Origin of the sequence: Vibrio sp. 10N.261.55.F4 (assembly GCF_041470465.1) — a bacterium.
Taxonomy (GTDB): Bacteria; Pseudomonadota; Gammaproteobacteria; order Enterobacterales; family Vibrionaceae; genus Vibrio; species Vibrio crassostreae_C.
On record NZ_JBFRMM010000015.1, the window covers coordinates 34,553 to 92,223 of the forward strand.

The following is a 57,671-nucleotide window of genomic DNA, read 5'->3' on the forward strand; positions in this document are numbered from 1 at the left end:
GGTGTTTATACAAACACGGCCCGCGGAAAATCAGAATTGTTTTCTCTAGTCTTCGAGAAGCTTCTGCAGTAACACGCCGTTAAGCATGGCGCGCTTAATCATAGCAAAAGCTCCCATCGTAGGATGTTTATCGATCTGTGATGCTACAATAGGCAGGCCGCTATGGAAAGTCGTTAACGACTGATTCTCTACATTGCGCTTAATTGCAGGAAAAACAATCTCTTGTGCCTTGGTAATATCACCAGCAATGATAACTTTTTGAGGGTTAAATAAGTTAATCGTCATCGCGATAGCCTTACCTAACTGGTTTCCTACTCGAACTAAGCTTTGCTTGGCTAGCTCATCACCATTAATCGCGTGGTCACAAACGTCTTGAATCGTAATATGCTCAAGCTCTGTTAAAGAAGACTCATAGCCTTGTTTAATCAGCTTCTGCACGCGTTCAACGATAGCTGGGTTTGCCGCTACTGTTTCAAGACAGCCGAAGTTACCACATTGGCATTGCTCGCCTAGCGGATCAATTTGGATATGACCAATTTCACCCACATTACGGTTATGACCTAGGAAAACCTGACCATTAACGATAATACCTGCACCTGTACCACGGTGAACACTGACCAAAATAGAATCTTGGCTATCTTTACTTGCACCGAAGTAGTGCTCAGCAAGCGCCATTCCACGAACATCGTTACCAACAAAACAAGCAACATGGAATGTATCGCGAATAATGTCGCTTAATGCGAGGTTATCGATGTCGGTATTCGGCATGTACTCAACAACACCGGTCGTTGGGTTAACCAAGCCTGGAAGCGTGACACCAATAGCAATCAGTTGATCGATCTTTGGTTGATGCTCAGCAATGAAAGCTTTGAGGTTATTGACCAAGCCTTGGGTAAGGTCTGATTGGTCTGAATAATTCAGGTCTTGCTGTTGGAAAGCCAATTCACGACCACCAAGGTCATGCAGGCTTATTTGAATGTAGTCTCGACCCAAACGCACAGCAACAGAATGAAAAGGCTCTACTTCTGTGGTTAGGGAGATAGCGCGTCTACCGCCAGTAGACGCTTGCTGCGCAACCTCTTTAATTAGGCCGCGCTCTAAAAGTTGGCGGGTAATTTTTGTAACACTTGCCGGTGCGAGTTGGCTTACATCAGCCACTTGTATACGACTGATAGGTCCCTGTTGGTCTATAAGTCGGTATACCGCCGCACTGTTTAGTTGTTTAACTAAGTCTACGTTACCTATTTGTCCGCCATTCATACTTAATTGTGCTCGTATTGTCCGTTAACAACAGTCGCTTTAACGTTAAAGTCTCGGTCAAATACAGCTAGGTTTGCAACCATGCCTTTTTTGATTCGACCTAGCTTGCTTTCTACACCGATAGCCGTAGCTGGGTATAGCGTAGCCATGCGAAGAGCTTCGTCTAAAGCGATACCAGCGTGCTCAACTGTATTCTGAACTGCTTCAATCATAGTCAGAGCTGAGCCGCCCAGTGTGCCGTTTTCATCAACACACTTACCATCACGGTAATATACTTTCTTACCGACAAAAATAAAGTATTCCATGTCAGCACCTGCAGGAGCTGTGGCATCCGTCACTAATACCAACTTTTCTCCCTTGATTTTATGCGCAATTCTGATGTTTGCGTAATCAACGTGGAAGCCGTCGGCAATAATGCCAGCGTAAACCTCAGGAGTATCGTAAATCGCGCCAACAACGCCAGGCTCACGACCAACCATCGGCGTCATTGCATTGAACAGGTGAGTGGCGAACGTGATACCAGATTCGAAACCTTGACGCGCTTCTGCGTAAGTTGCGTTGGTGTGGCCGATAGAAACGACAACGCCAGCTTTGTGCAGGCGTTCGATGTGTTCAGGGTCGTTAAGCTCTGGAGCCAATGTTACTTTTGCAACAAGGTCACGGTTCTCACAGATAAGCTCAATCATTTCGTTGTCAGATTTACGAATGTGATCGACGCTATGGATGCCTTTTTTCGCAACGTTTAGGTAAGGGCCTTCAAGGTGCAGACCTAAAGATTGGTTTTGGTACTGGTTATGGTATTCACGAGCTGCCGTAATAACCGCACGCATATCTTCGTCTGAAGAGGTGATAAGCGTTGGTAGGAAGCTAGTACAGCCAGATTTCAGGTTTGCTTTGTGCATGATCTGCATGGTTTCTGCAGTGATCTCATCGTTAAGCATTACACCGCCACAACCATTCAGTTGTAGGTCAATGAAACCTGGGCTTAGGTTTGCTCCGTCTAGGTCGCGAAGCTCGATTCCTTCTGGCAATTCAGAGATAGGACAGACTTTTTTGATCAGTTCGTTTTCGATTACAACAGCATGATCGGTTAGAACATCACTACCAGTGTAAATTTTACAGTTACTTAGCGCGTACATAGTCAGCTAATCCTTATTTCGTGAGATCTTTTAAATTCGTTCGTTACCTAAATGCGGACTTAGTTTGCGAGCATCATTTACGTAACGATTTATCTTTTATGGGCAAACGGCTTCAAAATGAGAAGCGATTTAAGTTGTTGAAAAACATATGAACAATTGATTTTTATTATACATTTAGGTCCATCAACAATGATTATTCACGGTGCTCTATAAGCCCGGAGTTACCATCTTTTTGCCTAATGATTAGATTTGGATTTTATCCATAAATGTTCATTTTTTTGAATGATAAAATAAGTTTTATGATCTCGCTAGCAAAAACCTCTGGATTTGGTAAAAACTGGTGATTAGGATCACAAATGGTAAGGTTTTAATTTGCGGAGCAAAATTAATTGAATACACTGAATAGGACTAAATTGAGCGACTAAAATAAGTTTCTCAAACGAATTCTAAAAAATCCTATAGGGGGAAACAACTGGTGAATATTCTAGGATATGCGCAGAAGCTTGGTAAGGCGTTAATGCTACCAATCGCAACGCTTCCGATTGCGGCATTGCTGCTACGTCTGGGTCAACCAGACTTACTCGATATCGCATTCATGGCATCTGCTGGTAACGCAATCTTCAGTCAACTACCATTATTGTTTGGTTTGGGTATAGCTATTGGTCTTTCTAAAGACGGTAACGGCGCAGCAGGTCTTGCTGGTGCAGTTGCTTACTTTGTTCTGACAGCAACCGCAACAAACATCGATGCTAGTGTAAATATGTCATTCTTCGGCGGTATCTTTGCAGGTATCATCGCAGGTCACTCTTACAATGCATTCCACGCGACTCGTCTTCCAGAGTGGCTAGCATTCTTCTCTGGCAAACGTCTAGTTCCTATTATGGCTGGTCTATTTGCTCTAGTTGCTGGCGCAATCTTTGGTGTTGTATGGCCTGCTGTTCAATCTGGTCTAGATGCACTTGCTCACGCAGTTTCAACGTCTGGCGCTATCGGTCAATTTGTTTACGGTACTCTTAACCGTGCACTTATCCCAGTAGGTCTACACCATGTACTGAACTCGTACTTCTGGTTCGGTATGGGCTCTTGTCAAGAGATCGTAGTTGCTGCAGAAGGCTTCTCTCAACTTTGTGTTGACCCTGCACTAGCTAAAACTTTAGTTGTTGGTCAAGAGTACACATTTGAATTTGCTAACTCAGTTAACCCAGAAATTGTTGCAACTGTTAAAGAAGTAACTGAAACAGTTAAATCTGGCGACCTACACCGTTTCTTCGGCGGCGATAAAGGCGCTGGCGTATTCATGAACGGTTTCTTCCCAGTAATGATGTTCGGTCTACCAGGTGCTGCACTTGCAATGTACCTAGCTGCTCCTGCTGAAAAACGTAGCCAAGTTGGTGGCGCACTATTCTCAGTTGCATTCTGTTCATTCCTAACAGGTATCACAGAGCCGCTAGAATTCATGTTCGTATTCCTAGCTCCTGCTCTATACGCAATGCACGCTGTATTTACAGGTTTGTCTCTAGTAGTTGCTAACATGTTTGGTACTCTGCACGGTTTCGGTTTCTCTGCTGGTCTTATCGACTTCGTATTGAACTGGGGTCTAGCAACTAAACCATTCGTACTACTACTAATCGGTCTTGGCTTCGGTGCTCTATACTTCTTCACTTTCTCTTTCGCAATCCGCGCTTTCAACTTGAAATCGCCAGGTCGTGAAGATGATGACGAAGCTGTTGCAGCTCCTGCTGGCGAAGCACCAAAGGGCGACCTTGCACGTCAATACCTTAAAGCTCTAGGTGGTCACGACAACCTAACTTCAATCGACGCTTGTATCACTCGTCTACGTCTAACTCTTAAAGACCGCTCTGTTGCAGATGAAGTTGTTCTTAAGAAACTTGGTGCTAAAGGTGTGGTTAAACTAGGTGAAAACAACCTACAGGTTATCCTAGGCCCACTAGCTGAAATCGTAGCTGGCGAAATGAAAGCTATTGGTGCAGGCGAAGACCTATCTGATGTAAAACTTCCACAGTAAGGGAAGTACTTAATTAAGACGTAAAGTTACTCTTAAGTAAGTGTCAAATTGAAAGCCTCCCACACGGGAGGCTTTTTTGTGCCTGCAGTTTAAGACCAGCGAACACGGTTCGTTCTATTCTTCATCGAATAGCAGAAATAATCGCAATTAACGGACGGTTCTTATTGTGCAAAGGCTAAGAATTGTGGATGATTAGCAACAATGATCTTTCTATCTTTGACTGGCGCTATAAGCGACCGTTTTCTTGGGGACGAAAGATAACTTTCTCTGACAATACTAAATACATAGAGGTGCTATAGATGAGTGAAGCTGAGGCTCGTCCATCGAATTTCATTCGCCAAATTATTGATAAAGATTTAGCGGATGGTACACACAGTAGCGTGCATACTCGTTTCCCGCCGGAGCCAAATGGCTACCTGCACATTGGTCACGCTAAATCTATTTGCTTGAACTTTGGTATTGCTCAGGACTACCAGGGACAATGTAATCTTCGTTTCGATGATACAAACCCTGAAAAAGAAGACGTTGAATACGTTGAGTCAATTAAGAATGATGTAAGCTGGTTAGGCTTCGAATGGTCTGGTGATATTTGTTACTCATCAAACTACTTCGATACGCTTTACGCTTATGCTGTGGAATTAATTAATAAAGGCTTAGCGTATGTTGACGAGCTAAGTCCTGATCAAATCCGTGAGTACCGTGGCACGCTAAAAGAGCCTGGTAAAGCGAGCCCATACCGTGACCGCAGCCCTGAAGAGAACCTAGCGTTGTTTGAAAAAATGCGTGACGGTGGCTTTGAAGAAGGTAAAGCGTGTCTACGTGCTAAGATCGACATGAGCTCTTCGTTCATGGTTATGCGCGATCCTGTTATCTACCGTGTTCGTTTTGCTCACCACCATCAAACGGCTGACAAGTGGTGCATTTACCCAATGTACGACTTTACTCACTGTATCTCTGATGCGCTGGAAGGTATTACGCACTCTATCTGTACGCTTGAATTCCAAGATAACCGTCGTTTGTACGATTGGGTTCTAGATAACATCACGATTGACTGCCAACCTCGTCAGTACGAGTTTAGCCGCCTGAATCTTGAATATACAGTGATGTCTAAGCGTAAGCTGAACCAACTTGTGGTTGAAAACCTAGTTCAAGGTTGGGATGACCCACGCATGCCTACTATTTCTGGCCTACGTCGTCGTGGTTTTACTTCAAGCTCGATTCGTGAATTCTGTAAGCGTATTGGTGTAACTAAGCAAGAGAACATGATTGAGTTCGGTTCACTTGAATCTTGCATCCGTGATGATCTGAACGAAAATGCACCTCGTGCAATGGCTGTTCTGGATCCAGTTAAGATCGTTATCGAAAACTACGAAGCAGATACAGTAGAAACGTTAACGGTTGCAAATCACCCAAACAAGCCAGAAATGGGCACTCGTGAAGTACCATTTACACGTGAAGTTTGGATTGAGCGTGACGACTTCCGTGAAGAAGCAAACAAAAAGTACAAGCGTTTGGTTCTAGGTAAAGAAGTTCGCCTGCGTGGTGCTTACGTGATCAAAGCTGAACGTATCGAAAAAGATGCAGAAGGCAACATTACGACTATCTTCTGTTCTTACGACAATGAAACATTGGGTAAGAACCCTGCAGATGGCCGCAAAGTGAAAGGCGTTATCCACTGGGTATCTGCTGATAAAGCACTGCCTGCTGAGATTCGTTTGTACGATCGTCTATTCACAGTGCCAAACCCAGCCGCTGCTGATGACTTCGCTGCAACGCTAAACCCTGAATCTCTTGTTACGCTAAATGGTTTTGTTGAACCTAGCTTAGCAGAAGGTGTGGCAGAGCAAGCGTACCAGTTTGAACGTACAGGTTACTTCTGTGTGGATTCGAAAGACTCTAAAGCAGATGCACTAGTCTTCAACCGCACGGTTGGTCTACGTGACACATGGGGTAAAACTGAAGCTTAATCGCTAAAGTGATTCGCTTTCGATAAGCACCCTAATAAAAAACCGGCTTAGAGCCGGTTTTTTGTATCTGAATAAAGTCGTCAATTATAGAATAAGTTGCGATTAATCGTCTTATGTAGTGACCATATAAAAAACGCCGGCCTAAGCCAGCGTTCTGTATTACTACTTCGCTTTATGCGCGTCTGGATTGCCTTTGCAATCTCCGTTAATGCTTTTGCCGTACAAGTACAAACTGTGGTTTGTTAGTTGCACGTTGTAACGCTGAGCAATCTCTTTCTGTCTTTCTTCGATGATGTCATCAGAGAATTCGATCACTTCGCCACAATCTAAACATACAAGGTGGTCGTGGTGGTGCTGTGTAGAAAGTTCAAATACAGACTTGCCGCCTTCGAAGTGGTGACGAGTTACAATGCCAGCGTCATCGAATTGGTTAAGTACTCGATAAACGGTTGCAAGACCGATTTCTTCACCTAGGTCGATCAGCTTCTTATATAAATCTTCAGCACTAATATGTTGGCAGTCTGGCTGTTGTAATACTTCTAAAATTTTGAGCCGTGGAAGGGTCACTTTAAGACCTGCATCTTTTAGCGCTTGATTATTGTCTGACATATACTTTCCTGTTGATGATCTGCAGCAATTAACAGAATTCAATATTAATACCATTATAGTTTAGTCAGGCATAACAATAAACCACGAACTTCAAAGGGTTACTTACTGACATCACAATCTGTTTTGTAAATTGGAAGTATCTCACTTATAGTGGAGGTACGACCAGTCAAGGTGACGGTGTTTCTGATATGAACATGGAATGTTGTTATGAATAAGCAACTCGCAAAAATATATAAACCCAACATTGTAAAATTTGCTCTTAATATTTGGCCTCCCTTTTGGGGAGCGGGTATTCGAATAGCCCACATTAGCACTGACTTTAGGGTTGTTAAGACAGTACTTAAGCTACGCTGGTGGAATAAGAACGCCAATCGTACTCAATATGGCGGCAGTATCTTTTCTCTTACCGATCCCGTTTACTCATTGATGTTAATGGGAATTTTAGGTGAACGATATTATGTTTGGGATAAAGAAGCGAGCATTAACTTCATCAAGCCGGGGCAATCGGACTTGTATGCAGATTTTGAGATAAGGCAAGGGCAGCTTGACGATATCTATCGTCAGACGCAACTCGGTGAAAAGTGCTTCCCCGAATTTATTATTCACGTGAAAGATAAGCAGGGTAATGTGGTTTCAGAAATTCAACGCACCCTCTATGTAAGAAAGAAGCCGCAATTTAGAGATGATGATGAAGCATTAGAGGCTGAGTGCTAATTAATAGATTTTAAATAGCAAAAAACCTCCTATAAGGAGGTTTTTTCATATCTACATAATGGTTATTAACTGTAACAATTAACAACCACTAGAGAATTAGTCTTCTAGCTCTGCTAGGCACATCTCTTCGTGGATTTGTTTAACCCAGTTAGATACGCGCTCATCAGTTAGCTCAGGTTGACGGTCTTCATCGATACATAGACCAACGAATTGGCTGTCATCGCCTTCAACTAAACCTTTCGATGCTTCGAATTCGTAGCCTTCAGTTGATGTGTGACCTAGGATAGTACCGCCTTTCGCTTCAACGATGTCACGGATAGTACCCATAGCATCACAGAAGTATTCTGCGTAATCTTCTTGGTCGCCACAACCAAAGATAGCAACAAGCTTAGTTGAGAAATCAATAGCTTCTAGCTCTGGGAAAAAGTCATCCCAATCACATTGTGCTTCGCCGTAGTACCACGTAGGGATACCAAGCAGCAGTAGATCGAAGTTATCGATATCTTCTTTGCTGCTTTTTGCAATGTCTTGAACGTGAACGAGCTGTTTGCTCAATTGCTTTTGAATCATCTTAGCAACAGCTTCAGTGTTACCTGTATCGCTACCAAAGAAGAGACCTACACTTGCCATAGAATCATTACCTTTCATTTTGTCTGTTGTCGGTGTAATAAAGTTCGGAAGAGAATCGTTAGATCCCAGTTCCTTCCCAGCTTAGTTGGATTATCCCTTTGGCGATAAAACCCGCACAGCCAAGGAAAAGTACTAACCATACGATGCGACGACCAAATGGAGGAACATTTCCCTGCTTGAGAACGTCCTTAATTGCCATACCGATTAAAAAGAAAATCGCGGCAAACAGGAGATCTAAACCAACAGATTCGATGATGTTCATGTAGTCGTAAAGCATGGGAACCTTATATACCAATTTTGCTTGGGCGCACTATATCACTGTTGTGAGATAAAGTTAATCTGCAGTAATTACACAGCTCTCATTTATCTGCACGAAAAAGCGCAGTTAAGCGATGAATTTTCTAATTGCTCTAAGTACTTCTGCTGGTTTTTCAGCATGCAGCCAGTGACCTGTGTTGGCAATGACATGCGCTTTTGCGTTAGAAAATTGCTGCTGAACGGCTGCTTGATGTTCTGCGGTGAGGTAATCTGAATCCCCACCTTTAATGAGCAAGGTTTTGACCGAGGTTTTCTCGATCGGTTCCCAACCAATAATATGTGGGTAGTTGCTCAATAACGAAGCAACATTGAAGCGCCATTCCATGATGCCTTGCTCTGTTTTGAACAAAGATTTGGTTAAAAACTGGCGAACGCCATCGATCTCGATATGTTTTGCGAGAACCTTGAGTGCATCTGAGCGTGAAGTCGGCTCTTCTTCTATCACGGCTTGCAGGCCTGCGAATACGTTGTCGTGGCGACTCTGAGTGTACGCGACCGGAGCCATATCCAAGACAATCAATTTATGCAGCGCAAGATGTTGTGTCAGTGCCATCGCTACTTTGCCACCCATCGAGTGACCAATCACAGTGACGTCTTCTGACTTAAGATCATGCAGCAGTTGAGCCACGTCTTGTGCCATCGCTTGATAGTTATGAGTGTCACTATGGAAGGATTGACCGTGGTTGCGGAGATCGATACTAAGTACCTGATGATCGGCTTTTAGATCCCTAGCGAGCAAGCCAAGGTTGTCCAGATTACCGAATAATCCATGGATCAAAACAATGGTGTGACCCTCACCTTCAATTTTATAGTTGAGCTGTACTGACATTTTTATCTTATTCATGGTGGGTTTGACGTAGAGTATCCGCGCGGATCTCGCTATAATCCCCCAGAGTTTAAACATTGAGATTGTGAAAAGCGAATGAAAACAATTGAGGTTGATGAGGACCTATACCGTTTTATTGCGGGTCAGACAGAACGTATTGGCGAAAGCGCTTCAGATATTCTGCGCCGCTTGTTACAGGTTGATAGCCAAGGCATGGCTCCGATCGAAGAGATCGTTGAGCCAAAAGGTATCGTTGTTAGCAAAGAGGTAGGCTTTACTCCAGAGAAGTTCGATGGCGTTAAAGAAATGCGCTCACTACTAATATCAGATGAGTTTGCATCACTAAAGAAAGCCATTGATCGTTTCATGCTTGTGTTATCAACACTGCATAAAATCGACCCTTTAAGCTTTTCAGAAGCAACTCAAGTAAAAGGCCGTAAGCGCGTTTACTTTGCAGATAACGAAGCGACGTTGCTAGCAAACGGCAACACGACTAAGCCTAAAGCTATTCCACAAAGTCCTTTTTGGGTTATTACTAATAACAATACAAGCCGAAAAAGACAGATGGTTGAGCAGCTTATGAGCCGCATGAATTTCCAAGCAGAATTGATAGAAAAAGTAACAGGTTCAATTTAACGAAATCTGATTTAAACCTCATAATATCCATGGATAAGAAGATATTATGAGGTTTTTTTGTTTTAAAATTTTATATATAAGGATGTCGAAAAATGGCTATGCACCCTCGTGCTGGGCAGAAAGCTCAGCAGGAAGATCTTCATAATATCCCGGCTTTAGTTGCTAACTATTTCTTACAGCAACCGGATGCTACGAACCCAGATCATAAAGTACTTTTCGGTACTTCAGGTCACCGCGGTACAGCAGACAAATCAACATTTAACGAAAACCACATTCTAGCAATTGCACAAGCGGTTGCTGAAGTTCGTGCCGAGCAAGGTACAACTGGCCCTCTTTTCTTAGGTAAAGATACTCACGCTCTATCTGAGCCTGCGTTCTCTACGGTTATCGAAGTGCTTGTAGCGAACGGTGTTGAAGTTATTATTCAAGAAAACAACGGCTTTACTCCAACACCTGGTATCTCGCACGCGATTCTTACGCACAACCTAGTGAATGACAAAAAAGCCGACGGCATTGTTATCACGCCTTCACATAACCCACCTCAAGACGGCGGTATTAAATACAACCCGACACACGGTGGCCCAGCTGAAGCTGAACTGACTCAAGCGATTGAAGACCGTGCGAACGTGATCATTGCTGAGCAAATGCAAGGTGTTAAGCGTACGCCTATCGCACAGGCTAAACAGTCTGAGCTAGTAAAAGAAGTTGACCTAGTCGCGCCATACGTCGCTGATTTGGTTAACGTCGTGGATATGGAAGCGATCCAGAAAGCAAACATCAAGATTGGTGTTGATCCACTGGGTGGCAGCGGTATTGATTACTGGCGTCAAATTGGTAAAGCGTACAATCTAGATCTTACTCTGGTAAGTGAAGCGGTTGACCCTTCATTCCAATTCATGTCTCTAGATAAAGATGGCGTAGTTCGTATGGACTGTTCTTCTCCATACGCAATGGCAGGCTTACTGGCGCTTAAAGACGAGTACGCTCTAGCATTTGGTAACGACCCAGATTACGATCGCCACGGTATCGTGACACCTAAAGGTTTGATGAATCCAAACCACTTCTTAGCGGTTTGTATTGATTACCTATACCGTAACCGTGAAGGTTGGGGTAAAGACGTTGCTGTTGGTAAGACACTAGTATCAAGTGCATTAATCGATCGCGTAGTTTCTGACTTAGGTCGCGAACTTTGTGAAGTGCCAGTTGGTTTCAAATGGTTCGTTGATGGCTTATACAACGGCCAGTTTGGTTTTGGTGGCGAAGAGAGCGCAGGTGCTTCTTTCCTACGTAAAGACGGTACGCCTTGGTCAACAGATAAAGACGGCCTGATTCTTTGCTTGCTTGCGGCTGAGATCACAGCAGTGACAGGTAAGAACCCACAAGAATACTACGAAGAACTTGCCGCTAAACACGGTGAATCTAAGTACAACCGTATTCAAGCGGTAGCAAATGGTGCACAGAAAGACGTGCTGAAGAAACTATCTCCAGAGATGGTTTCTGCTGAGACGTTGGCTGGTGATGCAATTACTGCACGCTTAACACACGCTCCAGGTAACGGTGCTGCGATTGGTGGCTTGAAAGTGACAACTGAGAACGGCTGGTTTGCTGCTCGTCCATCAGGCACTGAAGACATCTACAAGATCTACTGTGAAAGCTTTAAGGGTGAAGAGCACCTGAAAGCAATCGAAGCAGAAGCTCAAGAGATTGTGAACCAAGTATTTGCAGCGGCTGGCCTATAATCGAATCTCGATTACTAGAGTTGCTACGTAAATAGAAGAAGGGTTGATGTGAAAGCATCAGCCCTTTTTGTTTGTGTTAGTTACGTATAAGCGGGAAAAGGTAACTGAGTTAGCTCAGACGACTAACCGTGTGGCCAACTTTGTGGCATCACAAACCAGAATTGCCCCGACTTTGTTTGCCCATGGACGAAGCGATCACCGAACTCGGTGATAGGCTGACTGCTGAAATCATCCGTCCCTGCTGCCCATTGCTCTTTGGTGAGTGGATACAGTGGTTCACTGATTAAATGAGCCTGATCTTGATAGCACCAAAAGCCGTTTACTTGGCTTGGGTTAATGTCATAGCCCAAGCATTTTGTCGGTATGTTTTGCTCTAAGAAAGGGTTGGTATACAGACGACCTTGCATCAGTAAGTGTTTTGAGTCGACATCGATTTCTGGATATTGCTCAACAAAGGCGGCAGAAGAGGACATTTCGAGTTGGTGGCTGAGCATCCTGTCGAGTTTCTTATCCAATTGGTCGTGAGAGTTGGGTCCAAACCATGTTTGTTCGTGGAGCAGATAAAACTTAATCGCCACTTCCCAATGTTCCAGCTTTTGGCTGCTCTCTTCTTTAAGAATAAAGTCGATTGCACCGAGAGTTCTGCCTTCCACATTGATCTGAATCTCGTCGTGCTTTATCGAGTAATTCGGTGAGGCAGCGATCACTTGCTCGCATAGATATTGGTAGAGGAAACCTAATCTAGGATTACCCTCATAAGTATGTGATGAGTCGATGGCATGGTTGCTAGAGAATGCACTGAGATCCGAAACCGGTGGCTTGATTTCTAGTAATGGCGGTGAGTCGATGACCCATTGGTAAAAACGTTGCAGTGCTGTCATCTCTTCCTCATAAACTCATCGTGGGGCTTTCGACATTCTACCCGTAAATTGATATAACGACGTTATTATAAAGGTAAGCTGGAAAGAAAAATGATTAACTTACAATTAGAAAAGCTACTTAACGAAAAACTGCAGCCACAGCAGATTAAAGATTACTGTCCTAATGGTCTTCAAGTTGAAGGCGCGACAGAAGTGAAGCGAATCGTTACTGGTGTTACGGCTTCTCAAGCCTTGATTGATAAAGCGGTAGAACTGAACGCAGACGCTTTGTTAGTCCATCACGGCTTTTTCTGGAAAGGCGAGTCAGAAGCGATTCGTGGCATGAAGGGCAAGCGCATTCGTACCTTGATTAAAAATGACATCAATCTTTTAGGTTATCACTTGCCGCTTGATATCCACCCTGAGCTTGGTAATAACGCGAAACTGGCGGAGTTACTTGAGATAGAAGTCGAAGGCGGTTTGGAAGGGCACCCACAATCGGTTGCTATGTTTGGTAAATTAAAAACACCAATGACAGGTACTGAATTCGCAGCAAAAATCGATCAAGCTCTAAATCGTAAACCACTGCATATCGCTCCAGAAAACCAAGACAAAATGATAACGACCGTCGGTTGGTGTACTGGTGGTGGTCAAGACTACATTGAGCTAGCGGCTTCTCAAGGCATTGATGCTTTTATTTCTGGTGAAATTTCTGAGCGCACTACTTACTCAGCACGCGAGCAAGACATTCATTATTTTGCTGCAGGTCACCATGCGACAGAACGCTACGGCGTGAAGGCACTAGGTGAGTGGTTAGCAAAAGAGCACTGCTTGGATGTTGAGTTTATCGATATCGATAACCCAGTTTAAGAGCAGATGCGAGATAAGGGGTACGAGTCGAGTGTATGCGTCGTTCTCTAGAATTGAGCAGGTAACCTGTATAGTTTATCTGCTCGCTTAAGGAGATCCCCAACTCATTCGTCCCTCGTTCTTGGGGATGACGATATTATTTTATTCGTTCACTTCGCATTCTTGAGGATGACGGGGTTGAGAGCGTACAAAAGAAAAGGGGTTGATGTTCTCACATCAACCCCTTTTAACATTATGATTTATAGCAACTATTCACGTTCGTGAAGTGCTTTAAAGTCACGTTGTTCTTCACCAGTATATAGCTGACGAGGACGACCGATACGGTTCGTCGGATCGCTGTGCATTTCGTTCCAGTGAGCAATCCAACCGATGGTACGAGACATCGCGAAGATTACTGTAAACATAGATACTGGAATACCGATTGCTTTCAGAATGATACCTGAGTAGAAATCTACGTTCGGGTATAGCTTCTTAGAAACAAAGTACTCATCAGAAAGAGCGATACGCTCAAGTTCCATCGCTACGTCTAGTAGTGGATCTTGGATGTTTAGCTCTTTAAGCACTTCGTGACACGCTTCGCGCATTACTGTTGCACGTGGGTCGTAGTTCTTGTAAACACGGTGACCGAAGCCCATCAAACGGAATGGGTCATCTTTGTCTTTTGCTTTCGCAACGTATTCTTCAATGTTATCTACGCTACCGATCTCTTCAAGCATGCGCAGACAAGCTTCGTTTGCACCGCCGTGAGCTGGGCCCCAAAGTGATGCGATACCTGCTGCGATACACGCAAACGGGTTAGCACCAGATGAACCAGCAAGACGCACTGTAGACGTAGAAGCGTTCTGTTCGTGGTCAGCATGTAGAGTGAAAATCTTATCCATTGCACGAGCAACGATAGGGTTCACTTCATACTCTTCACATGGGTTTGCAAACATCATGTGTAAGAAGTTTTCTGCGTAGCCTAGGTCGTTACGTGGGTAGATAAACGGCTGACCGATTGAATATTTGTAACACATTGCAGCCAGTGTTGGCATTTTTGAAATCAGGCGGTATGCCGCAATTTCACGGTGTGTATCGTTGTTGACATCAAGTGAGTCGTGGTAGAACGCCGCTAGAGCGCCTACAACACCACACATTACAGCCATAGGGTGAGCGTCACGACGGAAGCCGTGGAAGAAACTAGCGATTTGCTCGTGCACCATAGTGTGACGTGTCACGGTAGTCTTGAACTTTTCGTACTCAGCTCGAGATGGGGCTTCACCGTAAAGAAGTATGTAACATACTTCTAAGTAATCAGCGTTATTGGCAAGTTGGTCGATTGGATAACCACGATGTAAAAGAATGCCTTTTCCACCGTCAATAAAAGTGATTTGAGACTCACAGGATGCAGTGGCAAGAAAACCAGGGTCAAAAGTGAAAAAACCATTAGAACCTAGTGTACGAACATCGATCACTGGAGTACCAAGTACACCTTCTGTAATCGGCAGCTCGATTGGCGCTTGACCTTCAATGTGAAGGGTAGCTTTCTTATCCGCCATAACAATCTCCTTTGTTTATTATTTAATCCGTCCAGGATGTTTATGTGCCATTTTTTTACTGGTCTTACGTGGGAAAGTCAATTTTTCTGAAGCTTTGTGTGCACTTGTTAGTGTTTTTTACATTAAATTCGTTAAAAATCTGGTCTGTGTAGCATTATTTGTTACATCAATTGTATTAGAATGTTGCCAGTCGTATAGTGACGCTGAAAAGTTTGGTTAAAACCTTATAAATGCAAGGCTAAGAAGAAATGTGAGGTGTCTTTCTTAATCGAGCAGTTAACAATTATTTTACAATTATCTAAGGCTCAACTTCAGTTATTTGTTAAGTTAATGTTAAATTTTGAAGGTTTACAATCAAATTTTGTCCATAACAATATCATAAGGTTATTTAATGACCATAATGCTCAATGGAGCTGAGTGAGCAAGCCCGTGAAAGAAAGAAAGACAAGACCTGTTAATTTAGATTTACAGACCATCCACTTTCCAATCACAGCAATAGCTTCCATCCTACACCGTGTGTCTGGGGTGATAACTTTTGTCGCGATTGGAATTCTGCTTTGGTTACTATCCATTTCCCTCTCATCCCCAGTAGGCTTTGCCGAAGCTAGCGACATTGTCGATGGTTTCTTCGTGAAGTTTATTCTGTGGGGCATTTTAACCGCTTTGGCTTACCACATTGCTGGTGGTATTCGTCACCTTCTTATGGACCTTGGTCACTTTGAAGAGCTGGAATCTGGCGCGAAGAGCGCTAAGGTTGCATTCGCAGCAACAGCGGTATTGTCTCTACTAGCGGGGATCTTAGTATGGTAAACAACGTTTCTACTTTTGGTCGTAATGGTGTCCACGATTATCTATTGATTCGTGCTACTGCCATCATTATGACGCTTTACACTATCTACCTAGTTAGCTTTTGTGCTTTCTCTGGTGATATCTCTTACGCATCTTGGACGCAATTCTTTGGTGGAACCTTCACTAAAGTCTTCACCATGTTAGCGCTTACTTCTGTTTTGGTTCACGCGTGGATCGGCCTATGGCAAGTACTAACTGACTACATCAAATGCGCAAAACTGCGTGTTGGTCTTCAAGTCGGTGTTGTTGCAGTTCTTCTTGGATATTTCTTCTCTGGTCTGTTTATTTTGTGGGGTGCGTAAGTGACTATTCCTGTTCGTGAGTTTGATGCCGTAGTGATCGGCGCTGGTGGTGCAGGTATGCGTGCCGCACTGCAAATTTCTGAGCAAGGCCTTTCTTGTGCATTGCTTTCTAAAGTTTTCCCTACTCGTTCTCATACGGTTTCAGCGCAAGGCGGCATCACTGTTGCTCTTGGTAACGCGCATGAAGACCATTGGGAACAACATATGTATGACACAGTAAAAGGTTCTGATTACATCGGTGACCAAGACGCTATCGAATACATGTGTAAAAACGGTCCTGAGTCGGTAATCGAACTCGAAAAAATGGGCCTGCCTTTCTCTCGTTTTGAGAACGGTACTATTTACCAGCGTCCTTTCGGTGGTCAATCTAAAAACTTTGGTGGTGAGCAAGCGGCTCGTACCGCAGCTGCAGCCGACCGTACTGGTCACGCACTGCTTCATACGCTTTACCAACAAAACATTAAACACAAAACGACGGTTTTCTCTGAGTGGTATGCACTGGATCTTGTTAAAAACGAAGATGGTGCAATTTTAGGTACTACCGCGCTTTGTATGGAAACGGGCGAGGTTTGCTACTTCAAAGCGAAGGCAACAATCCTTGCTACCGGAGGTGCTGGTCGTATCTACGCATCAACAACCAATGCACACATTAACACTGGTGACGGTGTTGGTATGGCGATTCGTGCTGGCGTTCCTATGCAAGACATCGAAATGTGGCAGTTCCACCCGACGGGTATCGCTGGTGCAGGTGTATTGGTAACGGAAGGTTGTCGTGGTGAAGGTGGTTACCTTCTCAATAAAGACGGCGAACGCTTCATGGAACGTTACGCACCAAACGCTAAAGACTTAGCGGGTCGTGATGTTGTTGCTCGTTCAATGATGGTTGAAATTCGTGAAGGTCGCGGTTGCGATGGCCCTTGGGGTCCACACATCAAGCTTAAGCTTGATCATCTAGGTAAAGAGACACTTGAATCTCGTCTTCCTGGTGTATGTGAACTTTCTCGTACCTTTGCTCACGTTGATCCAGTGAAAGAGCCAATCCCAGTAATCCCTACATGTCACTACATGATGGGTGGTGTTCCAACACAAGTTTCTGGTCAAGCTATTAAGCAAACCGAAGACGGCAACGATGTTGAAATCCAAGGTCTCTTTGCTTGTGGTGAAATCGCATCAGTATCAGTACATGGTGCCAACCGTCTAGGTGGTAACTCACTGCTTGATTTAGTGGTATTTGGTCGTGCGACAGGTCTACACCTAGGTGAGACACTGAAGAAGCAAGACGAAGCGAAACCTGCAACTGAAGCTGACATTGAGCGTTCACTAGAGCGTTACAACCGCTGGGAAAACAGCACAGACGGCGAAGATCCAGCGCAAATCCGTAAAGATCTTCAGCAATGTATGCAGAACAACTTCTCAGTATTCCGTGAAGGCAAAGCAATGGCTGAAGGCCTAGAAGAGCTAAAAGCGATTCGCGAGCGTCTGAAAAATGCACACCTATCTGATAAGTCTACAGAGTTCAACACTCAACGTATCGAGTGTCTAGAGCTTGAAAACTTGATGGAAACGGCATTCGCAACGGCTGTTGCTGCAAATTTCCGTACAGAGAGCCGTGGCGCACACGCTCGATTCGATTTCCCTGACCGTGATGATGAGCAATGGCTATGCCACTCACTTTACAACCCAGAGTCAGAGAGCATGACTAAGCGTGGTGTAAACATGGAACCTATCCATCGTGAAGCGTTCCCACCAAAAGCACGTACGTACTAAGGAGATATGACCATGAAACTGAATTTCTCTTTATATCGTTACAATCCAGATGTCGACCAGAAACCTTATATGAAGGAATACACTCTAGAAGTGGATGAAGGTTCAGACATGATGCTTTTGGATGCGCTTATACTGTTGAAAGAGCAAGATCCAACAATCTCATTCCGTCGCTCATGCCGTGAAGGTGTATGTGGCTCGGATGGTTTGAACATGAACGGTAAAAATGGCCTAGCGTGTATCACGCCATTGTCTGCGCTTTCGGGCCAAGACAAGATTGTGATTCGCCCACTGCCTGGCTTACCCGTTGTTCGTGACCTGATTGTAGACATGACTCAGTTCTACGATAACTACGAAAAAGTGAAGCCATTCTTAGTGTCTGATGGCAATGTGCCACCGGCTCGTGAAAACTTACAAAGCCCTGATGAGCGTGCTCATTTAGATGGATTGTACGAATGTATCATGTGTGCATGTTGTACAACGTCATGCCCATCATTCTGGTGGAACCCTGACAAATTCATCGGACCAGCAGGCCTGCTTGCAGCGTACCGTTGGCTAATTGATAGCCGAGATACAGCGACAGACGAACGTTTGTCCGATCTTGATGATGCATTTAGCGTTTTTCGTTGCCATGGCATCATGAATTGTGTAAGTGTTTGTCCTAAGGGATTAAATCCGACGAAAGCTATTGGTCACATCAAGACCATGCTAGTGAATCGTTCGGTTTAAGTTATATAAAAATTGCCGCCCTAGAAGTTTTGGGGCGGCCTTTTAATAGCTCGGCATAGACCGCAGCAAACGTGAAAACTACTGGTTAAGGGAAAATATGCACAACGGCGTGATGAAGGCATGGCTCGAGTCTTCACACTTGGCTGGCGCCAATGCAACGTACGTAGAAGAACTCTATGAACTGTATCTAAGTGACCCAGATTCGGTAAGTGACGAATGGAGAAGTGTTTTTGAAGAACTGCCTGTGCAAGCTTCAGAGACAGTGGAACAACCACACTCTCGTGTTCGTGAATACTTCCGTCGACTCGCTCAAGAAACAAAGCATTACAGTGTCCAAGTTAGTGATCCAGATGTCGATGCGAAACAAGTAAAGGTTCTGCAACTTATTAATGCCTATCGATTCCGAGGGCATCAAGCAGCAAATCTAGACCCCCTAGGTTTATGGAAAAGAGCGACAGTTGATGAACTGGACCCTTCTTTCCACACTCTTACCGAAGATGACCTCAATGAGACGTTCAACGTCGGCTCTTACGCCATTGGCCAAGAGACGATGGTGCTTAAAGATCTCTACAAATCTCTAAAGCAAACTTATTGTGGCTCTATTGGTGCTGAATACATGCACATGACAAATACAGAGCAAAAGCGTTGGATCCAACAACGTTTAGAGTCTGTATCTGGTCAACCCTCTTTCAACAAAGAAGAAAAGCAAGCTTTCCTAGAAGAGCTAACTGCTGCTGAAGGTCTTGAGCGCTATCTTGGTGCGAAATTCCCAGGCGCAAAACGCTTCTCGTTGGAAGGTGGTGATGCTCTTATCCCAATGACGAAAGAAATTATTCGTCATGCTGGTGGACAAGGCATGCGTGAAGTTGTTGTTGGTATGGCTCACCGTGGTCGTCTAAACATGTTGGTCAACGTGCTTGGTAAAAAGCCACAAGACCTGTTTGACGAGTTTGCGGGCAAGCACGATGACACGTGGGGTACTGGTGATGTGAAATACCACCAAGGCTTCTCTGCGGACTTCGCAACGCCAGGCGGCAACGTTCACTTAGCACTAGCATTTAACCCATCTCACTTAGAAATCGTAAACCCGGTAGTTATCGGTTCAGTACGTGCACGTCAAGATCGCCTTGGTGATAATGATGGTAGCCGTGTACTTCCAATTACTATCCACGGTGACTCAGCTATCGCTGGTCAGGGTGTAGTACAAGAGACGTTTAACATGTCTCAAGCTCGTGGTTTCTGTGTAGGTGGTACGGTTCGTATCGTTGTAAACAACCAAGTTGGTTTTACAACGTCTAACCCTCGCGATACACGCTCTACGATGTACTGTACCGATATCGCGAAGATGGTTCAGGCTCCGATTTTCCACGTTAACTCTGATGATCCAGAAGCGGTTGCGTTTGTTGCGCGTCTTGCATTGGATTACCGTAATACGTTTAAGCGTGATGTTGTTATTGATTTGGTTTGTTACCGTCGCCACGGTCACAATGAAGCCGATGAGCCGAATGCAACACAGCCTTTGATGTACCAAAAAATCAAGAAGCACCCAACACCACGTAAGCTTTACGCTGACGTGCTAATGGAGCGCGGTGAGTTTGGTATTGATACAGCAACTCAGCTAGTTAACGAATATCGTGATGCACTTGATCACGGTGAAGTTGTGGTTAAAGAGTGGCGTCCAATGGCACTTCACTCAGTAGACTGGTCTCCTTACCTAGGTCACGACTGGAACATCGAGTGGGATAACAAGATTGATATCGAGCGCCTGAAAGAGCTTGGTAGCAAACTTTGCCAATACCCAGACAGCCATAAGCTGCAAAGCCGAGTAAATAAACTGTACAACGATCGTACTGCCATGGTGAATGGTGAGAAACAAGTCGATTGGGGTATGGCTGAAACTCTGGCATACGCAACACTTGTTGACGACGGTAAGCGTATTCGTATCTCAGGCCAAGATTCAGGTCGTGGTACGTTCTTCCACCGTCACTCAGTACTGCACAATCAATCAGATGCAAGCACGTATGTTCCTCTTGCGAACATTCATGATAAACAAGGGCCATTCCAAGTGTTTGACTCTGTGTTATCTGAAGAAGCGGTACTCGCATTTGAGTATGGTTACGCGACAGCAGAGCCAAGCGGTCTAACCCTTTGGGAAGCTCAATTTGGTGACTTCGCAAACGGTGCACAAGTTGTTATCGACCAATTCATTTCATCAGGTGAGCAAAAGTGGGCACGTCTATGTGGTCTAACTATGCTGCTTCCTCACGGTTATGAAGGCCAAGGCCCGGAGCACTCTTCTGCACGTCTTGAGCGTTACCTTCAGTTATGTGCTGAACAAAACATGCAGGTTGTTGTTCCTTCAACACCAGCTCAGGTTTACCACATGATTCGCCGTCAGGTTGTTCGACCAATGCGTCGTCCACTGATTGTAATGTCACCTAAGTCATTGCTTCGTCACCCTCTGTGTACTTCTTCTCTTGAAGATTTGGCAGAAGGCACGTTCCAACCAGCTATCGCAGAAATTGATGATCTGGCTCCTGAGAACGTAAAACGCGTCGTGTTCTGTTCAGGTAAGGTTTACTTTGACCTGCTTGACCAAAGACGTAAGAACGAGCAAGACGATGTCGCTATTGTACGTATTGAGCAACTTTACCCGTTCCCTTATGAGGACGTGAGAGCTGCCATCGCACAGTACACAAATGTAGTCGATTACGTTTGGTGTCAAGAAGAGCCACAAAACCAAGGTGCTTGGTACAGTAGCCAACATAATTTCCGAGCTGCTATCCCAGTAGGTGCTGATATTCAATACGCAGGTCGTCCTGCATCAGCATCACCAGCTGTTGGCTATATGTCAGTACACTTGAAACAACAAAAAGCGTTAGTTGACGACGCTTTGACCCTACTTAAGAACTAGAAGTAAAAGGAAAATACGCACATGACAATTGAAATTCTGGTTCCAGATTTACCTGAATCTGTGGCTGATGCAACAGTTGCTACTTGGCACAAAAAACCGGGCGAAGCGGTTGCACGTGATGAAGTCATTGTAGATATCGAAACAGATAAAGTAGTTCTAGAAGTACCGGCTCCTGAAGCGGGTGTTCTGGAAGCTATCATCGAAGAAGAGGGTGCTACGGTACTTTCTAAGCAGCTTTTGGCTAAAATCAAGCCGGGTGCTGTCGCTGGTGAACCAACGAAAGACACCACTGAAGATACAGAAGCATCTCCTGATAAGCGCCATAAAGCTGCGCTAACAGAAGAGAACAACGACGCACTAAGCCCAGCTGTTCGTCGCCTGCTTGCTGAGCACAACCTACAACCAGCTGACGTTAAAGGCACTGGTGTTGGTGGTCGTATTACTCGTGAAGACATCGACGCACACCTAGCAGCAGCGAAAGCGGCTCCGGCAGCAGCATCTGCACCAGCAGTTGAAGCGCCAGCAGCGGCTCGCAGCCAAAAACGCGTGCCTATGACTCGCCTGCGTAAGACAGTTGCAAACCGTCTTCTAGAAGCGAAAAACAGCACAGCAATGCTGACTACTTTCAACGAAGTGAACATGAAGCCAATCATGGACCTTCGTAAGCAGTACAAAGACCAATTCGAGAAACGTCACGATACGCGTCTTGGCTTCATGTCTTTCTACGTGAAAGCAGTAACAGAAGCACTGAAGCGTTTCCCAGAAGTGAACGCTTCTATTGATGGTACAGATATCGTTTACCACAACTACTTCGACATCAGCATGGCGGTATCTACGCCACGTGGTCTAGTGACTCCAGTACTTAAAGACTGTGACACACTAGGTTTCGCTGATATCGAAAAAGGCATCAAAGAGCTAGCAATCAAAGGCCGTGACGGCAAGCTAACGGTTGATGAACTGATGGGTGGTAACTTCACTATCACAAACGGTGGTGTATTTGGTTCTCTAATGTCTACGCCAATCATCAACCCACCTCAAGCGGCAATTTTGGGTATGCACAAAATCCAAGACCGTCCAATGGCTGTTGATGGCAAGGTAGAGATTCTACCAATGATGTACCTAGCGCTTTCTTACGACCACCGTCTAATCGATGGCCGTGAATCAGTTGGCTTCCTAGTGACCATCAAAGAGCTTCTAGAAGATCCTGCACGTCTGCTATTAGACGTTTAGTATCGCTAAAACGTCTAGTTAACCCCGTTAGCTAGACGTAAAAAGTTTCAAAGGCTAGGCTGCTCAACGTCTGGCCTTCAATTGAACTGTAAAGCCATTAGAAAATGGACAGCAGTTGTTTTGAGAAGACCCTACAGACGTAACACAGGAAACTGTGTCGTTATGGAAATAATAATCCCTTAAGGGAAAATAAACGGAATATCAAAATGAATTTGCATGAATACCAAGCCAAACAGCTGTTTGCAGAATTCGGTTTGCCTGTACCAGAAGGTTTCGCATGTGATACTGCACAAGAAGCTTTCGAAGCTGCAGGTCGTATCAGTACAGCCAAGAAAGTCGTTAAGTGTCAAGTACATGCTGGTGGCCGCGGTAAAGCGGGCGGCGTAGAGCTACATGACACCAAAGAAGGCGTTAAAGAGTTTGCACAAAAGTGGCTAGGTAAAAACTTAGTGACTTACCAAACAGACGCTAATGGTCAGCCTGTAACAAAGATCCTAGTTGAAGAAGCATCAAACATTGCTAACGAACTTTACCTAGGTGCTGTTGTTGACCGCGCAACGCGTAAAATTGTATTCATGGCGTCAACTGAAGGCGGTGTGGACATTGAGAAAATCGCTGAAGAAACTCCAGAGTTGATTCACCAATCAGCGATCGATCCTCTAGTAGGCCCTCAAGCTTACCAAGGCCGTGAACTTGCGTTCAAACTTGGTCTAGTTGGCGATCAAATCAAACAGTTCGTTAAGATCTTCATGGGTCTTGGCAAAATGTTCTCTCAGTACGACCTAGCTCTACTAGAAATCAACCCGCTTGTAATTACTGGCGAAGGCAACCTGCTTTGTCTAGACGGCAAGATCAACATCGACTCAAACGCGATGTACCGTCAGCCTAAACTACGTGAAATGCACGATCCATCTCAAGAAGATGAGCGCGAAGCACACGCAGCACAGTGGGAACTGAACTACGTAGCACTAGATGGTAACGTTGGCTGTATGGTTAACGGTGCAGGCCTTGCGATGGGTACGATGGATATCGTAAACCTACACGGCGGCAAGCCAGCAAACTTCCTTGATGTAGGCGGCGGCGCGACAAAAGAGCGTGTAGCTGAAGCATTCAAGATCATCCTTTCTGATGACAATGTTAAAGCAGTACTCGTAAACATTTTCGGTGGCATCGTTCGTTGTGACATGATCGCTGAAGGTATTATCGGTGCAGTTAAAGAAGTCGGCGTAACAGTTCCTGTAGTTGTTCGTCTAGAAGGTACAAACGCAGACCTAGGTCGCGAAGTACTTGCTAATTCTGATGTTGATATCATTGCAGCTGAATCTCTAACAGATGCTGCTCAGAAAGTTGTTGCTGCTGCGGAGGCTAAATAATGTCTGTATTAATTAACAAAGACACTAAAGTAATCTGTCAGGGTTTCACTGGCGGTCAAGGTACATTCCACTCAGACCAAGCTATCGCATACGGTACGCAAATGGTTGGTGGTGTTTCACCTGGTAAAGGTGGTCAAACTCACCTAGGCCTTCCAGTATTCAACACAGTACGTGAAGCGGTAGAAGTAACTGGCGCAACAGCAACAGTTATCTACGTACCAGCTCCTTTCTGTAAAGATGCAATCCTAGAAGCGATTGATGCAGGTATCGAACTGATCGTAACGATCACTGAAGGTATCCCTACAACAGATATGATCGACGTTAAAGTGAAGCTAGAAGAAACTGGCGTTCGCATGATCGGTCCTAACTGTCCAGGTCTTATCACTCCAGACGAGTGTAAGATTGGTATCATGCCTGGTCACATCCACAAGAAGGGTAAAGTAGGTATCGTATCTCGCAGCGGTACTCTGACATACGAAGCAGTTAAGCAAACAACAGATGAAGGCTTTGGTCAGTCTACATGTGTTGGTATCGGTGGTGACCCTATCCCAGGTTCAAACTTCATTGATATCTTGAAACTTTTCCAAGAAGACCCAGAAACTGAAGCAATCGTAATGATTGGTGAAATCGGTGGTACTGCGGAAGAAGAAGCGGCTGATTTCATCAAAGCAAACGTAACTAAGCCAGTTGTATCTTACATCGCTGGTGTTACTGCTCCTCCGGGCAAACGTATGGGACACGCAGGCGCAATCATCTCTGGCGGTAAAGGTACTGCTGAAGATAAATTCGCAGCACTAGAAGCAGCAGGCGTTAAGACTGTTAAGTCTCTTGCTGACATCGGTAAAGGCCTACGTGAAATCACGGGTTGGTAATCAGCTGGCTTTTATCGATTGAGATAGAAGTTAATTGAAACGATATTAAAAAGGCTTGGTCACTGACCAAGCCTTTTTTTATGTTTTCGAGATACGAGATCGTACTGCTAAGTGCTAAGCTCGACTTCTAACCATTTGAGATAGCATAAACATTGCTGCCGCACTGATAACCACAGACGGGCCAGCAGGCGTATCATAGAACCAAGACAAGCTTAATCCACCGAATACAGCGATAGAGCCAATAATTGATGCAAGGAAGGCCATCTGCTCAGGTGTGCTCGAGAACTTCCTTGCCGTTGCTGCAGGAATAATCAGTAGCGATGTCATGATTAACGCACCAACAAACTTCATACCGACAGCAATCACGATACCGACCAATAGCATCAGAATCAGACGCATTAAATCAATGTTGATGCCATCAACCGCCGCGAGATCTTCGTTAACCGTCGTTGATAGTAGTGGTCGCCAAAAGATAGCAAGTACTAATCCAATCACAGCAGCACCCGCATAGATGAACACTAAATCCGTTGGAGATACTGCCAGCAAGTCACCAAATAGGTAGCTCATTAGGTCAACACGAACGTTATCTAAGAAACTGACAGCAACCAAACCAAGTGATAGCGCACTGTGCGCCAAAATACCGAGTAGGGTATCGGTCGCGACCAGCTTTTGTTTTTGTAAAGTCACTAGCAACACGGCCAGCATCAAACAACAAATCAGCAGCGCGAAATACAAGTTAATGTTGAACAGAAAGCCAAGTGCTAAGCCCATCAAAGAAGCGTGAGCAAGCGTGTCACCAAAGTAAGCCATCTTACGCCACACCACGAATGAACCTAGTGGGCCTGCAATTAGTGCAATACCCAAACCCGCCAAAATAGAGGGAAGAAGAAACTCAAGCATTAGTGGTGTCCGTGTTTATGGTTTGAACATTCATGCACGTCGCCTTCGACAGGCTGGCCTGCGAGATCATGATGGTGATGTTCGTGTTGGTGATGATAAAACGCTAGCGTCTCTTGGGTCGCGGTGCCAAAGAGCGCAATATACGAAGGATGGTGTTTGATGTCTGCAGGTGCGCCTGAGCAACAGATGTGGTGGTGTAAACAGATAACATCGTCTGTTTTTGCCATCACTAAATGCAGATCGTGTGAAACCATAAATACGGCACAACCAAAGCGGTGGCGAATGGTGTCAATCAAGTCATACAGGTCTATTTGCCCTTGAACGTCGACGCCTTGAGCCGGTTCATCGAGAACCAGTAGATCTGGTCTTCTTAGCAATGAACGAGCAATGAGTACACGTTGGTTTTCTCCGCCGGATAGCTGGTGCATGTTACTCTTCTGCAGATGTTCAGCACCAACAAGCTTCAATGCTTCAAGGATCTCTTGCTGACTGAAATTGCCAGTGAGTTTTAGAAAACGCTCTACGTTGAGCGGTAGGGAATCATTGAGCTTTAATTTTTGTGGTACATAGCCAATTTTCAGTTTTTTAGCTTTTGTTATTGTGCCTGAAAATTTGGTCTGTAAACCCAGTACCACTTTTACTAATGTCGACTTTCCTGCACCGTTTGGCCCAATCAGGGTGGTGATTCTGCCGCGCTCTAAATTTAGAGAGATGTTGTCTAGAACTTTTCGACCGTCAAATTCGACGCTCACAGAATCTAGTTGGATTAAGTTATCCATGAATAGAACTCATTTGCAATTCGCTAATGTTATAATGTAACATTTACCTCAAGCCTAAGCTACTTTTCTATTATCGAGGTATTATGTCACGTTCATCTTTTATACTTGCTACTTTGCTTTTAGCGCCAAGTGTCGCAAGTGCCAATACTATTCTAACAAGCTTTAAACCAATTCAAATGATTGTGACAGAATTAACGCAAGGCGTTAGTGAGCCGGATGTGTTGATGAACAGCAATGCTTCGCCGCATGATTATGCGCTTAAGCCATCGGATGTCAAAAAAGTTCATAGTGCCGATATGGTCATCTGGTTCGGCCCTGACCTAGAAGCCTTTCTGACTAAGGTGATTGGTTCAAAAGAAAATGTTATCAAGATCAGTGATATTCCCGGAATCAACTTGCGAGAGTTCGGACACGAAGAGCATGACCACGATGCACATGAAGGGCACCACCACGGTAGCCATGACCCGCATTTTTGGTTAGGTATCGAGCAAGTTGAAGTAGCTGCAAAATACATCTCAGCTAAGTTGATTGAATCTGATCCAGACAACGCAATGGCGTACCAAGAGAATCTCGATTCATTCCTGATTGCATTGAAAGAGAAGCAACAGTCTATTCGAGAGCAACTTGCACCCGTGAAAGACAAAGGTTACTACGTTTTTCATGACGCGTATGGTTACTTTGAGCAAGAGTTTGAGCTAAATAACTTAGGTCACTTTACGGTGAGCCCAGAGCGTAAGCCGGGTGCAAAAAGCCTGATCGCTATTAAGAAAACGATAGTACGTGAAAACGTTCAATGTGTGTTTTCTGAGCCTCAATTCACTCCTGCTGTGATTGAATCAGTGACGCGCGGAAGTAACGCAAAACAAGGTCAGCTTGACCCTATCGGTTCAACAGTTGAAGTGAAGAGTGGAAGCTATTTCGATTTTCTTCAGCAACTTACAGATAGCTATACAAGTTGCTTAGACGAGAAGTAAGTCATAAACGAGTATTCTTTACTCTACTTTGCTCTCGTTAATTTATGAATCATGCCGCTTTTTGCGGCATTTTCGTGACCGCTAAGATAAAACCTCCTAACAAATAACAAACCTCCTTTCTCCTTTTCTAATTTCCGCTAAAATGGAAAGATAATAATAAGCACAAAAAAACTCAGTTTTTGGTTTAGCAACGATAAGACGTTGTGGTACCCAAAATTTCATGTGTTGTTGCTGTTCAGGATTAAGAGTTGTATCGAATTATCTTCAAAATGTTCATGTTAATGAGCATTTCATTTAGCGTTCTAGCGGTAAATACCTCGCCCTCCGTTTTCTATCCTTTGCCCGCTCAAGCGCAAGGGAATTTCCTTGCGGCTAAAAACTTGTATTTAGGTGCCGGAGGTGGGCTCTGGGTTCATGATGTGCATGGAAAAGTACTCTTTTACGATGGTCGAACTCTATTCCCTCGCAAGGGAAGCTTACTGCAATTTTCTTCGGAAAGAGTCGCCTTTCTGAACGATGAGTTTTGGACATTTTTCGACAATGAGGTCTATCGACATAACCCTGGAATTGGCAACGAATTGGCGTTTAGCCTAAGTCCCGGCGCTGAAATAGCGAATATCGGTGCATCAGGCGATTATATTTGGGTTACTGACGGCAGTAATTTCTATACCTACAACACTCAATCTTTAGAATTCAACACCTACTCTCTACTTAAACTGTACCGATACAATAACAGCAGTGACATTGCGATTAACGACGCTGAGTGGGTACTATCAAAGTGGGTGCTAGCGACCAGTTCTGGCGTTTACCTTTCAGAGAATCAAGAGTTTACCCATGTCACCGCATCAGACAAAAACCATATTGAGACGGTTTATTTTTCGAATGCTCGACGTGAGTTAGTGATCGGTACTTTAAATGGTGCTGTGATTGTTGATCTCGCGAACCCAGACAAAGAGACCATCGTTAAAGGGTCGCATGTTCTCTCGTTGGCCGAAACTTCGGACCAGTATTGGATTGGTACAGAGCACGGCCTTATTAGCTACAACTTTATTACGGGACAAATTACTCGATTCGAACAAGCCGCTAGTCAAGACTTCTCGTTACCGGGTGAGAAAATATATTCGTTGATAAACGATCATGCTGGTGGTATGTGGGTTGCGACAAACAACGGTATCCGATACTTCTCACTGTTCAGCAAAACCTTCTCGAGAACACCCCTAACTGGAATGGGCATGCATTCGAGTAGTGTGGTGATCAATAAAGTACTGACTGTCAGTGACCAGTTATCTTGGGTCGCGTCTTCAATGGGGCTCTACTTGGTTGATTCTGAAAGTGAAGAGAACCCAATTCGTGTTTACTCTAACCCTGTTAATGATTTTGAGATCTTTGGCTCTTCCATTTGGTTAGCGACCGAACAAGGTATCATCAGTCTAAATACGGAAACACTACAACCCGAAGCCCTTGATTTACCAAGGCCAATTGAGGGAGTGCGTGTTGAAAACCTTGCGCTTCAAGCCGATAACGTTCTTTGGATGACCTCTGGGCAAAACCTCTATTCGTTATCTATCGAAACCATGAAACTGACGAGTTATGGCACTGACTGGTTAGTCGACAAGTTCTTGCCTGCGAAGATCACCGCTCTCAATGTAGGCTTGCTAGGTCGCATCTATATAGGAACGGATCATGGCTTCTACTCGTTCATTGATAAACGAATTAGCTTTAGTCGTTCCAGCGAACGGTTTGGCAAAGTCGTCGATATTGAAAAAGCGAAGGATGGAGCGCAGTGGTTTGCGAGCAGTTATGGCGTGTATCGAATCCCGGATGACAGCTCTATTATTCAAGAAATCACTCTTGTTGAAGACAATATTAGCCCCAACTGCCTGATAAGCGATGACAATGGTGTTTGGTTAGGCTCTTCGAAAGGCATCAGTTATTACGGATTGGATGGGCAACTGCATAAACACATAGGTTCGCCATTTGGTTTGATCACCAATGAACTGGCGGCAGGAGCGTGTGCTCTTTTTTACAGTCAAGATAGCCAACCTTCGAGGCTTGTTTTCGGCTCAAAGTATGGTGTAGTCAGCGCGTTATCTAACGAGTTACTGGTATCAACTACACCTCATAGCCGTGCCTTGTTGAGTAAGATAAGTGTCGACCAACAAACGGTATCACTTGGCGGGAAAACGGCAGAGCTGGATGAGATTCCTTATGGTTCATCGATGGGGTTTAAGCTAGGTATCTTACCAGCAACGTTCGCACCTGCGATGGAATACCGACTGAGCGACGATGAACCTTGGAGTGAGTTTGAAGGGGGCTTGTTAACGCTCGATCATCTTCTTCCAGGGGATTACACACTTGAAGTGAAGCCGGTTAAAGACTCCCATTATCGCTTTGTGTCAACCAATCAAAGCTTCTCGATTGCGGAGCCTTGGTATCTGACCAATTGGGCTGCAGCAAGCTCTCTGATATTACTGATTGGCGTTGTGACTATCTTAGTCTTTTGGCGTTCGCGTTATGTCACTTTTGCCAACCGGCACTTAAAAGCGCAAGTTGCACTGAAGACAGACCAATTGAGGCACCAAAGCCGGATATTACTCGCCACTAATCAACAGCTTAAAAAGCAGCTATCCGTGAAGAATGCGCTTGTGTCTCACACTGCCAATGAACTCTCTTCTGAAGTGAATCATATTGCTGCGATGCTCCCGAATTGGAATGACGAGCTCGGGAAGTCGCCGATTCTAACCTTGAAAAATGGCTTAGCTCAATTGAGTAATACGCCTCAAGGAGAAGGGCAAGTTTGTTACGATATAATTTTAATCTTAGAGGTGGTACTCAAAGCTTGGCAGGATGACTTAACCAAAGCCGGTATTGAACTGGATATTAAAGTCGAAACAAAACAACGATATGTCTCGTTGCTGTATTTTAATCTCGATATTATCTTCAATAGCTTGGTTGCGAGCATCATCAAGAGAAACTTTAAGTCGCAGAGTATGGTGGTTCTGGTTGAAGAGGTTAAGGAGCATCTTGTTGTGACCATTCGAGATCATGGGATGCCTTTCCCTAAACTGGCATCAAGCATGGGTGACAATACCGGAAAGTCGACCGACCTTAACATCGAAAAGCTGCCGCTATTGATGAATCAGAGCGGTGGTGAGCTTAATGCCTTTGTTTCGGAGTCTCAAAATAAGGTTCAGCTTTCGTGGCCAATTGAGTATCAAGTACTCGACAATCTTGAAGCCAGCACAATTGAACAGATTGAAACCATTAAGCTTGCCGCCTCAACACCAGAGCAACAAAAACTGACAGCGGAACAAGAGTGGAAGAACAGAGTGTCGCAGCTTGTGAGTGAAAACTACGCTGATGCCGAGTTCAGTACTGCAACTGCCGCTAAGTATTTGTTTATGTCTGAGAGAAGCTTACAGAGACGCTTTAAATCGGCTTACAACAAGACCTTCAAAGAGCACTTGAATGAAGTACGTCTAGAGCATGCGTGTGAGCGCTTACTCGCTGGAGAGAAGATCTCTGATGTGGCGTTTGATTCGGGGTTCAATGACCCTTCCTATTTCAGTCAAAGGTTTAAGCACCACTTTGGCATGTCACCATCTAAGTTTGCTGAAAACAACGAAGAGTAGCACGCAGCGGATACTCAGCTAGAACATAAATAAAGATACTTTAGCCTCGACATTCGTGTTGGGGCTTTTTTATGCTTCTACGAGATACGAGATACGAGATACGAGATACGAGATACGAGATACGAGATACGAGATACGAGATATGAGATATGAGATATGAGATAAATGGGGAGTTTAAAAAGGTTGTTGGGATAAAACAAAGGGAAGAAAAAAATATCGTGGCATAGCCGGGGGACTATACCACGGGTGCCAACGACACCTTCGCTTGCTGCCGGAGTGATATAGCAAAGCCATATCACCTCTGGAATAAAATTAAAGAGAAGTAGTTTCTCTTCGATGGAGTAACTATACGTCCAGCTACTTATTTTACTTATAAAATTAACGACAGATACCTATGATAAAACCGACATTGTCCCAAGTGATTGATAATTAATGATTTGTTTTTGTTTGGGAGGGTTTGTACTAGTGAGGTAGTTCTCGCTAGTTGTTGAAAGTAACGTTTTTGACGTAAACGTTTTTAACGAAACTTACGAGTATGTATTTTCGAAAACATTGATTTCACACAATAGAATTGTGGGCATGTATGTGTATCATGGCGTTAATAACAATCTTTCTCATTATCAGTCACGAATTGGGTACTTATGAAACTCTCACAATTAGAGCAAGGAAAGGCGGCTTCTATTGTTGCACTAACAGGTTTAACACCAGACGTAAGGAAGAAACTTATGGTCATGGGTATGTTGCCAAAAACCGAGGTGACGCTTATCCGCCGTGCACCTATGGGTGATCCGCTTCAAGTTGAAGTGAGAGGTGTTTCTATCGCCATTCGTGAAAGCATTGCAGAACAAATCGAGGTTATCTAAATGGATTATCAAGTTCTTACCGTTGGTAACCCGAATAGTGGTAAAACAACACTGTTCAACGCACTGACTGGTGCTAAGCAGCACGTTGGTAACTGGGTTGGTGTCACTGTTGAAAAGAAGACGGGTTTATACTCGCACGCTGGTGATCAGTTTCAACTAACGGATTTACCGGGTATCTACGCACTAGACAGTGGTAATGATGCGAACAGCATCGATGAGTCTATCGCGTCTCGCGCTGTTTTAACTCACCCAGCAGATGTGATCATCAATGTTGTCGACGCTAGCTGTCTAGAACGAAGCTTATATATGACATTACAGCTGCGTGAGTTGGGTCGCCCAATGATCGTTGTGTTGAACAAAATGGATGTATTAAAGCGCGAACGTCAGGTGATTAACCTTAAAGCACTAGAGAAAGAGCTAGGTTGCCCAGTTCTAAGCTTGTCTGCAAACGATAAAGGTCAAGTGGTTCGCTTTAAAGAGCGTCTGCATAAACTGCTTGTTCAAGGTGTGAGCCTTGACCCTATCTCTATTGATTACGATGCCGCGTTAGAAGCTCTTATCCCTTCTGTTGAGTCACAATTTGATGATGCTGACGTATCTCACCGAGCGCTAGCGATTCGTGCTTTAGAAAATGATTACTTGGTATTGAATGGTTTAGCCCCACAAACTCGCACTCAAATTGATAGCGTGCGTCTTGGTGCCGATTTCGATATTGACCTTGCTGTTGCTGACGCTAAATACACTTTCTTACATGACCTTTGTAAACGTGTTCGTCGCAGCGAAGGCAAACTAAGCCGTAACTTTACAGAGAAAGCAGACCAATTCATTTTGAACAAATGGGTCGGTATTCCTTTCTTCTTCGTTATCATGTACCTAATGTTCATGTTCTCTATCAATATCGGTAGTGCGTTTATCGACTTCTTCGATATTGGTGTTGGAGCAATATTAGTTGATGGTGGACACCACTTATTAGATGGCCATTTACCAGTTTGGTTAGTCACTGTACTTGCTGATGGTATTGGCGGCGGTATCCAAACGGTTGCGACCTTTATTCCTGTTATCGCAGCGCTTTACCTATTCTTAGCGGTACTAGAAAGCTCAGGCTACATGGCTCGTGCTGCATTTGTACTTGATAAAGTGATGCAGAAGATTGGTTTACCGGGTAAAGCATTTGTCCCACTTGTACTGGGCTTTGGTTGTAACGTGCCTTCAATCATGGCAACTCGTACTCTTGACCAAGAGCGCGAACGTAAACTAGCAGCATCAATGGCGCCGTTTATGTCATGTGGTGCTCGTTTACCGGTATACGCACTGTTCGCGGCGGCGTTCTTCCCAGGTGCAGGACAAAACGTAGTATTCGCTCTGTACATCATGGGTATCGTTGCTTCTGTATTTACGGGTTTGTTCCTGAAAAACACGATCTACCCAGGTAGCAGTGATAGCTTAGTGATGGAAATGCCAGATTACGAATTGCCGACAGTGCAAAACGTAATGTTGAAAACTTGGCAGAAGCTGAAGCGTTTCGTACTTGGTGCAGGTAAAACAATCGTGATGGTTGTGGCTATTCTTAGCTTCCTAAACTCTCTAGGTATGGACGGCAGCTTTGGTAACGAAGATAGCGAAAACTCAGTACTGTCTAGAGCAGCTCAAGTTGTAACACCTGTATTCCAACCAATTGGTATTACTGAAGAGAACTGGCCTGCAACGGTTGGTATCATCACAGGTATTTTCGCTAAAGAAGCCGTTGTTGGTACATTAAATAGCCTATATACAACGCCTTCTGATGAAGAAGCAGCTGAGTTTGACTTAGCAGCAAGCCTGCAAGAAGCGGTAATGACGATCCCTGAAAACCTAGCCGGATTGAGCTACTCAGATCCATTAGGTATTGAAGTTGGCGACTTGTCTGACTCTAATTCTGTAGCAGCTGACCAAGAAGTCGATACCTCTATCTTTGGTAACTTGAAAGACAAGTTTGTATCTGGTCATGCGGCATTCGCTTACTTGATTCTTATCCTGCTTTACACGCCTTGTGTGGCCGCGATGGGTGCTTATGTTCGTGAATTTGGTCAGACGTTTGCACGCTTCATCGCGGTTTGGACGATGGCTCTTGGTTACTTTGGTGCGACTTTCTACTACCAAGCGGCAAACTTTGCTGCGCATCCTGTGACAAGTGCAGTATGGATGGTGGCGATTGCTGGTGGTTTTGTGGTGACGTATCGCGTCTTCAAGAAAGTGGGCAGTAAGCAGAAAGCACTAGAGGTGCAAGTAGTATGATTTTAACTGAACTTCATCAATACATTGATAGCCACGGCGTTGCGGCTCGTAAAGAGCTCGCTGCAAAGTTTGGCATGAGTGAAGATGGCGTCGATGCGATGCTGAGTGTTTGGGTCAAGAAAGGGAAAGTTTCTCGCTTGGTCGATACGAATAAGCATGGTCATACAACGCGTATTCGCTACACCATCAGCAAACAAGATGGTTTGTCGCTTAACGTGATGATGTAGTTCGGTCTTCAGACTCTCGTTGAAAAAGGCGAGATTAGAAAATGACAAAGCCGCTTATCTAAGATGAGCGGCTTTTTGTTATGTGTCTTTTCTGAAGTGTTTTGCTTTAAAGCTCAATGAGATGAACTCGAATTATGCTTTCTTGAAGATAGAGCTCAGTGACAGAACGTTTTGGATACGAGTCAGGATAGCGGCTTGATCTTCTTCACTGCGCTGTTCGCCTTTTGTATTACCCCATACTGGGCCGGGCCAAGCAATGTCGTCTTTGAAGCGTGCAATATGGTGGATGTGCAGTTGTGGCACCATATTACCCAGCGCACCAAGGTTCAATTTGTCTGGTTGGAACGTTGCTTCTAATGCTTGGCTTACCGCCTGAGATTCATGTAGGAACTGCTGTTGCTCTTTCATTGGTAAGTGGTGCAACTCTTTTAGGTTGGCACGTTTTGGTACCAAGATAACCCAAGGCACTGCGTTATCTTTGTGTAGCAGGGCTAAGCTCAGTGGAAATTCGCCGATAAGTGTGGTGTCTTTCGCAAGTTGCGGGTGAAGTTCGAAGCTCATGATCTTTCCAATTAATTGTTTTACATGAGTATAAGGTCGGAGTTTGAATGTGGCTAGGGCTTACGTTCTCAATAAGCAGATTCCCTATCACGTTCGTCCCTCACTGTAGGGAATGATGGTGAGAAGAGGGATAACGATTTGGTGTGGTTTGATGGCGCATCATTGATGTTGTCTTGGATTCACTACACCTATTCTCGTCATCTCCTAGAGCGACGAATGAGCGTAATAGGAGATCTCTTGCTGTGTAGGTTAGCTAATCGCTTAAATAATCGAGTAAACAAACCTCCAGACAAAAAAAAGGTTGACGCTTTCACGTCAACCTTTCTAATTTTCTCGAATCTCGAATCTCGAATCTCGAATCTCGAATCTCGAATCTCGAATCGCTTACATGCGCTCTAGAGTGTCGATACCTAGAAGCGATAGACCTTGCTTGATCGTCTTCGCTGTTAGTGCAGCAAGCTTCAGACGGCTCTGCTTAACAGCTTTGTCTTCAGCAACTAGGATAGGGCAAGCTTCGTAGAAGCTAGAGAATTGACCAGCTAGTTCGAATAGGTAGCTACACATGATGTGTGGTTGACCTTCACGAGCAACAGACTGTACTGCTTCTTCAAACTGTAGAAGTTTCGCGATAAGCGCTTTCTCTTTCTCTTCAGTGATTTTGATTTCACCTTCAAGCGAGTCCATAGAAATGCCAGCTTTAGCAAATACAGAAGCAACACGAGTGTATGCGTACTGCATGTATGGTGCTGTGTTGCCTTCGAATGCAAGCATGTTGTCCCAATCGAACACGTAGTCAGTAGTGCGGTGCTTAGAAAGGTCTGCGTACTTAACCGCTGCCATAGCAACAGTGTTCGCGATCGCTTTCTTCTCGTCTTCTGCTAGTTCTGGGTTCTTAGATTCGATTAGCTGCGCTGCACGAACTTCGGCTTCATCAAGAAGATCAGCAAGACGAACAGTACCGCCTGCACGAGTCTTGAATGGTTTACCGTCTTTACCTAGCATCATGCCGAATGCGTGGTGCTCAAGAGAAACAGATTCTGGGATGTAACCTGCTTTACGAACGATAGTCCAAGCTTGCATTAGGTGCTGGTGTTGACGTGAGTCGATGAAGTAAAGAACGCGGTCTGCGCCTAGTTCTTCAAAACGGTATTTTGCACAAGCAATGTCGGTTGTTGTGTAAAGGAAGCCGCCGTCGCGTTTCTGGATGATAACGCCCATTGGGTCACCATCTTTGTTTTTGTATTCGTCTAGGAATACAACTTGTGCGCCGTCATCTTCTTTAGCAAGACCTTGCTCTTTCAGATCCGCAACAATAGTTGGAAGCATGTGGTTGTACATGCTTTCGCCCATTACGTCATCACGTGTTAGAGACACGTTTAGACGATCGTAGTTGCGTTGGTTTTGAATCATTGTTACGTCAACAAGCTTCTTCCACATCTCTGCGCAGAACTCGTCGCCGCTTTGCAGTTTAACAACGTAGCCACGTGCTTTAACTGCGAACTCTTCGTCTTCATCGTAGAGCTTTTTAGATTCACGGTAGAAGCCTTCAAGGTCAGCAAGTTCCATTGAAACTTCACCAGACTCAGCCTGAACGCGCTCAAGGTTTGCGATAAGCATACCGAATTGAGTACCCCAGTCACCGATGTGGTTAGCGCGGATAACGTTGTGGCCTAGAAATTCTAGAGTACGAACTACTGCATCACCGATGATAGTTGAACGTAGGTGACCAACGTGCATTTCTTTAGCAACGTTTGGCGCAGAGTAATCCGCAACAATAGTTTGCGTTTCAGCAACGGCAACACCAAGGCGAGAGTCAGCCAATGCTGCGTCTGCTTGTTTGGCTAGGAAAGCTTCATCTAGGAAGATGTTTAGGAAACCCGGACCTGCGATTTCAACTTTAGACGCGATACCGTCTAGGTTTAGAACGTCCAATACTTTTTGAGCAAACTCTCGAGGATTAGTGCCTAGTCGCTTAGCAACGCCCATAACGCCGTTTGCTTGGTAGTCACCAAATTGTGGTTTTGCAGATTGGCGAACAGCCGCAGGAGAGCCTGCAGGTGCGCCAGCGGCTTCTAGAGCCTGAGATACTTTGTCATTAATAAGTGCTTGGATATTCACACGCGTTTCCTTCAATTCAAGGATGATAAGAGTGGCCGTTAATTCTTGGTCATTAAATTGGTTAATTATGCTTCTAGTTAACGATTTAATGCCAAAATCAGCAGCAGACTCTGTTTAAGTTCACAGAAATGGCGGTAATCATACCAATTTTGTGCGGTTTCTTATAGGTCGAATTGATAGAAAATTAACATTTCCTGAGTGGTTTTTGACAATCGACTTTTAGCAAGACGCGTTTGCATGTTTAAGGAGCGAAAAGAACATAGTTATTGAGTGTTTTTTGTAAAAGCAACGCTTGTTGCAAAAGGCAAAACTGATAACATGCAGCCATTATTTGGAGAACACAGACAATGATGATGAGCCTGAAGCAAGCTGAACTAGAACCACAACAAATGATCGCCCGCCTTGATACTTTTATGGCAAAAATCGAGAGCCTAGGAAATACATTAGGTTTGGATTTAAGCTTTGCTCAAGCGGATCATATTGCGCTGCGAATCAATGACACTGAGCTAGCGAAATCTGCCCATCAAGCGTGGTCTGAGTACGGCTCTATGATTTCTGAGGCGATGATTAATGGTCGTCCAATTGTGGTGTTGGCTTTCGATGAACCCTTGCAAAGCCTTGGCTGGAAAATTGAATGTTTGGAGCTGCCATATCCAGCAGAAGGTAAGATTTACCCAAGCCAAGATTGGGAACATGTAGAGTTTGTGATTCCTTCTCATGCCCAAACAGCTGATGAGTATCTAGCGGATCTTAAAGAAACTTACCCGCAGTTCGCTGCTAACTTTGAAACGCTGGGTGAGCAAGGCGTTAAGATCAAACTCTCTAGCCCGAAAGGCGAGGGTGAACGCTTGAATAATCCAACAGTGGCTTTTAAACATCAAGGGATTTGCATCAAGCTGCATCCACACTCTTTGAAGAAGATTGTGGAATCAGAACAGGCTTAATTTGAATAGAGAGTTGCTAGGAAAGAGATTCCTGATCTCGCCTTGGCTCGTCGGAATGACGGGGTGTTCGATGAAATTTTCCAGAGTCTATCTTTGGATAGTGACAGACTGAGCGTTCGAGAGCGTATGTTAGAGCCTATAGCTCGAAGGTTCATCACCGAGTTCGTCATTCCCGATAGCGACGAAGGAGCGTAGTCGGGAATCTCTCAAAGCGAGTCTGATCATCAGATACAAAAAACGCGCGATGGGCTTTCCCTATTGCGCGTTTTTTATTGGGTTCTAACTGGAAGTCTTACCGGAAATCGAATATCCGATTTACAGAATTACAGTCTTGTTGCCGTAAACAAACACATGATCATTGATCACCTTGTTTAACGCCTTACTTAATACATTCTTCTCTACGTCACGACCGGCTTGTGCCATGTCTTTCGCGCTGAAGTTGTGATCCACAGGGATAACATCTTGCTTGATGATTGGACCTTCATCCAAATCATTCGTCACAAAGTGTGCCGTTGCGCCAATGATCTTCACGCCGCGCTCATACGCTTGTTGGTATGGCTTCGCGCCAATAAATGCTGGCAAGAAGCTGTGGTGGATATTGATGATCTTGTGGTGGTATTTTTCAACAAAACCTGGTGTCAGCACTCGCATGTACTTAGCCAAAACAAGGTAATCCGCCTCGTACTGGTCAATCACTTCTAGCATCTTCTTCTCATGCTCTTCACGGTTTAGCCCTTCGTGAGAAACATGGTGGTAAGGGATGTCAAAACGCTCGGTTAGGCTTTGTAGAATGTCGTAGTTACCGACAACGGCCGCAATTTCAACGTCTAAGCTGCCATCGAAGTTCTTCATTAGAATGTCGCCAAGGCAGTGTGCTTCCTTGGTCACGAGTATCACAACACGCTTGCGAGACGAATCAACAAGCTTACGTTTCGTATTTGGTGGCAGGGCTTGATCTAAATCGGCAAGTAAGGTTTCGTCATTGAAATACCCTTCAAGCTCGGTGCGCATAAAGAAGTGGCCACTTGTGTTATCTACGAACTCATTGTTGTGCACAATATTGAGTTGGTGTTTGTAACAAATGTTGGTGATCTTCGAGATGAGGCCTGGGGCATCAGTACAATGTGTTAGTAAAGTTTTTCTTTCCATTTGCATCTTACTTCCATGAAATGTTGCACTTATTATATGAAATCGGGATTCTTCAAATTTAATGCAGGCCGTCGAACGGTGAACTGAGCCGCAATATCACCGTTATAATTAATCTATTATCAAGTTGGTTTCAACAAATTCTGCTGCTGATTTATCGCTTTGATAAATTGTTTGATATAGAAATATCAGTTTTTAGATAGAAAAACAGGCAGAAGCTTCATTTTTAAAAGTTTTGACCGTAGTACGCATTTGAACTTCAACCGAGGCATTTACGCCTTGGCCAAAAATAGAGGTGATACTTATGGATAAAGAGTTACTAGCCAAAAAACTGTATTGCAAGCGAGTGAATTCATTGGCGAGAGGTACCGAATTAGATGGTCATGTTCTAGATGAAATGTGGGAAAGTAAGACCTCACCAACCGATGCAGCGAAAGCCATACAGCCTGGTGATAACCATTTTGAAGGTGCTCCTTGGCTATCACGTTATCTCAGTCGAAAATAAAAACGATTCTCTAATTCCTACTTCTTCAATTCTTACCTTCAAGGTAACTTAAGCCACGTCAAGCCAAGCCAAACACCTCCGGTGCGAAGTCATTCTTGATTCGCGCCGGCTCACTAAACCTGCCATAATTCTCCTTCTCTTTTTCTAAACTTCGTACTCTATGATATCTAAAACGTTTTCTGCTGATGGCGCTCTGGGCAAAGCTATCCCTGGGTTTCAACCAAGACAAGCTCAGTTAGACATGGCTGAAGCGGTTTCACAAGCTATTGAAAATCAAAGCCAGTTGGTTGTTGAGGCTGGAACAGGTACTGGTAAGACGTTTGCTTACCTAGTGCCTGCGCTGCTTAGTGGCAAGAAAACCATCATTAGTACGGGGTCTAAAAACCTTCAAGAGCAGCTGTTTCACCGAGATTTACCCTTGATGGTCGATGCGCTTGGCTTTTATGGTCAAGTTGCGTTGCTCAAAGGACGTTCAAACTATTTGTGTTTGGACAGACTCAGCCGCCAAATGATCGAGAGTCATGGTGCTCATACCGATCCAACGCTGCTGGCTCAGTTAGTCAAAGTTCGTAGTTGGTCGTCATCCACTCAAACGGGTGATTTAGGCGATTGTGATGATATCGCTGAAGACAGCCCGGTTATTCCAACCATTACCTCGACCAATGATAATTGCTTGGGTAAAGAGTGCCCAAGCTATACCGATTGCTTTGTGCTTAAAGCGCGTAAAAAAGCGATGGATTCCGATGTGGTGGTCGTAAACCACCACCTTTTCCTAGCTGATTTGGCGATCAAAGAAACCGGATTTGGCGAATTGATACCTGAAGCTGACGTGTTTATTTTCGATGAAGCACATCAACTTCCTGACATCGCCAGCCAGTACTTCGGACAATCGGTTTCCAGTCGACAGATCCAAGAGTTAGCCAAAGACATTGAAATTGCTTACCGAACTGAAGCCAAAGACATGCGTCAGCTACAGAAAGTAGGGGATAGGCTCGTTCAATCGTCAGCCGATCTGCGTATTGTGCTTGGTGATACCGGCTTTCGTGGTAACTGGCGCGAAGCTTTGAAATCCGAGTCGATTGCACGCGAGTTAGTTCGTTTGCAAGATGCTCTGCAACTTGCTGTTGATGTATTGAAGTTAGCACTTGGGCGAAGCCAGTTGTTAGATACCGCTTTCGAACGCGCAAATATGATTAAGTCGCGTATCGAACGTGTGTGCGATGTGTCGATCACTGGCTATTCGTATTGGTATGACACTACACCGCGCCACTTTGCTCTGCATATCACACCGCTTTCTGTCGCCGATAAATTCCACGAACAGATTGAGCTGAAGCCGGGCGCATGGGTGTTTACCTCAGCAACCTTGGCGGTGTCGGATGATTTCGAACACTTTACTTCTCGATTAGGGTTAAAACCGTCGGCACAGTTTTCACTGCCGAGCCCGTTTGATTATCCGAATCAAGCGCGCTTGTGTGTGCCTCGTTATCTTCCAGAACCGAATAGCCCCGGTCTCGCGGATAAGCTAGTAAGAATGCTGACTCCTGTGATTGAGCAAAACCAAGGCCGCTGTTTCTTCTTGTGTACTTCACACAGCATGATGAAAGAGTTGGGGGAGCGATTCCGTGAAACCCTCTCGGTTCCCGTTCTATTGCAAGGTGAGACAAGTAAGCAAAAAACCTTAGCCGAATTCATGGAATTAGGTAACGCATTGCTGGTGGCTACAGGTGCTTTCTGGGAGGGGATAGATGTTAGGGGCGACGCATTAAGCTGTGTTATCATCGATAAATTGCCCTTTACAGCCCCTGATGACCCTTTACTTAAGGCTCGAATCGAGGACTGTAAGCTAAAAGGGGGTGATCCTTTTGCACAAGTACAGTTGCCAGACGCTGTGATTACCTTGAAACAAGGTGTCGGCCGATTGATACGTGACAAGCGCGATAATGGTGCTTTGATTATTTGCGATAACCGATTGGTGACTCGCGATTACGGTGGCATATTTTTGGCGAGTTTACCGCCTATCCCTCGTACACGTGACTTAGGGGTCATTAAGGAATTCTTAGCTAAAGACCATTCAACCGCTGCTGAGTAATTGGCATTGTTGAGTTTAGCCATTATTTTTAGATTAGATAACGAATATTTGAGACACAAATGAGCGCGAAAATTCTTGCAGTAGATACCGCAACTGAAAACTGTTCAGTTGCATTAGTAATTGGTGACCAGGTGTTCGCACGTAGCGAAGAGGCTCCTCGAGACCATACGAAGAAAATTCTACCTATGGTGGATGAAGTACTGAAAGAAGCGAATGTCGCTTTAACCGATATCGATGCTATCGCGTTTGGCCAAGGCCCAGGCAGTTTCACGGGTGTGCGTATTGGTATTGGTATTGCTCAGGGCTTGGCTTTTGGTGCGGATTTACCAATGATTGGTGTCTCTACACTGGCAGCGATGGCGCAAGGCAGCTACCGTAAATTTGGTGAAACTCATGTAGCAACAGCGATTGATGCGCGTATGAGCGAAGTGTACTGGGCTCGTTACAGCCGCGAACAAGATGGTCGTTGGACTGCGGTTGATGCCGAATGTGTAACGCCACCAAGTGAACTGGCTGCGCAGTTAGAAGCAGATTCTGAAATATGGGCGAAAGTCGGTACCGGCTGGGAAGCTTATGCCGAGCATATGGATACACTTGCGATCAACACCAAAGCGTGTGAAGTGCTATTCCCAGAAGCTCAAGATATGGCGTTCCTTGCTCAATTTGCTTACGCAGAAGGTAAAGCGGTTGCAGCAGAAGAATCTGAGCCAGTTTATCTTCGTGACAAAGTGACTTGGAAGAAACTGCCAGGTCGCGAATAATTTTTACAAGGTTCTGATGCAAATTAGGTCTAAATGCGTATTATTTAGATTTGAGAGGGCAGATATTTAGTCATGGTATCAATTAACAACTTACCTCCTTCTTCGATAGGCAGCACGTCTAAGCCGAATCGAATTAAAAAGAAGGAGCAGGCAAAAAAATCTGATGCTAGCACTGCGGTTGGGCAACCGACTAAGGTCGCTAATGCTGTTTCTCACTCTATTCGTCAAGTTAAAGAGTCTGAACTACACAAGGCTCAAATCCAGTATGATCTTCCAGAAGGCCGAGGACGTAAGGCTATGGAAGAGTATATGGATGTAATGAATCAGGCGAAGAAAGAAGAACTTGCAAAGCTTATCGGTGTCGATATCTACATCTAGAGCTTCTTATTAATGCCTGTTTAAGGACCAGAACCATGTCAAATTATCTCTCTAAATTACGCTTAATAGCCCTTTCTCTTGGTGTCTTGGTACTTGCCGGGTGTTCATCACTTCCTAGCGAACTTGAAGCAAAATCAGAGCCTGTAATTAGTGATTACCAACAGTGGGTCGACCAACTACCGGAGGCGAAAAGTGTTCGATTGGGTGGCGTTATCTCTAAAGTAACCAACTTGAAAGATAAGACTCGAATCGAAGTTGCTAATATGCCGATTTCGAGTAGCGGTAAGCCAGACCTAGACGCAGAGCCAAGCGGACGTTTTGTTGGTTATATTGAAGGGTATGTTGAGCCTCTAAGTTTTGCAGAAGGCCGTCTGATTACACTGGTTGGTCAGTCAAGCGGAAGTGAAGATGGAAAAATAGGGGAATACCCTTACATCTTCCCTGTGATGAAAGTGGACAACCAACGACTGTGGAACATCACTGAGCGTGTTGTTGTTAACGATTTTGCACCAACCTACTACTCGTGCAGAAGTTTACATTGTCGCAGTTTTCAAACGATGCCAAGACAAGGTCGAGTGATACAGGACGTAGAGTAATTAACTTTTTAGACGTTGATTGCGCAAACAGATGGAACTAAGTGTTTGATGATTGAAAAGTCATACTCCCTTGCGAGCGGGACGCTTGCAACACAACAGATTGGCAACCCACAAACGACCGCAACGACGGTCGTTTTTATTCATGGGTGGTTGGATAATTCGTCCAGCTTTAATCCGGTTATGCAGCAAGTCGCCAAGTTTGCGCCCAATGCTCACCTTGTTGCTATCGATCTCTTCGGACACGGCTTCTCGTCGCACAAATCGGGAAGTTACTACCCATTTCATGATTATATTGATGACTTGCATCAGTTGGTGACTAAATTATCGCCAAACAGACTGGTACTGGTAGGACATTCACTTGGTGCATTGATAGCAAGTTGCTATAGTGCCGCCTTTCCTGAAAAGGTGTCAGGATTAATTCAAATTGAAGGTCACGGACCTCTTTCTGAAGCTCCCCACGAAACAGTCTCTCGCTTGAGGGATGGGGTACTCAGTCGTCTTCGACAGCGAAGAAAGCCTTCACGTCCTTTGGCAAGCCTTGAGGATGCTATTAAGCTGAGAGCTCACGCCAACCAAATTAATGCTGAATTAATCGCTCCTATTGTTGAGCGAGGTATTGTCGAGTTCGAGAACTCTTGGCAATGGCGATGTGACCCTAATCTAAAATGTGACTCGTTATATCGAATGTCACAGGCGCACGCTGAAGCGATTATGGCGGCTATTGAATGCCCTCAATTAATAATCCTAGGGAATGGTGGATTCCGACATTTGCAGCATAATCGCTACAAATCAGTGCATAGTCCTCTGCATATAGAGACTGTTCCTGGCGGACATCATTGTCATTTAGAGAGCCCAGAGTTAGTTTCAGAGCTAATTCTTGGTGTAGTTAACAAAATTTAAACAAGTGTTTGAGCCTTTTAGTGCTCATGCACTAAAGCTGTGCTGTAATACCGCAATGATAAAAAGCGGCGAAGCAGTCGTCAGCTGATAAACGAGGAGTAACATCGTGGATAAACCTTGGCTTTCACGTTATCCAAGTGACGTACCAGAAACGATCAACCCAGATCAGTACCCATCTCTTGTAGAAATGTTTGAACAGTCGGTACAGAAGTACGCGGACCAACCTGCATTCGAGAACATGGGCTCGATTATGACATTCCGTAAGCTTGAAGAGCGCAGCCGTGCTTTTGCCGCTTACCTACAGAATGACTTGAAACTGAAGAAGGGCGATCGCGTCGCGCTAATGATGCCAAACCTACTGCAATACCCAATTGCACTATTTGGTGTATTGCGTGCAGGTATGATTGCAGTGAACGTCAACCCACTGTACACACCTCGTGAGCTTGAACATCAACTGAACGATTCTGGTGCAAAGGCGATTGTTATCGTATCTAACTTTGCGAGCACGCTAGAGAAAGTCGTTGATAACACGCCGGTTAAACACGTTGTTCTAACTAGCCTAGGGCAAATGCTGCCACGCGCGAAAGGGACAATTGTCGACTTTGTAGTGAAATACGTAAAAGGCATGGTGCCTAAGTATGATCTGCCGGGTGCTATCTCATTCAGAAAAGCGCTGCACAAAGGTCGTCGTCTTCAATATGTGAAACCGTTCATGGCGGGTGATGACATCGCGTTCCTACAGTACACTGGTGGTACAACAGGTGTAGCGAAGGGCGCAATCCTAACGCACCGCAATATGATTGCGAACGTACTTCAAGCGAAAGGGGCTTACGGTCCTGTTCTGCAAGAAGGCCGCGAGTTGGTTGTAACGGCATTACCGCTTTACCACGTATTTGCACTGACGGTGAACTGCTTACTGTTTGTTGAGATGGGTGGTCGTAACCTTCTAATTACTAACCCTCGTGACATTCCTGGCTTTATTAAAGAGCTGCAAAAGGTTCCGTTTACCGCAATTACCGGCGTAAACACCTTGTTTAATGCGCTAGTTAATAACGAAGATTTCCACGAGTTGGATTTCAGTAACCTACGCCTATCTGTTGGCGGCGGCATGGCGGTTCAACGCGCTGTTGCTGAGCAATGGAAGAAAGCGACAGGCATTCACCTATTGGAAGGCTATGGCTTAACTGAGTGTTCACCACTGGTAACGGGTAACCCATACGACCTGAAAGACTACACAGGTGCTATCGGCCTACCAGTACCATCGACAGAAGTTCGTATTGTTGATGATGAAGGTAAGGTTATTGCTAATGACCAAGTAGGCGAGCTACAAGTTCGTGGCCCTCAAGTGATGCAAGGTTACTGGCAGCGCCCTGAAGCGACCAAAGAAGTGATCGATCAAGACGGTTGGTTATCGACAGGTGACATCGTTAAGTTTGATGACGAAGGCTTGTTGTACATCGTTGACCGTAAGAAGGACATGATTCTTGTATCAGGCTTCAACGTCTACCCGAACGAGATTGAAGACGTTGTGGCTCTGCATGGTAAAGTGCTTGAAGTAGCAGCTATCGGTCAACCTCATGAAGTGTCTGGTGAATTGGTTAAGATCTACGTTGTGAAGCGTGACCCTAGCCTGACCAAAGAAGACATTATCGCGCACTGTCGTGAGCACTTAACGGGTTACAAAATCCCTAAATTAGTCGAGTTCAGAGATGATCTTCCAAAGACTAACGTAGGTAAGATCTTACGCCGCGTACTGCGTGAAGAAAACGATGCAGAACTTGCGAAACGCGCTAGCGAATAATTAGCCCGTTTGCGCGAAAGTACTGCACCAAAACCATTGAGGCGCTTAATCTAAGCGAGCGCTGAAAAATGGTGTTAGAATGCCGACAGTTAATGTCGGCATTTTTGTATCCGGCGATCAAATAGAAACCTGTGAGAGTTTTTGTGGATTATCAAATCATTACCCAATTGAAAGACCTTGAGCGAGTTTGCCAACAAGCACGTGAAGCCGATGTCGTTATGCTTGATACGGAGTTCGTTCGTACTAGAACCTATTACCCTCAATTAGGCTTGATTCAGTTATTTGATGGTGAAACGCTGTCACTGATTGACCCTATTGCTCTTGATGACATGACACCGTTCGTTACCTTGTTGAAAGACGCATCAGTATTGAAAGTGCTGCACGCGTGCGGTGAAGATTTGGAAGTGTTCCAGAACGCATTTGGCTGTACACCAACACCAATGGTTGATACACAGATCATGGCGGCTTTCTTAGGTCATGGTTTATCAACGGGCTTTGCTGCTCTGGTTTCAGAGTTTGTCGGTGTCGATCTCGATAAGAGTGAATCTCGCACAGACTGGCTAGCGCGTCCGCTTTCTCAAAAACAATTGGACTACGCAGCAGCAGACGTGCATTACCTAATGCCAATGTACAACAAGCTTCTAGAAAAAGTGATGGAAGCTGGCTGGTGGGAAGCGGCTCAGCAAGAGTCTGATTTACAAGTTGCCAAGCGCATTCGTAAAGTAAACCCAGATACAGCCTACCTTGATATTAAAGGGGCGTGGCAGCTTAAACCTAAGCAATTAGCGATCTTACGACCTCTAGCAACTTGGCGTCTAAAAGAAGCAATCAAGCGCGATTTAGCGCTGAACTTTGTCTTCAAAGAACAAGACCTATGGGCTGTGGCGCGTTTTGCGATGAAAGATCCCAAGCACATGGAGCAAGAGGGTTTTGATTACCGCTCTGTGCGTCGCCATGGTGCGAAGATCAGCTCAATCGTAAAGTTAGCGGAACATACACCAGAAGAAGAGTACCCAGCACCAGTAGAACGTCTAATGGACTTCCCTGGCTACAAGCAACTCTTCAAAGTGCTGAAAGATGAAGTGAAAACAGCATCACAACACAGTGGTTTGGCGACGGAATTCTTGGCATCGAAGAAGCAACTTAACCAAATGTTAAGCTGGGTGTGGAAGCACGATCGTAACCCAGAAAAGCTGCCTGATGTTATGCAAGGCTGGCGTTTAGATGTGGTTGGCGAAAAGCTGAGTAAAGCGATCAAATAACCGCTTGCTGCTTTAAAGCCTAACTTAGTTACAGTTATAAACTGCACATACAAAAAAGAGAGCCTAGGCTCTCTTTTTTATTCAATCAATACAAGCAAGTGTATTACCTGCCAATCTTGTTCAGAAAGATTATCGATCTTCTTCTGGAAGCTTAACATTCAACTCTAACACTGAGATGTCGTCATCTTTGTGTTCAAAAGTCAGATCAACCATTGATGGATCGACCTCAACGTACTTGGCAATACACTTCAAGATGTCTTCTTTTAGTTGCGGCAGGTAAGACGGCGCTGGGTCGTCATGGCTGCGTCGTTCGGCAACAATGATCTGCAAACGTTCTTTGGCTAGGTTTGCGGTTGTCTTTTTCTGTGGTCTAAAAAACTCTAATAATGACATTGTGCATTAGCCCCCGAACAGTCGTTTGAAGATGCCTTTCTTCTGTTCCGTTAAGAAGCGGAAGTCAACTTGGCTACCCAGTAGTCGCTCTACAGTATCATTGTAAGCCATACCTGCGTCGGTTGCTTCGTCAAAGATAACTGGAACACCCTTGTTCGATGCGTTCAGTACCGCTTGGCTCTCTGGAATTACACCCAGTAGAGAGATGTGCAGGATTTCTTCAACGTCTTCAACACTGAGCATCTCACCTTGAGTTACACGTGCTGGGTTGTAGCGAGTCAATAGAAGGTGTGTTTTCACTGGCTCTAAGCCGTCTTCAGAACGACGAGATTTAGAGTCAAGAATACCTAGAATACGGTCTGAATCGCGTACTGAAGAGACTTCTGGGTTGGTGGTTACAATCGCTTCATCAGCGAAGTACAACGCCATAAGAGCGCCTTGTTCGATACCCGCAGGAGAATCACAGATGATGAAATCAAAGCCCATTTCATCCAGTTCATCAAATACACGACGAACACCATCTTTTGTTAGTGCGTCTTTATCACGAGTTTGAGAAGCAGGAAGAATGAACAGGTTCTCTGTGCGCTTGTCTTTGATCATCGCTTGGTTCAGCGTCGCTTCACCATTGATAACATTAACGAAGTCGTACACAACACGACGCTCACAACCCATGATTAAATCTAGGTTACGCAGACCGATATCAAAGTCGATAACTGCGGTTTTCTTTCCTTTTAAAGCCAGACCCGAGGCAATAGCTGCACTGGAGGTCGTTTTGCCTACCCCGCCTTTACCTGACGTTACAACGATAATGCGTGCCATTCTGTTTTCCTTTTATTTCTCTTATATTGCGAGGACATCAACGTGTAATACATCGTTTGCCATACTGAACATGGTTTTCTTCTGCCAGTACTCGCTTTCAATTTGATCGCTGAGCCAGTAATTTCCAGCAATGGAAACCAGCTCGGCTTGTAAGTCATTACAAATTATTTTTGCTTCAGTTTGACCACTTGCACCTGCAATCGCACGGCCGCGTAAAGTGCCATGAATATGGATGCTGCCATCGGCAATCACTTCCGCGCCTGCACTCACATGGCTGAGTATCAATAGATCGCCATCTTTCGCATAAACCTGCTGACCAGAACGAATAGGGGTTCTAATCACTTTGATTGGTGCCATTTTCGCTGGAGCTTGAGATGGCGACTTGCTTGCCGTCATCACTGCAAAACCGGCTTCTTTAGCGAGGTTTTGCATTCGCTTATCAGAACAGCCTGCCACACCAACCGGGATCATGCCCGCTTGAGATATACCATTTTTAAGTTGCACAAAATCGATATCGCCCGCGACTTTACTGATGTTGATAACAACAGGTGCGGCAGCGAAAAACGTAGGTGCTTGGTCTACTTTCTCTTGAAGAAAAGAGACTGCATTTTCGACTTGATCATCGGATAAGTGCAAAACAGATAGCGTAAAGCTGCTACCTTTTAGATCTGGGTTACTAGACATCGAAAAACTACAGGACCTCAATAGCGGATTGGTACAATTTCTTTATCAATAAAATAAAGGGCATTGCCTGAAACTAGGTTTATCATGTTATATTCCCAAACCAAGCACAGCAAGTAATCTTGTTGTCAAATGGACGTTTTGTTCCCAATATTTCCCTAACATAAACTATTGATCTCGCAAGTGAGAGTTTTGTAGTCATAATCAATTAAAAGGTTTGTCATGCTGTGTTCTATATATAAAAGCTCAAAGAAAGAAGGAACATACCTTTATATCCCTAAGAAGGATGATTTTTCACAAGTTCCTGACGCATTGATGCAAATGTTTGGTAAACCTAGTTTTGTAATGGTAATTAAAATGGATGGCCGTAAACTGGCTCAAGTAAACATCGAAAAAGTGAAAGAATCACTGAATACCGATGGTTTCTTTTTACAGGTTCCGCCACCACCAGTTAACGAACTTGAGCTTCATAAAGAGCGTAAAGCTCAACAGAAATCTCAAGACGAAGAGTGATAGCCACCTCAATTCAAGGAGGAGTGATCGTTGAGTAAATTTTCGAAAACCATATTGGCTGTGTCGGCATTACTATTGGGTAATAGCCTGACCATAACTTCAGTACAAGCTGAAGAACTGAGCTTCGAGCAATATGTAGAAAAACTAAAACAACAAGGCCGTGAAGAAGGCATCTCTGAAGCGATCATTGATGAAGCCTTTGATGGTGTAACGTTTAAGCCAAGAGCGGTAAAAGCCGACAAAAACCAACCTGAGAAAAAACTGACTCTGGATGAATACATTCCACGAGCGGTTCCAGATTGGAAAGTGAAGCAAGCAAGGTCACTCTACAAGGAGCATTACACCGCGTTAAAGCGTATTGGTGATGAATATGGTGTTCAACCAAGATTCATTGTCGCGCTATGGGGCGTTGAGAGTAATTTTGGTAAGTTCACGGGCAATTACAGCGTTATCGACGCCCTAACGACCATGGCTTATGAAGGACGCCGAGAAGCTTTCTTCCGTAGCGAAGCGATGGCGGCATTGAAGATTCTTGATCAAGGCCATATTGCACCAAAAGAGATGAAAGGCTCTTGGGCTGGTGCGATGGGTCAACCTCAGTTTATGCCAAGCTCATTCTTAGCGTTTGCCGCTGATGGTAGTGGCGACGGTAAGAAAGATATTTGGGGCACTGAAGAAGATGTGTTTGCTTCGGCAGCCAATTACCTTAGCCAATCAGGCTGGGATGATAAGTACACTTGGGGTCGTCAGGTTCATGTTCCGTCAAATGTGTCGATCGATTTACAAGGTCGAGACGAAGACAAAGCGAAATACTTAAAAGAGTGGTCTGAACTCGGTATTAAACGCTATGACGATCGCCCACTGCCAACGCTTGATGAAGACATTAAAGCTTGGTTGATAATGCCGGATGATGAAACCGGACGTTCGTACCTCATTTACAACAACTACAATGTGTTAATGAAGTGGAATCGTTCTTACTACTTTGCTTTGGCAGTAAGCCATCTAGCCGACAGAATTAAGTTTGATTAACAGACCTAAGTCGCTTTGAATAGCATTTGGCCTACCATAGGCAGAACGAACTAAAGGACTCTTCGGAGTCCTTTTTGATTTTATATTTCAGAGATTTAATAAGGTGATCTTGTGCTAACAGATAGAGCTGCACAGATGGTGATATTCCATGCGCTGATCAAGCACGAAGGCTTTACCAGTGCTGCAAAAAGCTTGAACGTTTCGGTGTCCCATATCAGTAAGCAAGTCGCTTTGCTTGAAGACTCTATAGGCATCAAGCTGGTGCAAAGGACAACACGAAGCTTAACGCTCACTGAAGCGGGAGACGTGTTCTATCAACATTGTGAGCAGCTGTTTAACACGGTGAAAGCAGCTCAGATGGATATGGACAGCCAGCGCGATGATATCTCTGGAATACTACGCGTCGGGTTGTCGCAGTCATTTGGCACACTCCATATCATTCCGGCGATTGATCAACTCAGACAGCTTTATCCTCAATTGAGAATCGAGGTCCACTTGTTCGACTATAAGGTGGACATGATTGAAGAGCGATTGGATCTCTGGATCACCAACAATGAAGACTTGCCTGAAGGTTACATTGCGCAGCGTTTAGCAGACAGCCAGTTTGTGGTGGCTGCGTCACCGGATTATCTGATTAAGGCCGGGACGCCACATGTACCTTCCGATTTGATTGACCATAACTGTCTTATCTATCGCAGCCGTGAACGAGATTACACATCGTGGGCGTTTGATAACGGGCAAGAAAACCTCAGCGTCAAAGTCGCGGGCGATTACTCAGTCGATTTGGCTGAGGCAGTACGAGACGCGGCAGTATCAGGGTGGGGCGTTGCTTATTTGGCGACTTACTTAGTGAAAGAAGAGTTTAGAACGGGCAAGCTCATTCAAGTATTGCCAGAGTGGAGAGCCAGTCAGCTGATGCCATTCTATGCCGTTTACCCGAGCCGAAAGAATATGCCGAAGAAGCTTTCGGCAGTGATTGAGTTCATTAAAGATCATATCGGGTCGCCGACGTATTGGGACAAAAACCTCAAAACTTGCGTTGAACTGCATCGCTAACTGTTTCCTAATCTATAAATATAATTTCCATATGGAAAAAGTACGCTTTTTAATCAAAGTTAATTATTAAAATTCAATAACTTAATTATACTCATAGTTAAATCGTGATTACCCCAACATCACATTAACAACCTCAGCTTGCCGCAAACGATTTCCTCTATAGAATGCGTCGCCTTTCCTACCTACAACTTTTAGGTTGACGCACATGGCTTCCCTACTTGGAATTATCACTATTTTAGTTGCCGCTTGGTTACTATCTACGGACAGAAAAAATATTCCACTAAGAACAGTCTCTTTGGCTTTCTTATTACAAATCTCATTCGCGCTATTGGTTCTGTATGTACCAATGGGTAAAGAAGCGTTGAATGCAGCCACGGGTGCGGTATCTAGCTTGATCAACTACGGTCAAGAGGGGATTAACTTCCTATTTGGTGGCCTAACTAATAACGGATTTGTTTTCGCGATTAATGTTCTTGGCATCATTATCTTTTTCTCTGCACTGATTTCAGGCTTGTACCACATCGGCTTTATGCCAAAGGTGATCAACCTTATTGGTGGTGCGCTACAGAAGTTCTTGGGCACAGGTCGTGCGGAATCATTGTCTGCGACTGCCAATATCTTTGTCGGCATGATTGAAGCGCCATTGGTGGTTAAGCCTTACTTAAAACACATGACAGATTCACAACTGTTTGCTGTGATGGTGTGTGGTTTGGCGTCTGTAGCTGGTGGTACGCTAGTGGGTTATGCATCGCTTGGCGTTGACCTAAACTTCCTGATCGCTGCGGCATTCATGTCTGCACCAGCCGGCCTATTGATGGCTAAAATCTTAGTACCTGGCAGCCCAAATGACGCTCAAGAAAATATTGAGTCTGATGTAGAAATTCCACGAGCAACAAACGTAGTTGAGGCGATGGCAGATGGGGCTATGTCTGGACTTCGTATTGCCGTTGCGGTGGGTGCAACACTTCTTGCCTTTATCAGTGTGATTGCAATGCTGAATGGCTTGCTAGGTATCGTTGGCGGCTGGTTTGGCGTAAACCTAAGCTTCGAACTTATCCTAGGTTATGTGTTTGCACCCGTTGCATGGCTGATCGGTGTACCGTGGTCTGAGGCTGTGGTTGCGGGCTCATTGATCGGTAACAAGATTGTCGTGAACGAGTTCGTGGCTTTCATCCAACTAATGGATGCTAAAGAGGCACTAAGTGAGCACTCGCAAGCGATCGTAACTTTCGCTCTATGTGGCTTTGCTAACATCTCTACCATGGCGATTCTTATCGGTGGTTTGGGCAGCTTAGTTCCAGAGCGTCGTTCTTTCATCTCACAATATGGCTTCAAAGCAATTTGTGCAGGTGTGTTTGCTAACCTAATGAGTGCTGCTATTGCTGGTGTTGTACTTTCTCTATAGTTAACTGATCATGACTTTACTCCCCCTATAGTAAAGTGACTGATTAATCACAATAATATTCGGTTAGCGTGAAAAAGAGAGCCTATAGTGTAAGAACGTAGGCTTTCTTATTTCATTGAATAGTTTGTACCACAGGGTGTGGTGCAAACCTTTTAGGGGCACAAATGGATTTGTCGATTACTTCTTCTTTGGCGTTAATTGGACTCTTGTCTTTAGCTTGTCAGCAGCTCGGCTGGCGTTTACGTCTTCCCGCCATTCTCCCTCTCCTTATCGTTGGCCTATTGTTAGGTCCCGGCCTGAATATTCTAAATCCCGATGCCATTTTCGGTGATGTGCTGTTTCCTATGATCTCCTTAGGGGTTGCCATCATCTTGTTTGAAGGAGCATTGACCCTAAATTTCAAAGAAATCAGAGGCCATGGCCGGATGGTGACTCACCTCGTGAGTTTCGGCATGTTGATTACATGGGCGTGTATCGTGGTGGGGGCATACTACTTTGTGGACTTCAGTTGGCCGTTAGCCGCACTGTTTGGTGCATTAGTTGTGGTAACTGGCCCTACGGTAATCGTGCCCATGCTTCGCAGTATTCAGCCTAAATCTTCGTTAGGCAGTATCTTGCGATGGGAAGGGATAGTAATTGATCCGATTGGCGCTCTGTTTGCGGTTCTCGTCTACGAGTACATTGTTTCTTCTGCCGACCCTACCGGACATGTTCTGTCAGCTCTGGGCCTGACGTTAGTCATAGGTTTAGGCTTAGGGATCATCGGTGGCCATTTGATTGCCAAGATGCTGCAAGGGCATTGGGTACCGCACTATTTACGTAATGTGGCTGTGCTGACGCTAATGTTGGCGGCGTTCTCGTTTTCTAATGATCTGAGTGAAGAATCGGGTTTATTAACCGTGACCATCATGGGGATCTGGCTTGCCAACGTGAAGGGCTTGGACATCGAAGACATCATCGAATTCAAAGAAACCCTGACCGTGTTACTTATTTCTGCGTTGTTTATTCTGTTAGCCAGTCGACTCGATTCGGGGGCTTTCCTTTCGATAGGTTGGGGCGGTATTGGGTTGCTAGCGGTGGTTATGTTGGTGGCTCGCCCGTTAAGCGTGTGGATCAGCGGGATCGGTACGGATCTTAATTCGGCGGATAAATGGTTTTTGAGTTGGATGGCACCTCGCGGGATCGTAGCAGCCGCGGTTTCTTCTCTGTTTGCGATAAAACTGCAAGAGAAGCAATTGATTGAAGGCGCAGATCTGCTCGTGCCCATGGTGTTCTTAGTCATTATTGGTACGGTTGTGATTCAGAGCTTAACCGCGAGCTGGTGGGCGAGAAGGCTAGGGGTCACTCAAGAGAAAGCGCAAGGGGTTATCTTCTTTGGCGCCACTCACTTTGCAAGACAATTTGCCAAAGTGTTGGCGACACACAACATCAACAGTGTGCTTGCCGATACCAACTGGGAAAGCATTCGCTTAGCGCGCATGGAAAACTTGAATGTTTATTTTGGTAACCCAGCTTCGAGCCACGCTGAAAATAATCTGGAATTGGATGGAATAGGGCGTGCGATGATCGTGTCGCCTTATCGTCAAACCAACCCGTTAGTTAGCATGCACTATCAAGACGAGTTTGGTGAGAATAAGGTGTTTGAGCTTGAATCCTCAGAGAATAAACATGAAAGGCACCAAGTGAGCCGCGATGGCAATAGAAGTCTGTTTTCGGAAGGGATCACCTATTCTAAGCTTAACTCGTTGATGGCTCAGGGTAGCCAAATTAAAAGTACAGGTTTGACCGAGGCATTTGATTTAAAAGAGTTTAACGCTTTGTATCCTAAAGCCATTCCTCTTGGGGTGATTAATGGCGGTGATTTCCGTTTAATTACACAAGGATCTGAGTTGGAAAAACTCATATCAACGGAGTGTGAGCTTATTAGTTTATTACCGCCTTCTGAACAGACGGAAAAAGTTGAGAGTCCAGATAAGTAGCAACGAGCGCTTCATCAAAAGCGAGTCACCCCGTTTTAAAAACGAATAGCTAAGTACCAAAGCATCAAAAAAGCCGCAACGTTCATCACGTTTCGGCTTTCTAATTTATTTATATGCGCTGCGGACTATTTCGAGTGAAATTGCTCACAAGCGATCATGGTGTTCTCGATTAGGCTCGCCACCGTCATTGGGCCAACACCACCCGGCACAGGTGTGATGAAGCTTGCGCTTTCTTTCGCTACGTCGTATTCAACGTCGCCCACTAGTTTGCCAGATTCTAAACGGTTGATACCAACATCGACCACAACAGCGCCTTTCTTAATCCAAGCGCCAGGAATGAAGTTAGGCTTACCAACGGCAACTACAACAACGTCTGCTTGACGCACGTGACCTTCAAGGTCTTTGGTGAAGCGGTGACATGTTGTCGTTGTACAACCTGCTAGAAGAAGTTCTAGCGTCATTGGGCGACCTACAATGTTTGATGCGCCAACCACAACCGCGTGTTTACCACGTAAGTCGATGTTGTAACGGTCAAGCAGCGTGATGATGCCTTTTGGCGTGCAAGAGCGAAGCTTAGGCATGCGCTGAGCCAAACGGCCGACATTGTAGGGGTGGAAGCCATCAACGTCTTTTTCTGGCGTGATACGCTCAAGAACGTGAGTGCTATCAATGCCTGCTGGTAGAGGCAGTTGAACAAGAATACCGTCGATCTCTGGATCGTCGTTCAGTTGGTCTACAAGTGTTAACAATTCGTCTTCTGTCGCAGTGGCTGGCAAGTCGTAAGATTTAGATACGAAGCCAACTTCTTCACACGCTTTACGCTTACTTCCAACGTAAACCTGAGAAGCAGGGTCTTCACCCACTAAAACAACCGCTAGGCCCGGAGCGCGTAATCCAGCTTCAGTACGAGCTTTTACACGTGCAGCAACTTCGGAGCGAACCGTTTGAGAAATTAGCTTTCCATCAATATTTTGAGCAGTCATGAATTTCCTTAGTATTGATATTCAAGTTAGTGGCTGATGTTTTTGGCGCATTATTCCAGAAAATCTTTTTGATTACCATCAAGCAAACGTTTGCTTTGCTCTATTTTCCAACACTTATATGTTTGTTGGCCTTTTTTTACCCACTTAGATCAGAATGTTACATAAAGCCGTTGCTTTACTGATTCGAATTCGTATAATTCGTTCCTGTAGCGCGCCCTTAGCTCAGCTGGATAGAGCACCTCCCTTCTAAGGAGGTGGTCGAAGGTTCGAATCCTTCAGGGCGTGCCATTATTTAAAGAAACCCGATAACTCTCCGAGTTGTCGGGTTTTTTGCATTTTACATATCATAAAACACTTCTTTTCAAGCGCGACTCATTTTCTTCTGTTATTCGTTTCATTCGGCTTATGTAATAGAAAGTTAAAATTGTTCGTTTTTTGGGGTTTACATCATTTGGTAATAAAGCCACTATGAATTCACGAAGAATAGACAAGTAAAGCTATTAGCCAGTCGGTTTAGGAATCAAACCTTCTGATTGATGGCTGATTTAGAGGAAGCAATGGCAGGAAACAGTATCGGACAACACTTTCGAGTGACCACATTCGGAGAGAGTCACGGTATCGCACTAGGATGTATCGTAGACGGGTGCCCACCAGGATTAGAAATTACCGAAGAAGATCTGCAGAAAGATCTGGACCGTCGTCGTCCGGGCACTTCTCGCTATACAACGGCTCGTCGTGAAGCGGATGAAGTGAAAATCTTATCAGGTGTATTTGAAGGCCAAACTACGGGTACTTCTATTGGTCTATTGATTGAAAATACAGACCAACGCTCTAAAGACTATTCCGAAATTAAAGACAAGTTCCGCCCTGGCCACGCTGACTATACGTACCATCAAAAGTACGGTGTGCGTGATTACCGAGGTGGTGGTCGTTCTTCA

Annotated in this window: 51 protein-coding genes and 1 tRNA gene (1 of these 52 cut by a window edge); 35 read left to right on the forward strand and 17 right to left on the reverse strand. The window is 44.8% G+C overall.

Annotation, left to right across the window (positions count from 1 at the left end):
* Positions 1-45 precede the first annotated feature (45 nt).
* Both AB4249_RS08505 and nagA read right to left on the reverse strand, forming a co-directional pair.
* Entirely contained in the window at positions 46-1,260 is a 1,215-nt protein-coding gene (locus AB4249_RS08505) for an ROK family protein (protein WP_017062194.1), read from the reverse strand.
* Positions 1,261-1,262: 2 nt separating this feature from the next.
* Positions 1,263-2,399 carry an N-acetylglucosamine-6-phosphate deacetylase gene (gene nagA, locus AB4249_RS08510; RefSeq protein WP_017062193.1) on the reverse strand — a complete coding sequence of 379 codons (1,137 nt, stop codon included), beginning with the start codon at positions 2,397-2,399 and terminating at the stop codon, positions 1,263-1,265.
* A 475-nt stretch (positions 2,400-2,874) separates the two neighbouring features.
* Here nagA and nagE point away from each other — a divergent pair, with 475 nt between their 5' ends.
* Positions 2,875-4,425, forward strand: coding sequence for an N-acetylglucosamine-specific PTS transporter subunit IIBC (gene nagE, locus AB4249_RS08515; protein WP_032545860.1), 1,551 nt, complete (start codon positions 2,875-2,877; stop codon positions 4,423-4,425).
* Positions 4,426-4,724: 299 nt separating this feature from the next.
* Positions 4,725-6,392 (forward strand): glutamine--tRNA ligase, encoded by a 1,668-nt coding sequence (gene glnS / locus AB4249_RS08520; RefSeq protein WP_017063407.1) that lies wholly within the window; start codon positions 4,725-4,727, stop codon positions 6,390-6,392.
* Between the two features lie 162 nt (positions 6,393-6,554).
* On the opposite strand, the gene fcrX is transcribed toward glnS, so the two are convergent.
* On the reverse strand, positions 6,555-7,001 hold the full coding sequence (gene fcrX / locus AB4249_RS08525) for a ferric iron uptake transcriptional regulator FcrX (RefSeq protein WP_017061956.1): 447 nt from the start codon (positions 6,999-7,001) through the stop codon (positions 6,555-6,557).
* Positions 7,002-7,208: 207 nt separating this feature from the next.
* Here fcrX and AB4249_RS08530 point away from each other — a divergent pair, with 207 nt between their 5' ends.
* Positions 7,209-7,715: a DUF4442 domain-containing protein gene (locus AB4249_RS08530; protein WP_017061955.1), complete on the forward strand. Its 507-nt coding sequence runs from the start codon at positions 7,209-7,211 to the stop codon at positions 7,713-7,715.
* A gap of 96 nt (positions 7,716-7,811) precedes the next feature.
* Here the strand turns inward: AB4249_RS08530 and fldA are convergent, their stop codons facing one another.
* From fldA to AB4249_RS08545, 3 genes are all read right to left on the reverse strand, one after another.
* The gene (fldA, locus tag AB4249_RS08535) at positions 7,812-8,345 is read right to left on the reverse strand and encodes a flavodoxin FldA (RefSeq protein WP_010436745.1); all 534 of its coding nucleotides are present in this window, start codon (positions 8,343-8,345) and stop codon (positions 7,812-7,814) included.
* A gap of 58 nt (positions 8,346-8,403) precedes the next feature.
* Positions 8,404-8,622 carry a DUF2788 domain-containing protein gene (locus tag AB4249_RS08540; RefSeq protein ID WP_004737900.1) on the reverse strand — a complete coding sequence of 73 codons (219 nt, stop codon included), beginning with the start codon at positions 8,620-8,622 and terminating at the stop codon, positions 8,404-8,406.
* 108 nt (positions 8,623-8,730) lie between these two features.
* Complete coding sequence (locus AB4249_RS08545; RefSeq protein ID WP_017061954.1) at positions 8,731-9,492, reverse strand: alpha/beta fold hydrolase; 762 nt, start codon at positions 9,490-9,492, stop codon at positions 8,731-8,733.
* Between the two features lie 93 nt (positions 9,493-9,585).
* Between AB4249_RS08545 and seqA the strand changes: the two genes are divergently transcribed.
* The gene (gene seqA, locus AB4249_RS08550; RefSeq protein WP_017061953.1) at positions 9,586-10,125 is read left to right on the forward strand and encodes a replication initiation negative regulator SeqA; all 540 of its coding nucleotides are present in this window, start codon (positions 9,586-9,588) and stop codon (positions 10,123-10,125) included.
* 92 nt (positions 10,126-10,217) lie between these two features.
* The gene (gene pgm / locus AB4249_RS08555; protein WP_017061952.1) at positions 10,218-11,864 is read left to right on the forward strand and encodes a phosphoglucomutase (alpha-D-glucose-1,6-bisphosphate-dependent); all 1,647 of its coding nucleotides are present in this window, start codon (positions 10,218-10,220) and stop codon (positions 11,862-11,864) included.
* 122 nt (positions 11,865-11,986) lie between these two features.
* On the opposite strand, the gene AB4249_RS08560 is transcribed toward pgm, so the two are convergent.
* A complete protein-coding gene (locus tag AB4249_RS08560; RefSeq protein ID WP_017061951.1) occupies positions 11,987-12,745 on the reverse strand; it encodes a DUF1853 family protein in 759 nt (252 codons plus the stop codon).
* Positions 12,746-12,835: 90 nt separating this feature from the next.
* Here AB4249_RS08560 and AB4249_RS08565 point away from each other — a divergent pair, with 90 nt between their 5' ends.
* Complete coding sequence (locus tag AB4249_RS08565) at positions 12,836-13,594, forward strand: Nif3-like dinuclear metal center hexameric protein (RefSeq protein WP_372102836.1); 759 nt, start codon at positions 12,836-12,838, stop codon at positions 13,592-13,594.
* A 248-nt stretch (positions 13,595-13,842) separates the two neighbouring features.
* Here the strand turns inward: AB4249_RS08565 and AB4249_RS08570 are convergent, their stop codons facing one another.
* A complete protein-coding gene (locus AB4249_RS08570) occupies positions 13,843-15,132 on the reverse strand; it encodes a citrate synthase (protein ID WP_017061949.1) in 1,290 nt (429 codons plus the stop codon).
* A gap of 417 nt (positions 15,133-15,549) precedes the next feature.
* Between AB4249_RS08570 and sdhC the strand changes: the two genes are divergently transcribed.
* The 8 genes from sdhC (at position 15,550) to sucD (ending at position 25,165) form a co-directional block, all read left to right on the forward strand.
* Positions 15,550-15,942, forward strand: a complete 393-nt coding sequence (sdhC, locus tag AB4249_RS08575) for a succinate dehydrogenase cytochrome b556 subunit (protein WP_017061948.1) — start codon at positions 15,550-15,552, stop codon at positions 15,940-15,942.
* The gene (sdhD, locus tag AB4249_RS08580; RefSeq protein ID WP_010436768.1) at positions 15,936-16,283 is read left to right on the forward strand and encodes a succinate dehydrogenase, hydrophobic membrane anchor protein; all 348 of its coding nucleotides are present in this window, start codon (positions 15,936-15,938) and stop codon (positions 16,281-16,283) included. The genes sdhC and sdhD overlap by 7 nt, the downstream gene beginning before the upstream one ends.
* Positions 16,284-18,050 carry a succinate dehydrogenase flavoprotein subunit gene (gene sdhA / locus AB4249_RS08585; RefSeq protein ID WP_017061947.1) on the forward strand — a complete coding sequence of 589 codons (1,767 nt, stop codon included), beginning with the start codon at positions 16,284-16,286 and terminating at the stop codon, positions 18,048-18,050. It abuts the gene before it with no gap.
* A gap of 12 nt (positions 18,051-18,062) precedes the next feature.
* Complete coding sequence (locus AB4249_RS08590; protein ID WP_010436773.1) at positions 18,063-18,776, forward strand: succinate dehydrogenase iron-sulfur subunit; 714 nt, start codon at positions 18,063-18,065, stop codon at positions 18,774-18,776.
* A 97-nt stretch (positions 18,777-18,873) separates the two neighbouring features.
* Positions 18,874-21,690, forward strand: coding sequence for a 2-oxoglutarate dehydrogenase E1 component (gene sucA / locus AB4249_RS08595; protein WP_050620936.1), 2,817 nt, complete (start codon positions 18,874-18,876; stop codon positions 21,688-21,690).
* Positions 21,691-21,711: 21 nt separating this feature from the next.
* Positions 21,712-22,920, forward strand: coding sequence for a 2-oxoglutarate dehydrogenase complex dihydrolipoyllysine-residue succinyltransferase (gene odhB, locus AB4249_RS08600; RefSeq protein ID WP_017056410.1), 1,209 nt, complete (start codon positions 21,712-21,714; stop codon positions 22,918-22,920).
* 206 nt (positions 22,921-23,126) lie between these two features.
* Positions 23,127-24,293 carry an ADP-forming succinate--CoA ligase subunit beta gene (sucC, locus tag AB4249_RS08605; protein ID WP_019820479.1) on the forward strand — a complete coding sequence of 389 codons (1,167 nt, stop codon included), beginning with the start codon at positions 23,127-23,129 and terminating at the stop codon, positions 24,291-24,293.
* Positions 24,293-25,165: a succinate--CoA ligase subunit alpha gene (sucD, locus tag AB4249_RS08610; protein ID WP_017061945.1), complete on the forward strand. Its 873-nt coding sequence runs from the start codon at positions 24,293-24,295 to the stop codon at positions 25,163-25,165. Before sucC ends, sucD begins: the two co-directional genes overlap by 1 nt.
* A 114-nt stretch (positions 25,166-25,279) precedes the next feature.
* Here sucD and znuB read toward each other — a convergent pair whose 3' ends face one another.
* Together znuB and znuC are read right to left on the reverse strand one after the other, a co-directional pair.
* Positions 25,280-26,065, reverse strand: coding sequence for a zinc ABC transporter permease subunit ZnuB (gene znuB, locus AB4249_RS08615; protein WP_017061944.1), 786 nt, complete (start codon positions 26,063-26,065; stop codon positions 25,280-25,282).
* Entirely contained in the window at positions 26,065-26,844 is a 780-nt protein-coding gene (gene znuC, locus AB4249_RS08620) for a zinc ABC transporter ATP-binding protein ZnuC (protein ID WP_017061943.1), read from the reverse strand. Before znuC ends, znuB begins: the two co-directional genes overlap by 1 nt.
* 83 nt (positions 26,845-26,927) lie before the next feature.
* Here znuC and znuA point away from each other — a divergent pair, with 83 nt between their 5' ends.
* From znuA to AB4249_RS08645, 5 genes are all read left to right on the forward strand, one after another.
* Complete coding sequence (gene znuA, locus AB4249_RS08625) at positions 26,928-27,818, forward strand: zinc ABC transporter substrate-binding protein ZnuA (protein WP_017067380.1); 891 nt, start codon at positions 26,928-26,930, stop codon at positions 27,816-27,818.
* A 269-nt stretch (positions 27,819-28,087) separates the two neighbouring features.
* A complete protein-coding gene (locus tag AB4249_RS08630; RefSeq protein WP_372102874.1) occupies positions 28,088-31,450 on the forward strand; it encodes a helix-turn-helix domain-containing protein in 3,363 nt (1,120 codons plus the stop codon).
* A 641-nt stretch (positions 31,451-32,091) separates the two neighbouring features.
* Complete coding sequence (locus AB4249_RS08635; protein WP_004734203.1) at positions 32,092-32,313, forward strand: FeoA family protein; 222 nt, start codon at positions 32,092-32,094, stop codon at positions 32,311-32,313.
* Positions 32,314-34,587 carry a Fe(2+) transporter permease subunit FeoB gene (gene feoB, locus AB4249_RS08640; RefSeq protein ID WP_017067378.1) on the forward strand — a complete coding sequence of 758 codons (2,274 nt, stop codon included), beginning with the start codon at positions 32,314-32,316 and terminating at the stop codon, positions 34,585-34,587.
* Positions 34,584-34,814: a FeoC-like transcriptional regulator gene (locus AB4249_RS08645; protein WP_017061938.1), complete on the forward strand. Its 231-nt coding sequence runs from the start codon at positions 34,584-34,586 to the stop codon at positions 34,812-34,814. Before feoB ends, AB4249_RS08645 begins: the two co-directional genes overlap by 4 nt.
* A 132-nt stretch (positions 34,815-34,946) precedes the next feature.
* On the opposite strand, the gene AB4249_RS08650 is transcribed toward AB4249_RS08645, so the two are convergent.
* Both AB4249_RS08650 and argS read right to left on the reverse strand, forming a co-directional pair.
* Positions 34,947-35,375 carry an HIT domain-containing protein gene (locus AB4249_RS08650; RefSeq protein WP_017061937.1) on the reverse strand — a complete coding sequence of 143 codons (429 nt, stop codon included), beginning with the start codon at positions 35,373-35,375 and terminating at the stop codon, positions 34,947-34,949.
* A gap of 384 nt (positions 35,376-35,759) precedes the next feature.
* The gene (gene argS / locus AB4249_RS08655) at positions 35,760-37,493 is read right to left on the reverse strand and encodes an arginine--tRNA ligase (RefSeq protein ID WP_017070297.1); all 1,734 of its coding nucleotides are present in this window, start codon (positions 37,491-37,493) and stop codon (positions 35,760-35,762) included.
* A 347-nt stretch (positions 37,494-37,840) separates the two neighbouring features.
* On the opposite strand from argS, the gene AB4249_RS08660 reads away from it, so the two are divergent.
* Positions 37,841-38,437, forward strand: coding sequence for a VOC family protein (locus AB4249_RS08660; protein WP_017070298.1), 597 nt, complete (start codon positions 37,841-37,843; stop codon positions 38,435-38,437).
* A 315-nt stretch (positions 38,438-38,752) separates the two neighbouring features.
* Here the strand turns inward: AB4249_RS08660 and purU are convergent, their stop codons facing one another.
* Positions 38,753-39,586, reverse strand: a complete 834-nt coding sequence (gene purU, locus AB4249_RS08665; protein ID WP_029235356.1) for a formyltetrahydrofolate deformylase — start codon at positions 39,584-39,586, stop codon at positions 38,753-38,755.
* Between the two features lie 301 nt (positions 39,587-39,887).
* Between purU and AB4249_RS08670 the strand changes: the two genes are divergently transcribed.
* From AB4249_RS08670 to rnd, 8 genes are all read left to right on the forward strand, one after another.
* Complete coding sequence (locus AB4249_RS08670) at positions 39,888-40,088, forward strand: hypothetical protein (RefSeq protein WP_017062381.1); 201 nt, start codon at positions 39,888-39,890, stop codon at positions 40,086-40,088.
* Positions 40,089-40,248: 160 nt separating this feature from the next.
* The gene (locus AB4249_RS08675) at positions 40,249-42,177 is read left to right on the forward strand and encodes an ATP-dependent DNA helicase (protein WP_017063417.1); all 1,929 of its coding nucleotides are present in this window, start codon (positions 40,249-40,251) and stop codon (positions 42,175-42,177) included.
* Positions 42,178-42,236: 59 nt separating this feature from the next.
* Positions 42,237-42,938 carry a tRNA (adenosine(37)-N6)-threonylcarbamoyltransferase complex dimerization subunit type 1 TsaB gene (gene tsaB / locus AB4249_RS08680; protein ID WP_017062379.1) on the forward strand — a complete coding sequence of 234 codons (702 nt, stop codon included), beginning with the start codon at positions 42,237-42,239 and terminating at the stop codon, positions 42,936-42,938.
* Positions 42,939-43,010: 72 nt separating this feature from the next.
* Positions 43,011-43,316 (forward strand): hypothetical protein, encoded by a 306-nt coding sequence (locus AB4249_RS08685; RefSeq protein ID WP_017062378.1) that lies wholly within the window; start codon positions 43,011-43,013, stop codon positions 43,314-43,316.
* Positions 43,317-43,351: 35 nt separating this feature from the next.
* A complete protein-coding gene (locus AB4249_RS08690; protein WP_017067373.1) occupies positions 43,352-43,912 on the forward strand; it encodes a Slp family lipoprotein in 561 nt (186 codons plus the stop codon).
* A 48-nt stretch (positions 43,913-43,960) separates the two neighbouring features.
* On the forward strand, positions 43,961-44,812 hold the full coding sequence (locus tag AB4249_RS08695) for an alpha/beta fold hydrolase (protein ID WP_102332536.1): 852 nt from the start codon (positions 43,961-43,963) through the stop codon (positions 44,810-44,812).
* 106 nt (positions 44,813-44,918) lie between these two features.
* Positions 44,919-46,613, forward strand: coding sequence for a long-chain-fatty-acid--CoA ligase FadD (gene fadD, locus AB4249_RS08700; protein ID WP_017062375.1), 1,695 nt, complete (start codon positions 44,919-44,921; stop codon positions 46,611-46,613).
* A gap of 143 nt (positions 46,614-46,756) precedes the next feature.
* Positions 46,757-47,875: a ribonuclease D gene (rnd, locus tag AB4249_RS08705; RefSeq protein ID WP_017062374.1), complete on the forward strand. Its 1,119-nt coding sequence runs from the start codon at positions 46,757-46,759 to the stop codon at positions 47,873-47,875.
* Positions 47,876-48,004: 129 nt separating this feature from the next.
* On the opposite strand, the gene minE is transcribed toward rnd, so the two are convergent.
* Genes minE through minC form a run of 3 tightly spaced genes read right to left on the reverse strand, consistent with a single transcriptional unit; the run spans position 48,005 to position 49,771 of the window.
* On the reverse strand, positions 48,005-48,268 hold the full coding sequence (minE, locus tag AB4249_RS08710) for a cell division topological specificity factor MinE (RefSeq protein ID WP_010436847.1): 264 nt from the start codon (positions 48,266-48,268) through the stop codon (positions 48,005-48,007).
* Positions 48,269-48,274: 6 nt separating this feature from the next.
* Positions 48,275-49,087, reverse strand: coding sequence for a septum site-determining protein MinD (minD, locus tag AB4249_RS08715; protein ID WP_009848498.1), 813 nt, complete (start codon positions 49,085-49,087; stop codon positions 48,275-48,277).
* A 21-nt stretch (positions 49,088-49,108) separates the two neighbouring features.
* The gene (gene minC, locus AB4249_RS08720) at positions 49,109-49,771 is read right to left on the reverse strand and encodes a septum site-determining protein MinC (protein WP_017063419.1); all 663 of its coding nucleotides are present in this window, start codon (positions 49,769-49,771) and stop codon (positions 49,109-49,111) included.
* 219 nt (positions 49,772-49,990) lie between these two features.
* On the opposite strand from minC, the gene AB4249_RS08725 reads away from it, so the two are divergent.
* From AB4249_RS08725 to AB4249_RS08745, 5 genes are all read left to right on the forward strand, one after another.
* Positions 49,991-50,281 carry a YcgL domain-containing protein gene (locus AB4249_RS08725; RefSeq protein WP_017062372.1) on the forward strand — a complete coding sequence of 97 codons (291 nt, stop codon included), beginning with the start codon at positions 49,991-49,993 and terminating at the stop codon, positions 50,279-50,281.
* Positions 50,282-50,311: 30 nt separating this feature from the next.
* The gene (locus tag AB4249_RS08730; protein ID WP_372102838.1) at positions 50,312-51,310 is read left to right on the forward strand and encodes a lytic transglycosylase domain-containing protein; all 999 of its coding nucleotides are present in this window, start codon (positions 50,312-50,314) and stop codon (positions 51,308-51,310) included.
* Positions 51,311-51,445: 135 nt separating this feature from the next.
* Entirely contained in the window at positions 51,446-52,366 is a 921-nt protein-coding gene (locus AB4249_RS08735; RefSeq protein WP_017063421.1) for a LysR family transcriptional regulator, read from the forward strand.
* 205 nt (positions 52,367-52,571) lie between these two features.
* Entirely contained in the window at positions 52,572-53,771 is a 1,200-nt protein-coding gene (locus AB4249_RS08740) for a NupC/NupG family nucleoside CNT transporter (RefSeq protein ID WP_017063422.1), read from the forward strand.
* Between the two features lie 164 nt (positions 53,772-53,935).
* Positions 53,936-55,750, forward strand: a complete 1,815-nt coding sequence (locus AB4249_RS08745) for a cation:proton antiporter (RefSeq protein ID WP_372102841.1) — start codon at positions 53,936-53,938, stop codon at positions 55,748-55,750.
* 125 nt (positions 55,751-55,875) lie between these two features.
* Here AB4249_RS08745 and folD read toward each other — a convergent pair whose 3' ends face one another.
* Complete coding sequence (gene folD, locus AB4249_RS08750) at positions 55,876-56,733, reverse strand: bifunctional methylenetetrahydrofolate dehydrogenase/methenyltetrahydrofolate cyclohydrolase FolD (protein WP_017062367.1); 858 nt, start codon at positions 56,731-56,733, stop codon at positions 55,876-55,878.
* Positions 56,734-56,944: 211 nt separating this feature from the next.
* Here folD and AB4249_RS08755 point away from each other — a divergent pair.
* Positions 56,945-57,021, forward strand: a tRNA-Arg gene (locus tag AB4249_RS08755).
* 269 nt (positions 57,022-57,290) lie between these two features.
* Positions 57,291-57,671: the 5' end (the start) of a chorismate synthase gene (gene aroC, locus AB4249_RS08760; RefSeq protein ID WP_029235357.1), read on the forward strand. 705 nt of this gene lie beyond the right edge of the window; only the first 381 of its 1,086 coding nucleotides appear in the window; the start codon lies at positions 57,291-57,293; its stop codon lies beyond the right edge, outside the window.

Bases quoted from the DNA above. Each gene is read 5' to 3' on its own strand.
- folD (WP_017062367.1), bottom strand. From the start codon at position 56,733: ATGACTGCTCAAAATATTGATGGAAAGCTAATTTCTCAAACGGTTCGC.
- AB4249_RS08560 (WP_017061951.1), bottom strand. From the start codon at position 12,745: ATGACAGCACTGCAACGTTTTTACCAATGGGTCATCGACTCACCGCCA.
- fcrX (WP_017061956.1), bottom strand. From the start codon at position 7,001: ATGTCAGACAATAATCAAGCGCTAAAAGATGCAGGTCTTAAAGTGACC.
- AB4249_RS08570 (WP_017061949.1), bottom strand. From the start codon at position 15,132: ATGGCGGATAAGAAAGCTACCCTTCACATTGAAGGTCAAGCGCCAATC.
- purU (WP_029235356.1), bottom strand. From the start codon at position 39,586: ATGGAAAGAAAAACTTTACTAACACATTGTACTGATGCCCCAGGCCTC.
- znuC (WP_017061943.1), bottom strand. From the start codon at position 26,844: ATGGATAACTTAATCCAACTAGATTCTGTGAGCGTCGAATTTGACGGT.
- AB4249_RS08690 (WP_017067373.1), top strand. From the start codon at position 43,352: ATGTCAAATTATCTCTCTAAATTACGCTTAATAGCCCTTTCTCTTGGT.
- AB4249_RS08530 (WP_017061955.1), top strand. From the start codon at position 7,209: ATGAATAAGCAACTCGCAAAAATATATAAACCCAACATTGTAAAATTT.
- AB4249_RS08540 (WP_004737900.1), bottom strand. From the start codon at position 8,622: ATGCTTTACGACTACATGAACATCATCGAATCTGTTGGTTTAGATCTC.
- pgm (WP_017061952.1), top strand. From the start codon at position 10,218: ATGGCTATGCACCCTCGTGCTGGGCAGAAAGCTCAGCAGGAAGATCTT.
- AB4249_RS08505 (WP_017062194.1), bottom strand. From the start codon at position 1,260: ATGAATGGCGGACAAATAGGTAACGTAGACTTAGTTAAACAACTAAAC.
- nagA (WP_017062193.1), bottom strand. From the start codon at position 2,399: ATGTACGCGCTAAGTAACTGTAAAATTTACACTGGTAGTGATGTTCTA.
- AB4249_RS08735 (WP_017063421.1), top strand. From the start codon at position 51,446: ATGGTGATATTCCATGCGCTGATCAAGCACGAAGGCTTTACCAGTGCT.
- minD (WP_009848498.1), bottom strand. From the start codon at position 49,087: ATGGCACGCATTATCGTTGTAACGTCAGGTAAAGGCGGGGTAGGCAAA.
- odhB (WP_017056410.1), top strand. From the start codon at position 21,712: ATGACAATTGAAATTCTGGTTCCAGATTTACCTGAATCTGTGGCTGAT.
- AB4249_RS08630 (WP_372102874.1), top strand. From the start codon at position 28,088: ATGTTCATGTTAATGAGCATTTCATTTAGCGTTCTAGCGGTAAATACC.
- znuB (WP_017061944.1), bottom strand. From the start codon at position 26,065: ATGCTTGAGTTTCTTCTTCCCTCTATTTTGGCGGGTTTGGGTATTGCA.
- feoB (WP_017067378.1), top strand. From the start codon at position 32,314: ATGGATTATCAAGTTCTTACCGTTGGTAACCCGAATAGTGGTAAAACA.
- AB4249_RS08725 (WP_017062372.1), top strand. From the start codon at position 49,991: ATGCTGTGTTCTATATATAAAAGCTCAAAGAAAGAAGGAACATACCTT.
- AB4249_RS08645 (WP_017061938.1), top strand. From the start codon at position 34,584: ATGATTTTAACTGAACTTCATCAATACATTGATAGCCACGGCGTTGCG.
- AB4249_RS08565 (WP_372102836.1), top strand. From the start codon at position 12,836: ATGATTAACTTACAATTAGAAAAGCTACTTAACGAAAAACTGCAGCCA.
- AB4249_RS08635 (WP_004734203.1), top strand. From the start codon at position 32,092: ATGAAACTCTCACAATTAGAGCAAGGAAAGGCGGCTTCTATTGTTGCA.
- minC (WP_017063419.1), bottom strand. From the start codon at position 49,771: ATGTCTAGTAACCCAGATCTAAAAGGTAGCAGCTTTACGCTATCTGTT.
- AB4249_RS08695 (WP_102332536.1), top strand. From the start codon at position 43,961: ATGATTGAAAAGTCATACTCCCTTGCGAGCGGGACGCTTGCAACACAA.
- AB4249_RS08650 (WP_017061937.1), bottom strand. From the start codon at position 35,375: ATGAGCTTCGAACTTCACCCGCAACTTGCGAAAGACACCACACTTATC.
- AB4249_RS08670 (WP_017062381.1), top strand. From the start codon at position 39,888: ATGGATAAAGAGTTACTAGCCAAAAAACTGTATTGCAAGCGAGTGAAT.
- tsaB (WP_017062379.1), top strand. From the start codon at position 42,237: ATGAGCGCGAAAATTCTTGCAGTAGATACCGCAACTGAAAACTGTTCA.
- AB4249_RS08545 (WP_017061954.1), bottom strand. From the start codon at position 9,492: ATGTCAGTACAGCTCAACTATAAAATTGAAGGTGAGGGTCACACCATT.
- AB4249_RS08660 (WP_017070298.1), top strand. From the start codon at position 37,841: ATGATGATGAGCCTGAAGCAAGCTGAACTAGAACCACAACAAATGATC.
- sucD (WP_017061945.1), top strand. From the start codon at position 24,293: ATGTCTGTATTAATTAACAAAGACACTAAAGTAATCTGTCAGGGTTTC.
- AB4249_RS08675 (WP_017063417.1), top strand. From the start codon at position 40,249: ATGATATCTAAAACGTTTTCTGCTGATGGCGCTCTGGGCAAAGCTATC.
- AB4249_RS08590 (WP_010436773.1), top strand. From the start codon at position 18,063: ATGAAACTGAATTTCTCTTTATATCGTTACAATCCAGATGTCGACCAG.
- seqA (WP_017061953.1), top strand. From the start codon at position 9,586: ATGAAAACAATTGAGGTTGATGAGGACCTATACCGTTTTATTGCGGGT.
- AB4249_RS08740 (WP_017063422.1), top strand. From the start codon at position 52,572: ATGGCTTCCCTACTTGGAATTATCACTATTTTAGTTGCCGCTTGGTTA.
- sucA (WP_050620936.1), top strand. From the start codon at position 18,874: ATGCACAACGGCGTGATGAAGGCATGGCTCGAGTCTTCACACTTGGCT.
- sdhD (WP_010436768.1), top strand. From the start codon at position 15,936: ATGGTAAACAACGTTTCTACTTTTGGTCGTAATGGTGTCCACGATTAT.
- fldA (WP_010436745.1), bottom strand. From the start codon at position 8,345: ATGGCAAGTGTAGGTCTCTTCTTTGGTAGCGATACAGGTAACACTGAA.
- AB4249_RS08745 (WP_372102841.1), top strand. From the start codon at position 53,936: ATGGATTTGTCGATTACTTCTTCTTTGGCGTTAATTGGACTCTTGTCT.
- minE (WP_010436847.1), bottom strand. From the start codon at position 48,268: ATGTCATTATTAGAGTTTTTTAGACCACAGAAAAAGACAACCGCAAAC.
- AB4249_RS08685 (WP_017062378.1), top strand. From the start codon at position 43,011: ATGGTATCAATTAACAACTTACCTCCTTCTTCGATAGGCAGCACGTCT.
- sucC (WP_019820479.1), top strand. From the start codon at position 23,127: ATGAATTTGCATGAATACCAAGCCAAACAGCTGTTTGCAGAATTCGGT.
- znuA (WP_017067380.1), top strand. From the start codon at position 26,928: ATGTCACGTTCATCTTTTATACTTGCTACTTTGCTTTTAGCGCCAAGT.
- glnS (WP_017063407.1), top strand. From the start codon at position 4,725: ATGAGTGAAGCTGAGGCTCGTCCATCGAATTTCATTCGCCAAATTATT.